At 74.0% G+C, this 44,551-nt stretch carries 41 protein-coding genes and 1 pseudogene (1 of these 42 cut by a window edge); 26 read left to right on the plus strand and 16 right to left on the minus strand.

What is annotated here, in order from left to right:
* A protein-coding gene (locus tag SYYSPA8_RS08020) for a hypothetical protein (protein ID WP_323446261.1) crosses the window boundary here: on the minus strand, positions 1-602 show its 5' portion. 91 nt of this gene lie to the left of the window's left edge; 602 of the gene's 693 nt are visible here — the first part of the coding sequence; the start codon lies at positions 600-602; the stop codon falls past the left edge of the window.
* 62 nt (positions 603-664) lie between these two features.
* A complete protein-coding gene (locus SYYSPA8_RS08025; RefSeq protein ID WP_323446262.1) occupies positions 665-2,026 on the minus strand; it encodes a DUF2252 domain-containing protein in 1,362 nt (453 codons plus the stop codon).
* Between the two features lie 324 nt (positions 2,027-2,350).
* On the opposite strand from SYYSPA8_RS08025, the gene dnaE reads away from it, so the two are divergent.
* Entirely contained in the window at positions 2,351-5,890 is a 3,540-nt protein-coding gene (gene dnaE / locus SYYSPA8_RS08030; RefSeq protein ID WP_323446263.1) for a DNA polymerase III subunit alpha, read from the plus strand.
* 80 nt (positions 5,891-5,970) lie between these two features.
* Here dnaE and SYYSPA8_RS08035 read toward each other — a convergent pair whose 3' ends face one another.
* Positions 5,971-6,147: a hypothetical protein gene (locus SYYSPA8_RS08035; RefSeq protein ID WP_323446264.1), complete on the minus strand. Its 177-nt coding sequence runs from the start codon at positions 6,145-6,147 to the stop codon at positions 5,971-5,973.
* Between the two features lie 399 nt (positions 6,148-6,546).
* Here SYYSPA8_RS08035 and SYYSPA8_RS08040 point away from each other — a divergent pair, with 399 nt between their 5' ends.
* The 4 genes from SYYSPA8_RS08040 to SYYSPA8_RS08055 are packed head-to-tail and all read left to right on the plus strand — an operon-like array spanning position 6,547 to position 10,294.
* A complete protein-coding gene (locus SYYSPA8_RS08040; RefSeq protein ID WP_323446265.1) occupies positions 6,547-7,788 on the plus strand; it encodes an NYN domain-containing protein in 1,242 nt (413 codons plus the stop codon).
* Between the two features lie 46 nt (positions 7,789-7,834).
* Positions 7,835-8,800: an ABC transporter ATP-binding protein gene (locus tag SYYSPA8_RS08045; RefSeq protein WP_323446348.1), complete on the plus strand. Its 966-nt coding sequence runs from the start codon at positions 7,835-7,837 to the stop codon at positions 8,798-8,800.
* Entirely contained in the window at positions 8,797-9,630 is an 834-nt protein-coding gene (locus tag SYYSPA8_RS08050; RefSeq protein WP_323446266.1) for an ABC transporter permease, read from the plus strand. Before SYYSPA8_RS08045 ends, SYYSPA8_RS08050 begins: the two co-directional genes overlap by 4 nt.
* Positions 9,631-9,664: 34 nt before the next feature.
* Complete coding sequence (locus SYYSPA8_RS08055) at positions 9,665-10,294, plus strand: DUF2567 domain-containing protein (protein ID WP_323446267.1); 630 nt, start codon at positions 9,665-9,667, stop codon at positions 10,292-10,294.
* A 258-nt stretch (positions 10,295-10,552) separates the two neighbouring features.
* Here SYYSPA8_RS08055 and ybaK read toward each other — a convergent pair whose 3' ends face one another.
* The 4 genes from ybaK to SYYSPA8_RS08075 all read right to left on the minus strand — a co-directional run bounded on the left by ybaK (position 10,553) and on the right by SYYSPA8_RS08075 (position 14,840).
* Positions 10,553-11,047 carry a Cys-tRNA(Pro) deacylase gene (ybaK, locus tag SYYSPA8_RS08060; protein ID WP_323446268.1) on the minus strand — a complete coding sequence of 165 codons (495 nt, stop codon included), beginning with the start codon at positions 11,045-11,047 and terminating at the stop codon, positions 10,553-10,555.
* A 26-nt stretch (positions 11,048-11,073) separates the two neighbouring features.
* Entirely contained in the window at positions 11,074-11,814 is a 741-nt protein-coding gene (locus SYYSPA8_RS08065) for an LON peptidase substrate-binding domain-containing protein (protein ID WP_323446269.1), read from the minus strand.
* A gap of 11 nt (positions 11,815-11,825) precedes the next feature.
* Positions 11,826-12,854 carry a hypothetical protein gene (locus tag SYYSPA8_RS08070; protein ID WP_323446270.1) on the minus strand — a complete coding sequence of 343 codons (1,029 nt, stop codon included), beginning with the start codon at positions 12,852-12,854 and terminating at the stop codon, positions 11,826-11,828.
* A gap of 384 nt (positions 12,855-13,238) precedes the next feature.
* Positions 13,239-14,840, minus strand: a complete 1,602-nt coding sequence (locus SYYSPA8_RS08075; RefSeq protein WP_323446271.1) for an oxidoreductase — start codon at positions 14,838-14,840, stop codon at positions 13,239-13,241.
* A 216-nt stretch (positions 14,841-15,056) separates the two neighbouring features.
* Between SYYSPA8_RS08075 and hisD the strand changes: the two genes are divergently transcribed.
* The 9 genes from hisD to SYYSPA8_RS08120 all read left to right on the plus strand — a co-directional run bounded on the left by hisD (position 15,057) and on the right by SYYSPA8_RS08120 (position 22,335).
* Entirely contained in the window at positions 15,057-16,379 is a 1,323-nt protein-coding gene (hisD, locus tag SYYSPA8_RS08080; RefSeq protein WP_323446272.1) for a histidinol dehydrogenase, read from the plus strand.
* A gap of 86 nt (positions 16,380-16,465) precedes the next feature.
* Positions 16,466-17,569, plus strand: coding sequence for a histidinol-phosphate transaminase (locus SYYSPA8_RS08085; RefSeq protein WP_323446349.1), 1,104 nt, complete (start codon positions 16,466-16,468; stop codon positions 17,567-17,569).
* A complete protein-coding gene (gene hisB / locus SYYSPA8_RS08090) occupies positions 17,566-18,159 on the plus strand; it encodes an imidazoleglycerol-phosphate dehydratase HisB (protein ID WP_323446273.1) in 594 nt (197 codons plus the stop codon). The genes SYYSPA8_RS08085 and hisB overlap by 4 nt, the downstream gene beginning before the upstream one ends.
* 70 nt (positions 18,160-18,229) lie before the next feature.
* The gene (locus SYYSPA8_RS08095; RefSeq protein ID WP_323446274.1) at positions 18,230-18,394 is read left to right on the plus strand and encodes a hypothetical protein; all 165 of its coding nucleotides are present in this window, start codon (positions 18,230-18,232) and stop codon (positions 18,392-18,394) included.
* Positions 18,391-19,032, plus strand: a complete 642-nt coding sequence (gene hisH / locus SYYSPA8_RS08100) for an imidazole glycerol phosphate synthase subunit HisH (protein ID WP_323446275.1) — start codon at positions 18,391-18,393, stop codon at positions 19,030-19,032. Before SYYSPA8_RS08095 ends, hisH begins: the two co-directional genes overlap by 4 nt.
* Positions 19,029-19,754, plus strand: a complete 726-nt coding sequence (priA, locus tag SYYSPA8_RS08105; RefSeq protein ID WP_323446276.1) for a bifunctional 1-(5-phosphoribosyl)-5-((5-phosphoribosylamino)methylideneamino)imidazole-4-carboxamide isomerase/phosphoribosylanthranilate isomerase PriA — start codon at positions 19,029-19,031, stop codon at positions 19,752-19,754. Before hisH ends, priA begins: the two co-directional genes overlap by 4 nt.
* Entirely contained in the window at positions 19,751-20,176 is a 426-nt protein-coding gene (locus SYYSPA8_RS08110; RefSeq protein ID WP_323446277.1) for a RidA family protein, read from the plus strand. The genes priA and SYYSPA8_RS08110 overlap by 4 nt, the downstream gene beginning before the upstream one ends.
* Positions 20,173-20,928, plus strand: a complete 756-nt coding sequence (hisF, locus tag SYYSPA8_RS08115; RefSeq protein ID WP_323446278.1) for an imidazole glycerol phosphate synthase subunit HisF — start codon at positions 20,173-20,175, stop codon at positions 20,926-20,928. Before SYYSPA8_RS08110 ends, hisF begins: the two co-directional genes overlap by 4 nt.
* 201 nt (positions 20,929-21,129) lie before the next feature.
* On the plus strand, positions 21,130-22,335 hold the full coding sequence (locus SYYSPA8_RS08120; protein ID WP_323446279.1) for a cytochrome P450 family protein: 1,206 nt from the start codon (positions 21,130-21,132) through the stop codon (positions 22,333-22,335).
* Between the two features lie 107 nt (positions 22,336-22,442).
* On the opposite strand, the gene SYYSPA8_RS08125 is transcribed toward SYYSPA8_RS08120, so the two are convergent.
* Positions 22,443-23,078 carry a TIGR03085 family metal-binding protein gene (locus tag SYYSPA8_RS08125; protein WP_323446280.1) on the minus strand — a complete coding sequence of 212 codons (636 nt, stop codon included), beginning with the start codon at positions 23,076-23,078 and terminating at the stop codon, positions 22,443-22,445.
* 84 nt (positions 23,079-23,162) lie between these two features.
* On the opposite strand from SYYSPA8_RS08125, the gene hisI reads away from it, so the two are divergent.
* The 11 genes from hisI to lgt all read left to right on the plus strand — a co-directional run bounded on the left by hisI (position 23,163) and on the right by lgt (position 32,763).
* Positions 23,163-23,561: a phosphoribosyl-AMP cyclohydrolase gene (hisI, locus tag SYYSPA8_RS08130; RefSeq protein ID WP_323446281.1), complete on the plus strand. Its 399-nt coding sequence runs from the start codon at positions 23,163-23,165 to the stop codon at positions 23,559-23,561.
* Positions 23,562-23,572: 11 nt separating this feature from the next.
* Positions 23,573-25,072 (plus strand): anthranilate synthase component I, encoded by a 1,500-nt coding sequence (locus tag SYYSPA8_RS08135; protein ID WP_323446282.1) that lies wholly within the window; start codon positions 23,573-23,575, stop codon positions 25,070-25,072.
* Positions 25,073-25,109: 37 nt separating this feature from the next.
* Positions 25,110-25,772 (plus strand): TIGR02234 family membrane protein, encoded by a 663-nt coding sequence (locus tag SYYSPA8_RS08140; protein WP_323446283.1) that lies wholly within the window; start codon positions 25,110-25,112, stop codon positions 25,770-25,772.
* A gap of 189 nt (positions 25,773-25,961) precedes the next feature.
* Positions 25,962-26,240: an HGxxPAAW family protein gene (locus SYYSPA8_RS08145; RefSeq protein ID WP_323446284.1), complete on the plus strand. Its 279-nt coding sequence runs from the start codon at positions 25,962-25,964 to the stop codon at positions 26,238-26,240.
* A 104-nt stretch (positions 26,241-26,344) separates the two neighbouring features.
* On the plus strand, positions 26,345-26,794 hold the full coding sequence (locus SYYSPA8_RS08150; protein WP_407705929.1) for a DUF2752 domain-containing protein: 450 nt from the start codon (positions 26,345-26,347) through the stop codon (positions 26,792-26,794).
* 157 nt (positions 26,795-26,951) lie between these two features.
* Positions 26,952-27,761 (plus strand): indole-3-glycerol phosphate synthase TrpC, encoded by an 810-nt coding sequence (trpC, locus tag SYYSPA8_RS08155; RefSeq protein ID WP_323446285.1) that lies wholly within the window; start codon positions 26,952-26,954, stop codon positions 27,759-27,761.
* Between the two features lie 7 nt (positions 27,762-27,768).
* A complete protein-coding gene (gene trpM / locus SYYSPA8_RS08160) occupies positions 27,769-27,966 on the plus strand; it encodes a tryptophan biosynthesis modulator TrpM (protein WP_323446286.1) in 198 nt (65 codons plus the stop codon).
* 358 nt (positions 27,967-28,324) lie between these two features.
* Positions 28,325-29,563: a tryptophan synthase subunit beta gene (gene trpB / locus SYYSPA8_RS08165; RefSeq protein WP_323446287.1), complete on the plus strand. Its 1,239-nt coding sequence runs from the start codon at positions 28,325-28,327 to the stop codon at positions 29,561-29,563.
* Positions 29,560-30,384, plus strand: a complete 825-nt coding sequence (trpA, locus tag SYYSPA8_RS08170; protein WP_323446288.1) for a tryptophan synthase subunit alpha — start codon at positions 29,560-29,562, stop codon at positions 30,382-30,384. The genes trpB and trpA overlap by 4 nt, the downstream gene beginning before the upstream one ends.
* A 244-nt stretch (positions 30,385-30,628) precedes the next feature.
* A complete protein-coding gene (locus SYYSPA8_RS08175; protein ID WP_323446351.1) occupies positions 30,629-31,558 on the plus strand; it encodes a DsbA family protein in 930 nt (309 codons plus the stop codon).
* Between the two features lie 242 nt (positions 31,559-31,800).
* Entirely contained in the window at positions 31,801-32,763 is a 963-nt protein-coding gene (gene lgt, locus SYYSPA8_RS08180) for a prolipoprotein diacylglyceryl transferase (protein WP_323446289.1), read from the plus strand.
* Positions 32,764-32,928: 165 nt separating this feature from the next.
* Here lgt and SYYSPA8_RS08185 read toward each other — a convergent pair whose 3' ends face one another.
* From SYYSPA8_RS08185 to SYYSPA8_RS08220, 8 genes and pseudogenes are all read right to left on the minus strand, one after another.
* The gene (locus SYYSPA8_RS08185) at positions 32,929-33,741 is read right to left on the minus strand and encodes an HpcH/HpaI aldolase/citrate lyase family protein (RefSeq protein WP_323446290.1); all 813 of its coding nucleotides are present in this window, start codon (positions 33,739-33,741) and stop codon (positions 32,929-32,931) included.
* Positions 33,738-35,051: a CaiB/BaiF CoA transferase family protein gene (locus SYYSPA8_RS08190; RefSeq protein WP_323446291.1), complete on the minus strand. Its 1,314-nt coding sequence runs from the start codon at positions 35,049-35,051 to the stop codon at positions 33,738-33,740. Before SYYSPA8_RS08190 ends, SYYSPA8_RS08185 begins: the two co-directional genes overlap by 4 nt.
* Positions 35,048-35,935 (minus strand): PfkB family carbohydrate kinase, encoded by an 888-nt coding sequence (locus SYYSPA8_RS08195; protein ID WP_323446292.1) that lies wholly within the window; start codon positions 35,933-35,935, stop codon positions 35,048-35,050. Before SYYSPA8_RS08195 ends, SYYSPA8_RS08190 begins: the two co-directional genes overlap by 4 nt.
* The gene (locus tag SYYSPA8_RS08200; RefSeq protein WP_407705939.1) at positions 35,932-37,452 is read right to left on the minus strand and encodes an ADP-ribosylglycohydrolase family protein; all 1,521 of its coding nucleotides are present in this window, start codon (positions 37,450-37,452) and stop codon (positions 35,932-35,934) included. The genes SYYSPA8_RS08195 and SYYSPA8_RS08200 overlap by 4 nt, the downstream gene beginning before the upstream one ends.
* A 1,575-nt stretch (positions 37,453-39,027) precedes the next feature.
* Positions 39,028-39,363: pseudogene (locus tag SYYSPA8_RS08205) on the minus strand (ADP-ribosylglycohydrolase family protein); the annotation flags it as partial.
* Positions 39,360-40,523, minus strand: a complete 1,164-nt coding sequence (locus tag SYYSPA8_RS08210) for an ADP-ribosylglycohydrolase family protein (RefSeq protein WP_323446353.1) — start codon at positions 40,521-40,523, stop codon at positions 39,360-39,362. The gene SYYSPA8_RS08210 and the pseudogene SYYSPA8_RS08205, both read right to left, overlap by 4 nt.
* On the minus strand, positions 40,492-41,748 hold the full coding sequence (locus SYYSPA8_RS08215) for an ADP-ribosylglycohydrolase family protein (RefSeq protein WP_323446293.1): 1,257 nt from the start codon (positions 41,746-41,748) through the stop codon (positions 40,492-40,494). The genes SYYSPA8_RS08210 and SYYSPA8_RS08215 overlap by 32 nt, the downstream gene beginning before the upstream one ends.
* The gene (locus SYYSPA8_RS08220) at positions 41,745-42,845 is read right to left on the minus strand and encodes an ADP-ribosylglycohydrolase family protein (protein WP_323446294.1); all 1,101 of its coding nucleotides are present in this window, start codon (positions 42,843-42,845) and stop codon (positions 41,745-41,747) included. The genes SYYSPA8_RS08215 and SYYSPA8_RS08220 overlap by 4 nt, the downstream gene beginning before the upstream one ends.
* Before the next feature lie 200 nt (positions 42,846-43,045).
* On the opposite strand from SYYSPA8_RS08220, the gene SYYSPA8_RS08225 reads away from it, so the two are divergent.
* Positions 43,046-43,774, plus strand: a complete 729-nt coding sequence (locus tag SYYSPA8_RS08225; protein WP_323446295.1) for a VIT1/CCC1 transporter family protein — start codon at positions 43,046-43,048, stop codon at positions 43,772-43,774.
* The last annotated feature ends 777 nt before the right edge of the window (positions 43,775-44,551 follow it).

The raw sequence follows: 44,551 nt of genomic DNA on the forward strand, positions 1-44,551 counted from the left end.
GGCAGCCGGCGCAGCGGCCGGGCGAAGGCGGTGACCAGGGCGAACGCCAGCAGCAGCGGGCCGAGGGCGAGCGCGCCGAGTGCGCGCACCAGGGCGGCCAGCGCGGCTTCGCCGTGCCGGAGCCAGGCGGCGGCGAGCAGCCCGACGGAGACATGCGCGGCGAGCAGCAGCCACGGCAGCGCCGGGTGGGAGGAGCCGAGGAGTCCGGTGGTGCCGTGCCCGGCGGCCTCCACACCGGGCAGGGCGGCCCCGGAGCCGCCGCAGAGCACATCGAGGCCGAGTGCCCGCAGCGAGCCGGTGACCGGGCCGCCGCCGGGGCCGTAGCAGAGTTCCTGGCCGCTGGTGAAGACCGTGTCGGCGGCCAGCTCCAGGGGGACGAGGAGGCTCGCGATCCGCCAGTAGCTCCGCTCGCGCCCGGCGAGGGCGTAGGCGACGGCGAAGACGCCCACGGCGAGCCCGGCGATGGTCGCCCACGGCAGCGGGGCCCGGGAGAGCAGCACATGGGAGGCGGCGGACAGCGTCACGACCAGTGCCGTGAAGACCGCTGCCCGCACCGTCCTGAACTGCGTCTCCGATACGTCCATCACCAGCGAGTGTGCCATGTGCGGAGGAGAGGACCCTCAAGGGTCCCGCGGGATCCTGGCGGGTGACCGGAACCCATCGCTCACAGCCCCGGTATCCGGCCGTTGCGGAAGAGGTCGACGAAGATCTGGTGGTCGGCCCGGGCACGGGCGCCGTAGCGATGGGCGAAGTCCACCAGCAGCTCGGCGAAGCCCTCCTCGTCCGCCGCGATCGCCGCGTCGATGGCCCGCTCGGTGGAGAACGGCACCAGCGACGAGTGGCCGCTCTGCTCGTCGGCGGCGGCGTGCATGGCCGCCGTGGCCCGGCCCAGGTCGGCGACGACGGCGGCGATCTCCGCCGGGTCGTCCAGGTCCCGCCAGTCCAGGTCCACCGCGTAGGGGGAGACCTCGGCGACCAGCTGGCCCGCCCCGTCCAGCTCGGTCCAGCCCAGCCAGGGGTCGGCGTGGTCCTGGAGCGCCCGCTGCGAGATCACCGTGCGGTGGCCCTCGTGGTGGAAGTACGCCCGGACCGTCGGGTCGTCGATGTGGCGGGAGACCGCCGGGGTCTGCGCCTGCTTCATATAGATCACGACGTCGTTCTCCAGGGCGTCGCTCATGCCCTCCAGCAGGATGTTGTACGAGGGCAGCCCGGCGGAGCCGATGCCGATGCCCCGGCGGCCGACGACGTCCTTCACGCGGTAGGAGTCCGGCCGGGCGAGGCTGGAGCCGGGCAGGGTCTCCAGATAGCCGTCGAAGGCGGCGAGCACCGTGTACCGGGTGGCGGCGTCCAGCTCGATCGCCCCGCCGCCGGCCGCGAAGCGCCGCTCGGAGTCGCGGATCTCCGTCATCGAGTCCAGCAGCTCGAAGCGGGTGCGCGAGCGGGCGTCCCGCAAGGCCCCCAGCAGGGGTCCTTCGGCGGTGTCCAGCGTGAACGGCGGCAGCTCCGCGTCCTTGGCGCCGGTGGCCAGGGCGTGGATCCGCTCCCGGTAGGCGGCGGCGCAGACCCGGACCAGGCCGCTGATCTGGGCGTCGCTGAGCGCCTTGGTGTAGCCGATCAGCGCCAGGGACGCGGCCAGCCGCTTCAGGTCCCAGGTGAAGGGGCCCACGCACGCCTCGTCGAAGTCGTTGACGTTGAAGATCAGCCGGCCGTTGGCGTTCATGTAGGTGCCGAAGTTCTCCGCGTGGAGGTCTCCGTGGATCCACACCCGGCTGGTGCGCTCGTCCAGATAGGGGCCCGCGGTGATCGCCCCGTCGCCGCGGGCGGCGTGCTCCCGCTCCAGGTCGGCGTAGAAGAGGCAGGCGGCGCCCCGGTAGAAGGCGAAGGCCGAGGACGCCATCTTGCGGAACTTGACCCGGAAGGCGGCGGGGTCGGCGGCGAGCAGCGCGCCGAAGGCGGCGTCGAACTCGCCGAGGATCTGCTCGCCGCGGTCTTCGGCGGTGATCCCGCCGGGGTGCGGTACCGACATCGCTGGGTGCCTCCTGGTGCGCGGAACGGGAGCGGGCCCACCCTGGGCCCGCCCGCCGAGGGGTGCCGCAGCCGCGGCACCGTGCCTCAGCCGGTCCAACGCGCGACGGCGCCCGGGAGTGCCCCGGGAGTGCCCCGGGAGTGCCCCGGGAGTGCTCCGGGAGTGCTCCGGGAGTGCTCCGGGAGTGACTCGGGAGGGGAGCGGGGGACGGAGGGGGTGATCCCGCTCGGGCCCGCGGCCGTCCCGGCCAAGTCGTAGACTTCCACGCTGTCCCCCCAGACACTCCGCCGTCCGCCGTCGCCTGTTCTCCCGGAGGCATCAACCGTGACCAAACCGCCCTTTACGCATCTGCACGTGCACACTCAGTACTCGCTGCTCGACGGTGCGGCACGGTTGAAGGACATGTTCGCCGCCTGCAAGGACATGGGGATGACGCACATCGCCATGACCGACCACGGCAATCTGCACGGGGCGTACGACTTCTTCCACACGGCGGAGAAGGCCGGGGTCACGCCGATCATCGGCATCGAGGCGTATGTGGCGCCCGAGTCCCGGCGGAACAAGCGGAAGATCCAGTGGGGGCAGCCGCACCAGAAGCGGGACGACGTCTCCGGTTCCGGTGGTTACACGCACAAGACGATCTGGGCGGCGAACCGGACCGGGCTGCACAACCTCTTCAAGCTCTCCTCCGACGCGTACGCGGAGGGGTGGCTCCAGAAGTGGCCCCGGATGGACCGGGAGACCATCTCCCAGTGGTCGGAGGGTCTGATCGCCTCCACCGGCTGTCCCTCGGGCGAACTCCAGACCCGGCTGCGGCTCGGCCAGTTCGACGAGGCGGTGCAGGCGGCCTCCGACTACCAGGACATCTTCGGCAAGGACCGGTACTTCCTGGAGCTGATGGACCACGGCATCGAGATCGAGCGCCGGGTCCGGGACGGGCTGCTGGAGATCGGCAAGAAGCTGGGCATCCCGCCGCTGGTCACCAATGACTCGCACTACACCTATGACCACGAGGCGCAGGCGCACGACGCGCTGCTGTGCATCCAGACCGGGAAGAACCTCTCCGATCCGGACCGCTTCCGCTTCGACGGCACGGGTTACTACCTGAAGTCGACGGACCAGATGTACGCCATCGACTCCTCGGACGCCTGGCAGGAGGGGTGCCGCAACACCCTGCTGGTCGCGGAGCAGATCGACACCTCCGGGATGTTCGAGAAGCGCGACCTGATGCCGAAGTTCGAGATCCCGGACGGCTTCACCGAGGTCACCTGGTTCCAGGAGGAGGTCCGGCGCGGGATGGCCCGCCGCTTCCCCGGGGGCGTCCCGGACGACCGCCAGAAGCAGGCGGAGTACGAGATGGACGTCATCGTCTCGATGGGGTTCCCGGGGTACTTCCTCGTCGTCGCCGACTTCATCATGTGGGCGAAGAAGAACGGCATCGCGGTGGGTCCCGGCCGTGGTTCGGCGGCCGGTTCGATCGTGGCGTACGCGATGGGCATCACCGACCTCGACCCGATCCCGCACGGGCTGATCTTCGAGCGGTTCCTCAACCCCGAGCGCATCTCCATGCCCGATGTCGACATCGACTTCGACGAGCGCCGGCGCGTGGAGGTCATCCGCTATGTGACGGAGAAGTACGGCGCCGACAAGGTCGCCATGATCGGCACGTACGGCACCATCAAGGCCAAGAACGCGATCAAGGACTCCGCGCGGGTGCTGGGCTACCCGTACGCGATGGGCGACCGGCTCACCAAGGCCATGCCCGCCGACGTCCTCGGCAAGGGCATCCCGCTCTCCGGCATCACCGACCCGGCGCACCCCCGCTACAGCGAGGCGGGCGAGATCCGGGGGATGTACGAGAACGAGCCCGACGTGAAGAAGGTCATCGACACCGCCAGGGGCGTCGAGGGCCTGGTCCGGCAGATGGGCGTGCACGCCGCCGGCGTGATCATGTCCAGCGAGCCCATCGTGGACCACGCCCCGGTCTGGGTCCGCCACACCGACGGCGTCACCATCACCCAGTGGGACTATCCGCAGTGCGAGTCGCTCGGCCTGCTGAAGATGGACTTCCTGGGCCTGCGGAACCTCACGATCATGGACGACGCCATCAAGATGGTGAAGTCCAACAAGGGCATCGACCTGGAGATGCTCGCCCTCCCGCTGGACGACCCCACGACGTACGAGCTGCTGTGCCGGGGCGACACGCTCGGCGTCTTCCAGTTCGACGGCGGGCCGATGCGGTCGCTGCTGCGGCTCATGAAGCCCGACAACTTCGAAGACATCTCCGCCGTGTCGGCCCTCTACCGGCCGGGCCCGATGGGAATGAACTCCCATACGAACTACGCGCTGCGCAAGAACAAGCAGCAGGAGATCACCCCGATCCACCCGGAGCTGGAGGAGCCGCTGCGGGAGGTCCTGGACGTCACCTACGGCCTGATCGTCTACCAGGAGCAGGTGCAGAAGGCCGCCCAGATCATCGCCGGGTACAGCCTGGGCGAGGCCGACATCCTCCGCCGCGTCATGGGCAAGAAGAAGCCCGAGGAACTGGCGAAGAACTTCACCATCTTCCAGGCCGGTGCCCGGAAGAACGGATATTCGGACGCGGCCATCCAGGGGCTGTGGGACGTGCTGGTCCCGTTCGCCGGATACGCGTTCAACAAGGCGCACTCCGCCGCGTACGGACTGGTCTCGTACTGGACCGCCTATCTCAAGGCCAATCACCCGGCCGAATACATGGCGGCCCTGCTGACCTCGGTGAAGGACGACAAGGACAAGTCGGCGGTCTATCTGAACGAATGCCGCCGCATGGGCATCAAGGTGCTCCCGCCGAATGTCAACGAGTCGGAGTCGAACTTCGCCGCCCAGGGTGACGACGTCATTCTCTTCGGCCTCTCGGCCGTCCGGAACGTCGGTACCAATGTGGTGGAGTCGATCATCCGCTGCCGGAAGTCCAAGGGGAAGTACTCCTCCTTCCCCGACTTCCTGGACAAGGTCGAGGTCGTCGTCTGCAACAAGCGGACCGTCGAGTCGCTGATCAAGGCCGGTGCCTTCGACGAGATGGGCCACACCCGCAAGGGGCTGGTCGCCCACCACGAACCGATGATCGACAATGTGGTCGCGGTCAAGCGCAAGGAGGCCGAGGGGCAGTTCGACCTCTTCGGCGGGATGGGCGACGAGAGCGCCGACGAGCCCGGCTTCGGCCTGGACGTGGAATTCTCCGACATCGAATGGGAGAAGTCCTATCTGCTCGCCCAGGAGCGGGAAATGCTCGGGCTCTATGTGTCCGACCATCCGCTCTTCGGCGTCGAGCACGTGCTGTCCGACAAGTCCGACGCGTCGATCTCCCAGCTGACCGGCGGCGAGCACGGGGACGGCGCCGTCGTGACCATCGGCGGCATCATCTCCGGGCTCCAGCGCAAGATGACCAAGCAGGGCAACGCCTGGGCCATCGCCACCGTGGAGGACCTGGCCGGCTCCATCGAGTGCATGTTCTTCCCCGCCACCTACCAGCTGGTCTCCACCCAGCTGGTCGAGGACACGGTCGTCTTCGTGAAGGGGCGCCTGGACAAGCGCGAGGACGTGCCCCGGCTCGTCGCGATGGAACTCCAGGTCCCCGACCTGTCGAACGCGGGCACCAACGCGCCGGTGATCGTCACCATCCCCACCGTGAAGGTGACCCCGCCGATGGTCACCAGGCTGGGCGAGATCCTCGGCCACCACCGGGGCAACACCGAGGTCCGGATCAAACTCCAGGGGCCGCGCAAGACGACGGTGCTCCGGCTCGACCGGCACCGGGTGCAGCCCGACCCCGCCCTCTTCGGCGATCTGAAGGTGCTGCTCGGCCCGTCCTGCCTGGCCGGCTGAGCCCACGGGGCGCAGGGCACACACCGCGAGGGGCACGTCCGTGAACAACGGGCGTGCCCCTCGCGTACAGGGGTCGTGTATCAGTTGTGGCCGAATCGGCGCTGATGCTTACGAGCGACATCGGCCGGGCTGCCCTGGGCCTGGGCCTGGGGCTGTGCCTGCGACTCAAAGGCGGTGGACTTGGACGCTTCCTTGGAACGCTCCGCTGCCGCGGCGCGCTGCTGCTGGCTGCCCTTGCGATTCTTGTTCTTGGCCATGGGATGCCTCCAACGGGGTTCTCGGGGCCGGGGCCGCGACCAGACTCACATATGGGGCGATAAGCCGCATTTTGGATCATTGCCGTGGGTAATGGGGCCCGGGTTGCGACAGAACGACCGGTTCCGCCACGCCGATGATCGAGTTCCGGCCGTTAACCCGTGGACCGTCGGGCAGACTCGACGAAAACCCGGAACAATCCCCGGTCCGGAGGGGTCCTCGGGCCGCCGTCCGGCCGGAATGCCCAGGCCGCACCCCCCGTACCGGGGGAATGCCGGTCCCGTACCGGGGGAACACCGGTTCCCAAGATCGATTCAGGCAGTTTTCGAGAACCGCAAGCTAGCTTTCCCTGATATCACCATTCCCCAGGACCTTCTGATACCCGAGCAACCGGAAAGAGGGTGGAGCGCGTGGACCGCTGCGTTGTGCTGGTGGACGCCGGTTATCTGCTCGGCGCCGCCGCGAGCCTGCTGGCCGGGGAACCCGCGCGTTCCCGGATCACCGTCGAACACACCGCCCTCATCCAGGGCCTCCGGGAACTGGCCGAGAAGGACACCGAACGCCCCCTGCTGCGCATCTACTGGTTCGACGGCGCCCCCGACCGGGTGCCCCAGCCGGAGCACCGCAGACTGCGGGTGATGCCCCGGGTGACCGTCCGCCTCGGCGCGCTGACCCGCAGCGACGGCCGCTGGGCCCAGAAGGGCGTCGACGCCGCCATGCACGCCGAACTGACCGAGCTGGCCCGCAACCGGGCCTGTTCCGACGTGGTGCTGGTGACCGGCGACGGAGATCTGCTGCCCGGCCTGATGTCCGCCAAGGAACACGGCGTCGCCGTGCACCTGTGGGCCGTCCAGGCCGCCGACGGCGACTACAACCAGTCCGAGGACCTGGTCGCCGAGGCCGACGAACGGCGCGTGCTCGACCGGGCCTGGATCACCACCGCCGTCCGCGCCAGGGAACTCACCGGCGTGTGCGCCCCGCAGCCCGCGCCCCGGCCCGAGATCGCCGCCATCCTCTCCGCCCCGCTGCCCGAGTCGGCGCTCGCCGCCGCGCAGCCCCAGGGGGCGGTGACCGCCGAGAACGCCCGCAACGGCTCCCGGCCCGCCGCCGCGGCCGGCCCGGCCACCGCGCCCGCCGGCGTCAAGGGCGTCCCCACCCCCAAGGACCTCGCGGGCCTGCGGGCCCCCGGCAGCCAGCCCCCGCAGCACCCCGCGACCGCCACCCTCCGCTGGTCCTCCGACAAGGGCTGGATCGAACGCCCCGGGGCCGGGGCCCTCGGCGAGCCCGCGGAGACCGCGTCCCTGCCCACCCTCGCCCAGCTCACCAGCGCCGAGCAGCGCTGGGCCGACCGGGAGGAGGACATCACCACCGTCGGCGGCGACCCCTTCGAGGTCGGCCAGGTCTTCGCCCGGCGCTGGATGGAACGGCTGCCCGAGAGCGGCCATGTGCAGAAGCTCTCCACCATGTACCCCCGCATCCCGCACCGCATCGACGGGGAACTGCTCCGCTACGCGGCCCGCTTCGGGCTCCTCGCGCACAAGGACGACCAGATCGACGAGCACGACCGCTATGCCATCCGGGCGGGTTTCTGGCGCGAGATCGACGTACGGGCCGCCGCCGAGCACGCCCCCGCGGGGGAGTAGCGCGGACGACCCCGTACTCTCATACCTCGTGAGTACGGTGTGCGTGGTGCGGCGGCTGGTCAAGACGTACCCTGCCGCGCGCGCACGACGGGGCGTCCCGGCGACGCCCGAGGTGCGGGCCACGGACGGGGTCAGCCTGGAGGTCCGGGGCGGCGAGATCTTCGGCCTGCTCGGACCCAACGGCGCCGGAAAATCCACCCTGGTGCGCCAGCTGACCGGCCTGATGCGCCCCGACGCGGGCAGCGTCGAAGTCCTCGGCCACGACCTCGTACGCCACCCGGAGCGGGCCGCCCGGCTCATCGGCTACCTCGGGCAGGAATCCACCGCCCTCGACGAGCTGACCGTCGCGCTGGCCGCCGAGACCACCGGCCGGCTGCGCGGCCTCACCACCCGGGACGCCCGCGCCGAGCGCGACGGCGTCCTCGGCGAACTGGGCCTGACCGAGCTGGCCGGACGCCCGCTGAAGAAACTCTCCGGCGGACAGCGCCGGCTCGCCTGCTTCGCCGCCACCCTCGTGGGCACGCGCCCGCTGCTCGTCCTGGACGAGCCCACCACCGGCATGGACCCGGCGGCCCGGCGCGCGGTCTGGGCGGCGGTCGACCGGCGGCGCGCCCAGCACGGCACCACCGTCGTCCTCGTCACCCACAATGTGATCGAGGCCGAGACCGTGCTCGACCGGGTCGCCGTGCTGGAACGCGGCCGGGTGATCGCCTGCGACACCCCCGCCGGACTGAAGGAACGCATCGCCGGCGAGGTACGGGTGGAGCTGGTGTGGCGCGAGCGGGCGCCGCTGGACGTGCCCGAGGTGGCCGCCCTGCGCGGATCCGCGCAGGAACAGGGCCGCCGCTGGGTGCTGCGGCTCGCACCGGACGAGGCGCGCGCGGCCGTCGCCGCGGTGACCGGAGGCGCGGCCTTCGCCGCACTCGACGACTTCACACTGGCCACGCCCAGTCTGGAGGACGTGTACTTGGCGCTCGGGGGGAACGCGATGAAGGGGCTGGTCAAGGCGTGAGCATCGTGCCCGCGGAGGCGGTGTCCGACCGGACGCGGAGCAGGGACACCAGCGGCACGGAGCCGGCCATGGCGCCCGCGCCGCTCGCGCCCCGGGCGCGGCTGCTGCCCGCGCTCGGCGCCGTCTACCGCGCCCAGCTGTCCCGGGCCCGCGTCGCCCGGATCCCGCTGCTCTTCGTCGCGACCTTCCAGTCCGTCGGGATCATGGTCCTGATGCGGGGCGTCGTCGACGGCGGCGCCGAGGCCCGCGCCGTGGTCGCGGGCTCCTCCGTCCTGGTCGTCGCCTTCGTCGCGCTCAACCTGCTCGCCCAGTACTTCGGGCAGCTGCGCGCCAGCGGCGGCCTCGACCACTACGCGACCCTGCCCGTGCCGCCCGCGGCGGTCGTCCTCGGCGCGGCGGGCGCGTACGCCTCCTTCACCGTGCCCGGCACCATCGTCACCGCCGTCGCCGGCAGCGTGCTCTTCTCCCTGCCGCTCACCCATCTGTGGGTGCTGATCGCCGTGATCCCGCTCTCCGGGGCCGCCCTGGCCGGACTGGGCGCGGCCCTCGGGCTGCTCGCGCCCCGCCAGGAGTTCGCCACCCTGCTGGGACAGCTGGGCATGTCGGCGGCGCTGCTCCTCGGGGTGCTCCCGGCGGCCCGGATGCCCGAGCCCGTCTCCTATCTGCGGGACCTGCTGCCGTCCACGTACGGCGTCGAGGCGCTGGCGCGGACGTTCGACCCGGACCCCGACTGGGCGGCCGTCGCCGTCGACCTCACCGTCTGCGCGGCCGTCGGCCTGGTGTCGCTGACCGTCGCGACCTGGGCGTACCGGCGCGCGGCGGTCCGGTGAGGCGCGGCCCGCGCCCGCCTGGCACGATGTGCGGGTGACCGCACCGCTGACACCGCCGCCGCCGAATCAGAACCCCTGGCAGGCCCCGCCGCCACCGGGTCCGCAGACCCCCGGCGGCCTGGACCGGGCCACCGAGCTGCGCGAGGGCCTGCTCACGCTGGCCGTGGTGACGGCGGCCGGGGTGGCGATGGGGCTGCTGTGGCTCTGGCTCGCCCCCCGGGTGCCGCTGATCTCCGACGGCAAGGCGGTGTTCCTGGAGAACTCCGAGGGCGAGGGGGCGGTGGGCGCGGACGGCGTCTTCGCGCTCCTCGGTCTCGGCTTCGGCCTGGTGAGCGCCGCCGGGGTCTTCCTGTGGCGGCGGCGCGGCGGGATCGGTCTCGTGGTCGGGCTCGCCCTCGGCGGTCTGCTGGGCTCCCTGCTCGCCTGGCGGCTCGGCGTCTGGCTGGGGCCGACGTCCGATGTCGCCGCCCACGCCCGGTCCGTGGGCCGGGGCGTCACCTTCGACGCGCCGCTGGAGCTGACGGCGAAGGGCATGGTCCTCGCCTGGCCGATCGCGGCGATGCTCACCCATCTCGGGCTCACCGCGCTCTTCACCCCGAGGGATCCGGAGCCGGCCCTGCCGCCGCCGCCCCCGCAGTGGGGTCCGCCGCAGCAGCAGCTCTGACACCGGACACCGGACACCGGGGCCGCGCCGGCCCCGGCGCCCGGCGGTCACCGTCAGGCGGGCCGGCGGCCGTGGTTGGCCTTGCGGGTGCGCCATTTGCGTTTACGGGTGCGCTTGGACATGGGCTCGTCCTCCCTGGGCCGTGGGGCCTTCCCTACGGTCGTAGCGGAGGACGCCGCCGCCGTCGAGACCCCGGGCACCCCCCCCGTGGGCGGGAACCGCGTACGGACCGGGACCCACCGGGCCGTACGCGGACGGTCAGCCGCGCCCGATCGGCGCCAGCACCGCGCCCGTCAGCCCGGCCAGGTCACCGGGTGCCAGCTCCACCTCAAGACCCCGCCGGCCGGCCGAGACACAGATGGTGGCGTGGCCGGCGGCGGACGAGTCCAGCACCGTGCGCAGCCGCTTGCGCTGCCCCAGCGGGGAGATGCCGCCCCGGACGTACCCCGTCGTCCGCTCGGCGGCCGCCGGGTCCGCCATCGCCGCGCGCTTGCCGCCGACCGCCGCCGCCAGCGCCTTCAGATCGAGTTGGCCCGCGACGGGGACGACCGCGACGGTCAGCTCCCCGTCCACGTCGGCGACCAGGGTCTTGAAGACCCGGTCCGGGGAGACGCCCAGCGCCTCGGCGGCCTCCTCGCCGTAGGAGGCGGACGCCGGGTCGTGCTCGTACGCGTGCACGGTGTACGCCGTGCCCGCCGCCGTCAGGGCCACCGTCGCCGGGGTGCCGCCCTGCTTCTTCGCCTTCTTCGCCACGCGTCGCGCTCCCTGGTCGGGCCGGGTCAGTTGGGGTTCATGGGGGTGTGGGTCAGGTTCACCATCGGCACCGACGGCAGATGGCGGATCACGGCGGTCTCGGACCGCAGCAGCCCCAGCTCGTCGCGGAGCCGGGTCGCGGTGTCCGGGGCCTCCAGCAGCCGCTGCTTCGCCGGGGTGTCCAGTACGGCCGCCGCCGCCACCAGGTACGACACCACCGAGGGCTCGTCCGGCAGCTCGGCGCCCGTGGTCAGGGTGCGCTCCCTGGCCCCCGCGAGCCGCTTCTGGTAGCCGCGGAAGGCCCGCAGCACCCCGTCCGCGAGGACGCCCGCGTCCTGACCCGGCTCCTCCGGGATCTCCTCCAGCTCGGCCGTGAGATAGGGGCCGCTCGCGTCGACGGAGAGCAGCCGCACCCGGGTGGTCCCGGTCGCGATGACCTCGAAGCCGCCGTCCTCGCGCTCCCGGATCGTGGCCGCGTCGGCGACACAGCCCACGAGGTGGAAGACCTTCAGGGGGTCGTCGCCGAAGCCGGCGGCCGCCCCCCGCTCGGGGAGCGCCGTCGGGTCGGGCAGGCCCGGCGCGGTCGTGGCGACCTCGTGGCCGTCGCGGATGGCGACGACGGCGAAGAGCCGGGGCTCGGAGGCGTCCTTCTTCAGCAGCTCGCGCATCATGGCGCGATACCGCTCCTCGAAGACGTTGAGCGGCAGCACCAGACCCGGGAAGAGCACCGAGTTCAGGGGGAAGAGGGGGAGCCGTGCGGTGGTCACGACGGACAAGACTAATGGGCGGCGCGTCCGCTTTCCCTGGTCCCTGTCCGCAGCGGTGTCATCGAGGCCACCTGGATGCGTACGCCGCCCCGGGCGTCGAGGAAGTGGTCGAGGGGATCCTCGGAGAACCGGTTCCACGGGAACGAGGTCGCGCACGGCCCGATCAGCCGGAACTGTTCCAGCGCCTCCTCCCAGCGGCCGCGCCGCACCAGGACGTACGCCGTCAGATTGCGCACCTCGGCCGGCCAGAGGTCCCCGGCGGGGTACGCGGCCGAGAGCGCGACGGCGCGGGTGGCCGCCGCGTCCGTGCGCTCGTCCTCCAGGGGGCCCGCGGCCGGGGTGCCGTCCTCCAGCCGGGCGAAGGCGGCCCGCACGGGCAGCGCCTGCACCAGGGAGCCGGGCAGCGCGTCCGCCGCCGCCTGCTCGGCGAAGTCGAAGCACTCGCGGTGCGAGCCGTACCACTGGGCGGAGAGATAGCGCAGGGCGGCCACATGGCAGCCGTAGTGGTGCGGGGAGCGGCGCACGGCCTGCTCCCACAGCGTCCCGAAGGCGGTGTGGGAGGCGTGGGTGCCGCGCGCGTGGTCCAGGGCGATCCGCCAGGGCACGGGGTCGCCGGGGGTGGCTTCCGCCGCCGCGTCGATCAGGGGGCCGATCTCCCGCAGCCGCTCGGCGCGCGCCGGGGACTCCCAGGCCCGGCGGACCGCCAGCTCGGCCTTGACGGTGAGCGCGTCCGGGTCGCGGGGGGCGGTCGCCAGCCAGGAGGAGAGCCAGTCGCCGCGCGAGTGGGCGAAGTAGGCGAGCCGCATGACATAGCGGTCGCGGCTCTCCCACTCGGCCGCGTCCCGGGTGGTCGCCAGCAGTTTGGCGGCGGGTTCGTACTCCCCGAGCGCCGCCGCGACCAGGGCCGGGGCGATCCGGTCGTCGGGCGCGTCGAGCAGGACCGCGTCGTCCGGCGGCAGGCCCTCGGCCAGCCGTGGCGCATGGCGGATCATGCGCGAGGCACGCAGCAGCGCTCGAAGCAATGACATGGTGCGGACCATTGAAAGGCGCAGGTGGGGGCCGCGCCAGAGGGGAGCTGTGAAGCTTTGGTGGCGGGCGGGATGGTTGTCCTGACGAAGGCCAAGAGACGGTAAAGAAAGAGGTGATGGCGAGGAGGGCGGTCACCGGACCCCGTGCGGAGGCCCCTGGCGCCACTTCCAACTCGTGGGTCACGTGCGTCACATGAGCCCCAGGGGAGCATACGGGTTCCGGCCCCGCGGGGGTACGCCGGAATCCCTCCGCGGGCCCTCGCGGGATCGGGCCCCCGCCCCCGGCCGCGGGATCCGGGTCCCCTGCGGCTGAGGGATCCGGCCCCCACCCCCGGCCGCGGGATCCGGGCCACCCCGGCTGCCGGATCCGGGTCACCCCCGGCTGCCGGATCCGGGTCACCCCCGGCTGAGGAGCCGGCTCGCCCCCGCCGCCACTGTCGTCGCCAGGATCCACCCCAGCATCACCAGCACCGCCGCCACCCACTGCCAGGGCCCCTCCAGCTTCCAGTGCCCGTCCTGGCCCAGGTTGATCACCGGGATCAGCAGATCCAGCGCGTACAGCGCCGCGTTCCACCCGGGATGCTCGTCCTTCTTGATCGGAGCCGGGTCGACCTGCGAGAACGCCAGCGCCCCCGCCGCCCACAGCACCGCCATCCACAGGGCCGCCCGCCCCGGCCGGTAGCCGTACGCCACCGTCCAGTCCTGGAGGTACCCCCACGACTTCGCCGCCAGCGGCAGCGTCTCCCGCCGCCGCCGCTGCTTTGCCAGCAGCACCTCCCGGGCGTCCGCGTCCTCCCCGCTGTTCCGCAGCACCGCCGCCAGCCGCTCATAGGGCTCGGGCGAGTACTCGGGGGTCGCCGACGCCACCCACTCCAGCCGCCGGGCGAGCGGGAACTCCTCGTACGGCACCAGGTTCTCGTACACGAAACCGCCCATGGCGAGCCCCCCGGGCCCCGGCCAGCTCGCCGCCTGGTCGACCAGCGTCACCACCTTCGCGCCGTTGAGGACCACCCGGCCCTCCTCCGGGCGCTGCGCGTTGAACCGCAGCTCCGGGGCGACGATCCGGCGCAGCGACAGCTCCTCGCCCTGGCTCAGCACGAACCGCGCCCGGTGCAGATCCACCGCGTCCCCGAACCGCCCGTCGTCCAGGCGCACCCCGCCGTAGCACTCGAAGGGCTGGAGCCGGGTGTTCCGCCCGGCGGCGCCGACGGCGATCCCGAACGGGGGAGTCGCGTTCTGGTTCCCCGTGATCTCGCTCATCCACGCGCCCGTCATGTACAGCGTCCGCTCGACCGTCAGCTGCGGTGCGTTCAGCGCCCGCCGCTGGCCCGCCGCCCGCAGCCGGCTGCCCCGCAGGCTCAGCGACACCCCGACCTTGGCCCCCCGCAGACTCACCTCCCCGTACGTCTCGATCAGCTCCGCCTGGAGGTCCTGCGCCACCGACAGCCCGTCCGCGGTGATCGCCCGGCCCCGCCGGTCGGGTCGTACATGGATCTGGTTGATCAGCAGATCCGTGCCGATCTGCGCGTCCGTGAGCCGTATCCCGTGCTCCACCCGGCAGCGCGGCAGATGCAGATCCCCCTCCGTGCGCAGCCGCGCCGCCTCGATCCGGGGTATCGCACAGCCGACCATGCGGACGGTCGTGAAATGCGCCTCCGGGAACCAGACCTCGTTCTCGAACCGGCAGTTGTACAGCTCCACATAGGGCGAGACGCTGCCGCCCGCCAGCTTGAGCGTGCCGGTGATCTGCCCGCCGCGCAGCTTGAACGCGGCCACCCGGCCCGGCTGCGGGGACGGCCCGCTCAGCAGCAGCCGGGCCACGACGGAGGCGCGCACACTGCGCTCCGGGCCCCAGGGGCGGGGCGAGAAGGGATCGTTCAGCAGCGGATCGGGATCGCTGAGGTCATAGGTGCTGCCGTTCCGGAAGGCGTTCCACATGCGCTGCTCGGCCGGGGTGCACCCCTCCGGCGGTCCCTCGTCGTCCAGCGGCTCGGTCAAGGCCGCCCCTCCGCATCCTCGGCATTCTCGGCACTCTCGGTACTTTGACGTCACCAGATGGTCGCGCAGCGTACGCGCGCCACCCCCAGTGCCGTTCTTCCCGCTGTGTGACCGGATGAACGCCAGTGGTCACCGCAGCTCGCGAGGGAGCTGGGGTGAGTATCAGCCAGTGATACGGAAAACGGCACCCGAATCGGGTCTGCGAGAATTGACCCTGTGATCTCCCGAATCGATCTGCGCGGCGATGCCCTCCCCGAGGGGGCCGCCCTGCGCGCCCTGCTGCCCCGTGCCGACTTCGACGTCGCGGCCGCCCTGGAGAAGGTGCGGCCGATCTGCGAGGACGTGCATCATCGCGGCACCGCGGCGCTGATCGAGTACGCGGAGCGGTTCGACGGGGTCGCGCTGGAGCGGATCCGGGTGCCCGCCGCCGCCCTGACCGAGGCCCTCGAAGGCCTCGATCCCGCCGTCCGCGCCGCGCTGGAGGAGTCCATCCGCCGCGCCCGTATCGTCCACCGCGCCCAGCGCCGCGCCGAGCACACCACCCAGGTCGTCCCCGGCGGCACCGTCACCGAGAAGTGGGTCCCCGTCGACCGCGTCGGGCTCTACGCCCCCGGCGGCCGCTCCGTCTACCCCTCCTCCGTGATCATGAACGCGGTTCCCGCGCAGGAGGCCGGCGTCGCGTCCGTCGCGCTCGCCTCCCCGCCGCAGAAGGAGCACGGCGGACTGCCCCACCCGACGATCCTCGCCGCCTGCGCCCTCCTCGGCGTGGACGAGGTGTACGCCGCCGGTGGCGCCCAGGCCGTCGCGATGTTCGCGTACGGCACCGAGGAGTGCGCCCCCGCCAACATGGTCACCGGGCCCGGCAATATCTGGGTCGCCGCCGCCAAGCGGTACTTCACCGGGCTGATCGGCATCGACACCGAGGCCGGCCCCACCGAGATCGCCGTCCTCGCCGACGCGGGCGCCGATCCGGTCCACGTCGCCGCCGACCTGATCAGCCAGGCCGAGCACGACCCCCTGGCCGCCGCCGTCCTCGTCACCGACTCCGTCGAGCTCGCGGACGCCGTCGAGCGCGAGCTGGCGCCCCAGATCGCCGCCACCAAGCACGTCAAGGACCGGATCGTGCCCGCCCTCACCGGCCGGCAGTCCGCGATCGTCCTGGTCGACTCGGTCGAGGACGGACTGGCCGTCGTCAACGCCTACGGCGCCGAGCACCTGGAGATCCAGACCGCCGACGCCACCGCCGTCGCCGCCGAGGTCCGCAACGCCGGAGCGGTCTTCGTCGGCCCCTTCTCGCCGGTCTCCCTCGGCGACTACTGCGCCGGCTCCAACCACGTCCTGCCCACCGGGGGCTGCGCCTGCCACTCCTCCGGCCTGTCCGTGCAGTCCTTCCTGCGCGGCATCCACATCGTGGACTACTCCCGCGAGGCCCTGGCCGACGTCACCCACCACGTCGTCACCCTGGCCGAGGCGGAGGACCTGCCCGCGCACGGCGCCGCGCTGAAGGCCCGGTTCGACTGGAAGGTACCCGGCAAGTGAGCGACACCCGTGACCCCCGGACGGCCGGCGGCCCCCGGACGACCGGCGACCCCCGGACGGACGGCGGCCCCCGCCCGGACGGCGGCATCCGGATCGACGACCTCCCGATCCGGCCCGAGCTGCGCGGGAAGTCCCCCTACGGCGCCCCGCAGCTCGACGTCCCCGTCCAGCTGAACACCAACGAGAACCCCTACCCGCTGCCCGAGGCCCTGGTCGAGCGGATCACCGAGCGGGTGCGGGACGCGGCGCGCGGCCTCAACCGCTACCCCGACCGGGACGCCGTCGAACTGCGCACCGCGCTCGCCGGCTATCTCACCCGCACCACCGGTCACCCCCTCGACACGGCGAACGTGTGGGCCGCCAACGGCTCCAACGAGATCATCCAGCAGCTGCTCCAGACCTTCGGCGGGCCCGGCCGCAGCGCCATCGGCTTCGAGCCCTCGTACTCGATGCACGGACTGATCTCCCGGGGCACGGGCACCGGCTGGATCTCCGGCCCCCGCAACGACGACTTCACCATCGACGTGGCCGCCGCCCGGCGGGCCATCGCCGAGCACCGCCCCGACGTCGTCTTCATCACCTCGCCCAACAACCCCACCGGCACCGCCGTCGACGCCGACACCGTGCTGGCGCTGTACGAGGCCGCCCAGCAGGCGCGGCCCTCGCTGGTGGTCGTGGACGAGGCGTACGTGGAGTTCAGCCACCGCCCCTCGCTGCTGCCGCTCATCGACGGCCGCCCCGAGCTGGTGATCTCCCGCACCATGTCCAAGGCGTTCGGCGCCGCCGGGCTGCGCCTCGGCTATCTCGCGGCCCACCCCGCCGTCGTGGACGCCGTCCAGCTGGTCCGGCTGCCCTACCACCTGTCGGCGGTCACCCAGGCCACCGCGCTGGCGGCCCTGGAGCACACCGATACGCTGCTCGGGTACGTCGAGCAGCTGAAGACCGAGCGCGACCGGCTCGTCGCCGAGCTGCGCGCCATCGGCTACGAGGTGACCGACTCGGACGCCAACTTCGTCCAGTTCGGCCGCTTCCCCGACGCGCACGAGGCGTGGCGGAAGATCCTCGACCGGGGCGTCCTCGTCCGTGACAACGGCGTACCCGGCAGGCTGCGGGTGACGGCGGGCACCCCGGCGGAGAACGACGCGTTCCTCGACGCGGTCCGTGAGTTGAAGAAGGAGCAGAGCGCATGAGCCGCGTGGGCAGGGTGGAGCGCACCACCAAGGAGACATCCGTCCTGGTCGAGATCGACCTCGACGGCACCGGGCAGGTCGAGGTGTCGACCGGGGTCGGCTTCTACGACCACATGCTCGACCAGCTCGGCCGCCACGGCCTCTTCGACCTCACGGTCAAGACCGAGGGCGATCTGCACATCGACACCCACCACACCATCGAGGACACCGCCCTCGCGCTGGGCGCCGCCTTCAAGCAGGCCCTCGGCGACAAGGTCGGCATCTACCGCTTCGGCAACTGCACGGTCCCCCTGGACGAGTCCCTCGCCCAGGTCACCGTGGACCTCTCCGGCCGGCCCTACCTCGTCCACACCGAGCCCGAGCACATGGCGCCGATGATCGGCACGTACGACACCACCATGACCCGGCACATCTTCGAGTCGTTCGTGGCGCAGGCGCAGATCGCGCTGCACATCCACGTCCCGTACGGCCGCAACGCCCACCACATCGTGGAGTGCCAGTTCAAGGCGCTCGCGCGGGCCCTGCGCTACGCCAGCGAGCGCGACCCGCGGGCCGCCGGGATCCTGCCCTCCACCAAGGGGGCGCTGTGACGACGAACGCGTGTCGCGCGACCGCCGGCGGATACGGCGCGACCGGCGACGGATACGGAAAGAAAGCACTGTGAACGGTCTCTCCACGACCCTCATCGTCGTCGGGCTCTTCCTGCTCGGCGGCGTCTACTCCTTCGTCCAGCAGAAACTGCCCAAGGGCGTGATCGTGCTGGTCTCCATCGGCGCGGCGATGTGCCTGGTCGCCGGTGTGATGCGACTGGACGTGTGGGCATGAGCGCCCGGAAGAAAGTCGTCGTCTTCGACTACGGCTTCGGGAACATCCGCTCCGCCGAGCGGGCCCTCGCCCGCGTCGGCGCCGATGTCGAGATAACCCACGACTACGACACCGCCATGAACGCCGACGGCCTGCTGGTCCCCGGCGTCGGCGCCTTCTCCGCCTGCATGGAGGGGCTGCGCGCGGCCCGCGGCGACTGGATCGTGGGCCGCCGGCTCTCCGGCGGCCGCCCGGTCATGGGCATCTGCGTCGGCATGCAGATCCTCTTCGCCCGGGGCATCGAGCACGGCACCGAGACCGAGGGCCTGGACGAGTGGCCCGGCACCGTCGGCCCGCTGAAGGCCCCCGTCGTCCCCCACATGGGGTGGAACACCGTCGACGCCCCCGCGGACACCGAACTCTTCGCCGGTCTCGACGCCGACGCCCGCTTCTACTTCGTGCACTCGTACGCCGTGCACGACTGGGAGCTGGAGGTCACCAACAAGGCCATCCGCGCCCCCCGCGTCACCTGGGCCACCCACGGCGAGCGCTTCGTCGCCGCCGTGGAGAACCGGGCCCTATGGGCGACCCAGTTCCACCCCGAGAAGTCCGGCGACGCCGGAGCCCAGCTGCTGACCAACTGGATCGGAACACTGTGAGCAAGCTCGAACTCCTCCCCGCCGTCGACGTCCGCGACGGTCAGGCCGTGCGTCTGGTCCACGGCGAGTCCGGTACGGAGACCTCCTACGGCTCCCCGCTCCAAGCCGCTCTCGCCTGGCAGCGCGCGGGCGCCGAGTGGCTGCACCTGGTCGACCTGGACGCCGCCTTCGGCACCGGTGACAACCGGGAGCTGATCGCCGAGGTCACCGCCGCCATGGACATCAAGGTGGAGCTGTCCGGCGGCATCCGCGACGACGCCTCGCTCGCCGCCGCCCTCGCCACCGGCTGCACCCGCGTCAACCTGGGCACCGCGGCCCTGGAGACCCCCGAGTGGGTCGCCAAGGTCATCGCCGAGCACGGCGACCGCATCGCCGTCGGCCTCGACGTGCGCGGCACCACCCTGCGCGGCCGGGGCTGGACCCGCGACGGCGGCGACCTCTACGAGACCCTGGCCCGGCTCGACGCCGAGGGCTGCGCCCGCTACGTCGTCACCGACATCGCCAAGGACGGCACCCTCCAGGGCCCCAACCTGGAGCTGCTGACGAGCGTCTGCGCCCGTACCGACCGGCCCGTCGTCGCCTCCGGCGGCGTCTCCTCGCTGGACGACCTGCGCGCGCTCGCCACCCTGGTCCCGCAGGGCGTCGAGGGCGCCATCGTCGGCAAGGCGCTCTACGCGAAGGCGTTCACCCTGGAAGAGGCGCTGGCCGTGGTGGCGGAATGAACCCGATCGATCCAGTCGACTCGGGGATCCAGCGGGTCCAGAGCGGCTCCCCCTGGGAGGACGTCTACGGGTTCGCGCGCGCCGTGGCCGCGGGCGACCGCGTCGTCGTCGGCGGCACGACCTCCTTCAAGGGGTCCGTGCTGTACGGCGAGGGCGACCCCTACGAGCAGACCCGGGTCGCCATCGGCAACGCGCTCGCCGCGATCGGCTCGTTCGGCCTCGGCCCCGAGTCCGTCGTCCTCACCCGGCTCATCCTCACCCACGCGCGGGACGCCGACCCGGCGGGCCGCGCCCACCAGGAGGTCTTCGGCTCCGTCCGCCCGGTGATGACCCTCTCGGTGGTCTCCGGGTTCGTCGACCCGCGCATCCTGGTCGAAGTGGAACTCGAAGCGTACCGAGGAGATCGGGGGAGTACGGCATGACACTGGCCGTCAGGGTCATCCCCTGCCTGGACGTCGACAACGGCCGGGTGGTGAAGGGGGTCAACTTCCAGAACCTCCGGGACGCCGGCGACCCCGTCGAGATGGCGAAGCTGTACGACGCCGAGGGCGCCGACGAGCTGACCTTCCTGGACATCACCGCCTCCTCCGGCAACCGGGAGACCACCTACGACGTGGTGCGGCGCACCGCCGAGCAGGTCTTCATCCCGCTGACCGTGGGCGGCGGGGTCCGCTCCGCCGACGACGTCGACCGGCTGCTGCGGGCGGGCGCGGACAAGGTCGGCGTCAACACGGCCGCCATCGCCCGGCCGGAGCTGATCCGCGAGATCGCCGAGCGGTTCGGCAGCCAGGTGCTGGTGCTCTCCGTCGACGCCCGGCGCACACCGTCCGGGTCGTTCGAGGTCACCACGCACGGCGGCCGCCGGGGCACCGGCATCGACGCCGTGGAGTGGGCGCACCGGGCCGCCGAGCTGGGCGCGGGCGAGATCCTGCTCAACTCGATGGACGCCGACGGCACCAAGGACGGCTACGACACCGCGATGATCGGGGCGGTCCGCGCCCAGGTCACCGTGCCGGTGATCGCCAGCGGGGGAGCGGGCCGTCTCGCGGACTTCGCCCCGGCCGTCGACGCGGGCGCCGACGCGGTACTCGCCGCGTCCGTCTTCCACTTCGGCGATCTGCGGATCGGGCAGGTCAAGGAGGCACTGCGGGAGGCCGGACACCCGGTCCGCTGACCTGCCTCCGCACCCGTGTCCGCGCCTGCCTCCGCGCCTGCGCGCGCACCGGTGCGCGTACCGGTGCGCGTACGGCCCCCGGCCCGCCCGGCCGGGGGCCGACCCGTATTCCGTACACCGACTGTCCGGAAAAGGGCGTTCCCTTCTCCCGGGACCGGGTAAGCCTGCGTTCGACCCGTGACCCCTGCCAGGGAGGACCGCATGGCGGCCCCGCCCATCGTCGATCTGTCGCAGCTCAGTCCGGACTTCGAACGGGACCCGTACCCCGTCTACGCGGCGCTCCGCGCCCAGGGCCCGGTCCACCGGGTGCGCAGCGCCCTGGGGCTGGAGCTGTACCTCGTGGTCGGCCACGACGCCTGCCGCGCCGCCTACGCCGATCCCCGGTTCAGCCGGAACTGGGTGAAGAGCGGGAACATCGTCAACATCGCGTCGCTCGACCCCGGCCAGCCGACCCTCCAGCACATGCTGATGGCGGACCCACCGGACCACACCCGGCTGCGGCGGCTGGTGACCCGGGAGTTCACCGCGCGCCGCATGGAGGCCCTCGCCCCCCGGATCCAGCAGATCACCGACGAGCTGCTGGACGCCATGCTCGCCTCGCCCGACCGGGAGGCCGACCTCATCACGTCCTTCGCCTTCCCGCTGCCGATGACCGTCATCTGCGAGCTGCTGGGCGTACCCGAGCTGGACCGTTCCTTCTTCCGTACGTGGTCCACGCTCACCGTCGCGCCCCCGGACGCCGAGGCCCAGCGGGAGGGGTACCGGCGCATCGGCGACTACCTCGTGGAACTGATCGGGGCCAAGCGCGCCGACCCGGGCACGGACATCCTCAGCGGGCTGATCCACACCGTCGACGAGGGCGGCGACCGGCTGTCGCCGAGCGAGCTGATCGGCATGTGCGCGCTGCTCCTGGTCGCGGGCCACGAGACCACCGTCAACCTCATCGGCAACGGGGTCCGGGCGCTGCACGCCCATCCCGCCCAGCTCGCCGACCTGCGGGCCGACTGGGGGCTGCTGGACGGGGCCGTGGAGGAGATCCTGCGCTACGACGGGCCCGTGGAGGGCAGCACCTTCCGGCTGCTCCTCGCGGACGTCGAGATGGGCGGGGTGACGATCCCCGAGGGGTCCACCGCCGTGATCGTCCACGGGGACGCCAACCGCGACCCCGGCCGCTTCCCGGAGCCGGACACCTTCGACATCCGCCGGGACACCCGTGGGCACCTGGCCTTCGGCCACGGACTGCACTACTGCATCGGGGCGCCCCTGGCCCGGCTGGAGGGGAGGATCGCCCTGCGCAGCCTGCTGGAGCGGTGCCCGGGGCTGCGGATCACCGCTGACGAGAAGGAGCTGAGCTGGACCCCGGGGCTGCTGCTGAGAGGGGCCAGGACGCTGCCGGTGAGCTGGTGACAGCCGGTGGCGCCTGGCGGTGGCTGGTGATGCCCGGTGCTACCGGGCCGCCGGTACGCTCCGGGTGCTCCAGGCACTCCGGTGCGTCAGGCCCGCCACCGCCGGGCTCAGAGAATGCCGAGCGACGCCGTCCGCACCTTCGCGACCGCGTCCGCCTCCCCCGACAGATCCACCTGCGCCGCGTCCTGCCGGCCGAAGGCGAACAGCGTCAGCTCACCGGGCCCGCCCGTCACCGTCACCACCGGCGTGCCCCGGTGCGCCACCACCGTCTGCCCGTCGGGACGCCGCAGCACCAGCCCCACCGGCGCCTTCCGCCCCAGCAGCCGGGCGCCCTTCTCCAGCCGCGCCCACAGCGCGTCCTCGAAGACCCGGTCCAGCGGGCGCGCGGTCCAGTCCGGCTGCGCCCGCCGCACGTCCTCCGCGTGGACGAAGAACTCGACGGTGTTCGCCGCCTCGTCCACCTGCTTCACCGAGAACGGGGAGAACCGCGGCGGACCCGTCCGGATCAGCTGGATCAGCTCCTCGTACGGCTTCGCGGCGAACTCCGACCGCACCCGCTCCATCCGGTCCCGCAGCAGGCCGACGACGATGCCGGCCGACGCGTCGGGCCGGCGCTCGCGCAGCACCACATGGGCCGCCAGATCCCGGGCCGTCCAGCCCTCGCAGAGGGTCGGCGCCTCGGGACCGGCCGCCTCCAACAGATCCGCGAGGAGCAGCCGTTCGCGCTTGGCATGGGTCGACATGCCGCCAGCCTACGGCGCCCGCCGCCGGTCCGCCCAGTGGACGCGCGGCCCCGCGCCGCCGCCGGGCGCGGCACAATGGTCGGCATGACCAGCAGTGTCCCCGACTCCGGCACCCCTGACGCCCCGCGGTTCCCGGCATCCGGCCTGGATCCCGCCATCGCCGCCCGCCTCAAGCGCGGCGCCGACGGGCTCTTCCCCGCCATCGCCCAGCAGTACGACACCGGCGAGGTGCTGATGCTCGGCTGGATGGACGACGAGGCCCTGCACCGCACCCTCACCACCGGCCGCTGCACCTACTGGTCCCGCAGCCGCCGCGAATACTGGGTCAAGGGCGACACCTCCGGCCATGTACAGCACGTGAAATCGGTCGCCCTCGACTGCGACGACGACACCGTGCTGGTCAAGGTCGACCAGGTCGGAGCCGCCTGCCACACCGGCGACCGCACCTGCTTCGACTCCGGCGCGCTCCCCCTTGGCGAGTAGGGTCGGGCGCCATGGATCTGGAGACCTTCCGCAAGCTGGCGGCGGACCGCCGCGTCATCCCCGTCAGCCGCCGGCTGCTCGCCGACGGCGACACCCCGGTCGCCCTCTACCGCAAGCTCGCCGCGGAACGCCCCGGCACCTTCCTCCTGGAGTCCGCCGAGAACGGGCGCTCCTGGTCCCGCTACTCCTTCGTCGGGGTGCGCAGCGCCGCCACGCTCACCGAGCGCGACGGCGAGGCCCACTGGCTGGGCACCCCGCCGGTCGGCGTGCCCCGCTCCGGTGATCCGCTCGCCGCGCTCCGGGCCACCGTCGAGACCCTGCACACCCCCCGGGACCTGGCCGCCGAGCTGCCGCCCTTCACCGGCGGCATGGTCGGCTACCTCGGCTACGACATCGTCCGCCGGCTGGAGAAGATCGGCCCCGGCGACCACGACGAGCTGCGGCTGCCCGAGCTGACCATGCTCCTCACCTCCGATCTCGCGGTGCTCGACCACTGGGACGGCACCGTGCTGCTGATCGCCAACGCGATCAACCACAACGACCTCGACACCGGCGTCGACGAGGCCTGGGCCGACGCCGTCGCCCGGCTCGACGCCATGGAGGCCGACCTCGGCCGGCCCCTCGCCTCGCCGCCGACCGCGCTGCCCGCCTCCGAGCTGCCCGAGTTCTCCGCCCGCTGGGGCGGTGCGCAGTACCAGGAGGCCGTGGAGGACATCAAGGAGCGCATCCGGGCCGGAGAGGCGTTCCAGGTGGTGCCGTCCCAGCGGTTCGAGACCGCCTGCACGGCCAGCGCCCTGGACGTCTACCGGGTGCTGCGGGCCACCAACCCCAGCCCGTACATGTACCTCATCCGCTTCGACGGCTTCGACGTCGTCGGCTCCAGCCCCGAGGCCCTGGTCAAGGTCGTGGACGGGCACGCGATGGCGCACCCCATCGCCGGGACCCGCCCGCGCGGCGCCACCCCGCAGGAGGACCAGGCCCTCGCCGACGAGCTGCTCGCCGACCCCAAGGAGCGCGCCGAGCACCTGATGCTGGTCGACCTCGGCCGCAACGACCTCGGCCGGGTCTGCGAGCCGGGCAGCGTCGAGGTCGTCGACTTCATGTCCATCGAGCGCTACTCGCACGTCATGCACATCGTCTCCACGGTCACCGGCCGGGTCGCGCCCGGCCGCACCGCCTTCGACGTGCTCACCGCCTGCTTCCCGGCGGGCACCCTCTCCGGGGCGCCCAAGCCGCGCGCCATGCAGATCATCGACGAGCTGGAGCCCTCCCGGCGCGGGCTGTACGGCGGATGCGTCGGGTATCTCGACTTCGCCGGGGACTCCGACACGGCGATCGCCATCCGTACCGCGCTGCTCCGGGACGGAACGGCGTACGTGCAGGCCGGAGCGGGTGTCGTGGCGGACTCCGACCCGGTGGCCGAGGACACCGAGTGCCGCAACAAGGCCGCCGCCGTGCTCCGCGCCGTCCACACGGCCAACCGGCTCGCCGCCGGGGGACCCACCGGCTGACGGCCCGGCGGCGGCGCGGGGGACGGCGTAGGGGATAGTGGGGTACGTGAGTGCCGTACCCGTACCCCAGCCCCGTGCCACCTCCGCCGAGGCCCAGGCCACGGCCGCGAACACCGCACGCCGCAGCCTCGCCGCCGCGCTGCTGCTCGGCGGCGCCGGAGCCGCCGTCGTCCTGCTGACCGCCGGCCAGACCTGGGCCGAGGGCTCGGCCGCCGTCGTCGGCGGCGCCCTGCCGCTGACGGCCGACGGCAGCGAGGTCACCGGCCTTCCCACCGCCCTCGCCATCGTCTCGCTGGCCGCCCTCGTCGCCGTCTTCGCGGTCCGGGGCAGCGGCCGGATCCTGGTCTCCGCCCTGCTCGCCCTCTGCGGCGCCGGGGCGGGCATCGCCTCCTTCGCCGCCACCACCGGCGGGGACGCCCTCGACGACAAGGCGGCCACCACGACGGGCGACACCGCCGCCGCCGTGGCCGGGCTCACCCACACGGCCTGGCCGTACGTGAGCGCGGCGGGCGCGGCCCTGCTGCTCGTCGCCGGTCTCATCGCCCTGCGGCACGGCCGGCACTGGCCCGCGATGTCCGGCCGGTACGAGCGCGACGGCTCGCCCCGCGACCGCGCCCGGGCCGTGCCCGCCGACCCCGAGCGGCCCGAGGAGCTGTGGAAGGCCCTGGACCGCGGCGAGGACCCGACCGACCGGTCCTGACCGGCCCCCGCCCGCCCTCCGGCCGTTCCGACCCGCCGAACGCGCTCGCCGTGCCCCCGGGCGCGTGCGGGCCCACCGCGTACGGAAGAATGGTCAAGAGCCTCCGGCTCACCCCCGGGGCGCGGCCCGCCGCACGGCGTCGCACCCCGCAACGAGCACCAGCAGAGCATCATCAACGAGGAGCAACTCATGTCGGCCACCGCCCACGGACACACCCCGGCCGCCTGGACCGGCGTCGCCATCTCCTTCATCGGCTTCTGCGTCGCCGGCGTCTTCATGGTCGCCGCCAACCCGGCCGGCTTCTGGGGCGGCATCGGTGTCGTCTTCCTGGGACTCGTCGTCGGCCTGGGGATGAAGGCCGCCGGCCTCGGCATGCCGAAGCAGTCCGCCGAGCAGCAGGAGGCCCACCGCAAGGCCACCGAGGCGGCCCGCGCCCGCGCCGACGAGGCCATCGCCGCGCGGTCCTGAACCGGCCTCCGGCAGACGACTTCGGGCCACCCGCCCGGGGACACGAGGCGCGGACCCGGCACCGCCGGGCTGCGCCTCTTCGCATGCCTGGGCACAATCACCGGGTGGACGCCATGACTCCCGCTCCCGCCGCCGACGCCGCCGGTGATCCGCCCCGGACCACCGTGCGGCGGCTCGCCGCCCCGCTGACCGCGCTCGCCGGGGCGGCCGCCGCCTTCGGCTACGTCGGGGCGGTCGACCCGCACGAGCCCGGCCACTACCCCGTCTGCCCGCTGCTGAACCTCACCGGGCTGTACTGCCCGGGGTGCGGCGGACTGCGCAGCGCCCACCTCGTCGTCCACGGCGACCTCCCCGCCGCCCTCGGCGCCAACGCCCTGGCCGTCGCCGCGTACGCCGTCGCCGCGGCCGTGTGGGTGCTCTGGCTCGTCCGCGCCGCCCGGGACCGCCCGCCGCCGCGCCCGCTCGCCCCCGTGTGGTGGTGGTCGCTCGCCGGGGTGATGATCCTCTTCGCGGTCGTACGGAATCTGCCCTTCGGCGCCGCGCTGGCCCCCTGAGGCACCCGCCCCCGGTGGCCCCCGTCCCGCCGGTTCGTGGACATGATGTCCCAGCCAGTGGGACGCGACCGCCCGGATGAGGAAGCCGAACCCGGCTCCGGATACCATCGACGTGTTGATCCTGAACCGCCAAACGTGCCGAAAGGGGGCCGCTCGGGTGAGTGTGCTCGACGAGATCATCGAAGGCGTACGCGCCGACCTCGCGGACCGGCAGGCGCGCGTCAGCCTCGACGAGCTCAAGGAGCGCGCGGCCAAGGCTCCCGCGGCCCGGGACGGCGTCGCCGCGCTGCGCGGCGAGGGCGTCCAGGTGATCTGCGAGGTGAAGCGCTCCAGCCCCTCCAAGGGCGCGCTCGCCGCGATCGCCGACCCCGCCGCGCTCGCCGCCGACTACGAGGCGGGCGGCGCGGCCGTCATCTCCGTCCTGACCGAGCAGCGCCGCTTCGGCGGCTCGCTCGCGGACCTGGAGGCCGTCCGCGCCAAGGTGGACATCCCCGTCCTGCGCAAGGACTTCATCGTCACCGCCTACCAGCTCTGGGAGGCCCGTGCGTACGGCGCCGACCTGGCGCTGCTGATCGTCGCCGCGCTGGAGCAGGAGGCCCTGGTCTCGCTGATCGAGCGCGCCGAGTCGATCGGGCTCACGCCGCTGGTCGAGGCGCACGACGAGGACGAGATCGAGCGCGCCGTCGCCGCCGGCGCCCGCATCATCGGCGTCAACGCGCGCAACCTGAAGACCCTGGAGGTGGACCGCTCCACCTTCGAGCGGGTCGCCGACGACATCCCCTCCGGGATCGTCAAGGTCGCCGAGTCCGGTGTGCGCGGCCCCCACGACCTGATCGCGTACGCCAACGCGGGCGCCGACGCCGTCCTGGTCGGGGAGTCCCTGGTCACCGGGCGCGACCCGCGGGCCGCCGTGGCCGACCTGGTCGCCGCCGGGGCCCACCCCGCGCTGCGCCACGGGCGGGACTGACCCCGTCATGACCGCCGCCGCCCCCGCCCACCGGCCGTGCCCGGCCCCCGGCGACGCGTACGCGCGCCTCGCCCGGGGCTGCCGTCCGCGCGGCTGCCGGGCCCCGGCGCGGCGGGTGCACGGGCGGCGGGTCCGCTATGTGATCGGCTCGGAGCCCGGCCAGGTCAACGGCATGCGATGGCGGTCCGGCTCCGCGCTCCGCTGAGCCCGTCCGTCCGGCGCCCTCCCGGCCCGGCCGACCGGCCCGGCACCCGCGCGTCCGCCCCGTCCGCACGGGCGGCCACGGAGCCGGCGCCCGCCCCCTGACCGGGGCGGACGACGCCGTACCCCTGTCGCCGTCCGGCCCTGGGCGAGGCGAGCGCGACCGGAGCCTTCTCTTCCGCAGCTGTTCCCCCGCCCTGCCGGAGGCCCCTTCATGGTGGCGCCGTGCGGAACGGTGCCGGCATTCGGTATTCGATATTCGGTATTCAGCATGCGGAACGGTGTCGGCGTGCGCACCCACCCGTCCTGTGCACATCGGAACTTTCAGGGGCCGCCGGGCCCTTGTGAGGAGTACAAAACGGATGTCTTCTGACTTCTTCGTCCCGGATCCCGAAGGGGCGGTGCCCAGCGCCGCCGGCTACTTCGGCGACTACGGCGGCAAGTTCATCCCCGAGGCGCTCGTCGCCGCGGTCGACGAGGTGGCCGTCGAATACGACAAGGCCAAGGCCGACCCCGCCTTCGCCGCCGAGCTGCGGGATCTGCTCGTCCACTACACCGGCCGGCCCAGCCCGCTGACCGAGGTGCCCCGCTTCGCCGAGCACGCGGGCATGGCGCGGATCTTCCTCAAGCGGGAGGATCTCAACCACACCGGATCCCACAAGATCAACAACGTCCTCGGGCAGGCGCTGCTCACCCGGCGGATGGGCAAGACCCGGGTGATCGCCGAGACCGGCGCGGGCCAGCACGGCGTCGCCACGGCGACCGCCTGCGCCCTCTTCGGCCTGGACTGCACCATCTACATGGGCGAGATCGACACCGAGCGGCAGGCGCTCAACGTCGCCCGGATGCGGATCCTCGGCGCCGAGGTCATTCCGGTGAAGTCCGGCAGCCGCACCCTCAAGGACGCCATCAACGAGGCGTTCCGCGACTGGGTCGCCAACGTCGATCACACCCACTACCTCTTCGGCACCGTCGCGGGACCCCACCCCTTCCCGGCCATGGTGCGCGACTTCCACCGGGTCATCGGGGTCGAGGCGCGCCGCCAGCTCCTGGAGCGGGCGGGCCGGCTCCCCGACGCCGCCGTCGCCTGCGTCGGCGGCGGGTCCAACGCGATCGGGCTCTTCCACGCCTTCCTGGCAGACGCGTCCGTGCGTCTGATCGGCTGCGAACCGGCGGGCCACGGCATCGAGAGCGGCGAGCACGCGGCCACGCTGACGGCGGGCGAGCCCGGCATCCTGCACGGTTCGCGCAGTTACGTCCTCCAGGACGACGAGGGGCAGATCACCGAGCCGTACTCGATCTCCGCCGGGCTCGACTACCCCGGCATCGGCCCGGAGCACTCGTACCTCAAGGACATCGGGCGGGCCGAGTACCGCGCGGTCACCGACGACGCCGCGATGCAGGCACTGCGGCTGCTCTCGCGCACGGAGGGCATCATTCCGGCGATCGAGTCCGCGCATGCGCTGGCCGGCGCGCTGGAGCTGGGCCGGGAGCTGGGACCGGAGGGGCTGATCGTGGTCAACCTCTCCGGCCGTGGCGACAAGGACATGGACACCGCCGCCCGCTACTTCGGGCTGTACGACGGGGAGGACGCCCAGTGAGCGGGAACCTGGCACTGCTGAACGACACGCTCGCCGCCGCCAGGGCCGAGGGCCGCGCCGCCCTCATCGCCTACCTCCCGGCCGGCTTCCCCACCGTCGACGGCGGGATCGAGGCGATCAAGGCGGTCTTCGACGGCGGCGCCGACGTCGTCGAGGTGGGGCTGCCGCACAGCGACCCGGTCCTCGACGGCCCGGTCATCCAGACCGCCGACGACATCGCCCTGCGCGGCGGCGTCCGGATCGCCGACGTGATGCGCACGGTCCGCGAGGCGCACGCCGCCACCGGGAAGCCGGTGCTGGTCATGACGTACTGGAACCCGATCGACCGGTACGGGATCGAGCGGTTCACCGCCGAGCTGGCCGAGGCGGGCGGCGCGGGCTGCATCCTGCCCGACCTGCCGGTCCAGGAGTCCGCGGCCTGGCGCGAGCACGCGGAGAAGCACGCGCTCGCCACCGTCTTCGTGGTGGCGCCCAGCAGCCGGACCGAGCGGATCGCCACCATCACCGAGGCGGGCTCCGGCTTTGTCTACGCGGCCTCCCTGATGGGCGTCACCGGCACCCGCGAGAGCGTGGGCGCCCAGGCCCAGGACCTGGTCGAGCGCACCCGTACCACCACCGACCTGCCGGTCTGTGTGGGGCTCGGGGTCTCCGACGCACGGCAGGCCGCCGAGGTGGCCGCCTTCTCCGACGGCGTGATCGTCGGCTCCGCGTTCGTGAAGCGGATCCTGGACGCCCCCGACGCCGCCGCGGGCGTCACCGCCGTCCGCGACCTCGCCGCCGAGCTGGCCGCCGGAGTGCGCCGGGGGCGCGCGAGCGGCTGATACGCCCCTGTCGTACGCGGTCGCCCCCTGATCGCTCGTACGGGTGGATATGGGACCGGGGAGGCGCGCAGGTGCCTCCCCGGTTCGTTTGCGGGATGTGAACGAGAGCAACGACAGGAATGACCGGGACGACCGGGACGACCGGAGCACCGGTGGCGGCACGGGCGGCGGTACCGGCAGCACCGGCGGTGGTACGGGCGGCACCGGTGATGGCGCGGCGCCCAAGCGGACCGCCCGGGAGCGCATCGAGCGGGAGCGCGCGCTGGAGGCGTCCCGGGAGCGCCGCCGCAGACTGCTGATCATCTCGTCGGCGGTGGTGGTGATCCTCGGACTCGCCGCCGTCGTCGGCGTGATCGCGGCGAGCACCGACTCCTCCAAGGGCAAGGGTTCGCAGGCCGGACCGGTGGTGCCGCCGGCGGGCGCCCGGGGCGCGACCCGGCTGGCGATCCCGGTCGGCCGCGACGACGCCCCGTCCACCCTCACCATCTGGGAGGACTTCCGCTGCCCGGTCTGCGCCCAGTTCGAGAACGTGTTCCGCGACACCATCCACGAGCTGGAGAAGAGCGGCGACATCAAGGTCGAGTACCACCTCGCCACGATCATCGACGGGAACATGGGCGGCAGCGGCTCCCTCCGCGCCGCGAACGCGGCCGCCTGCGCCCAGGACGCGGGGAAGTTTGACCCGTACCACGACGTGCTCTTCCAGAACCAGCCGCCGGAGCCGGACGACGCCTTCGGGAAGAACAGCAGACTGATCGAGCTGGCGGGCAAGGTGCCGGGGCTGGACACGGCGACGTTCCGGTCCTGCGTGGAGGACGGGAAGCACGACTCGTGGGTCGCCGAGTCGAACAAGGCGTTCACGGAGGGCGGCTTCCGGGGTACCCCGACGGTGCTGCTCAACGGCGGTTCGATCTTCCCGGACAAGGGCGGGGAGCAGATCTCGGTCGCCAATCTGAAGAAGTGGGTCGCCGAGGCCAACAAGGGCAAGAAGCCGGGGACTGCTTCCGCATCCGCCCCTGCCCCTGCCTCCGCTTCCGCAGCTCCGGCACCGCCGGCCGGGTCCGCCGCGCCGTCGGGGGGTCCGGCCTCCGGCGCCCCCGTCCCGCAGGGGGCTCCCACGCCGCCGGTCTCCGCCTCGGCCTCGGCGCCCGCCACGGGTCCGGGGGCGCCGTAGATCGCCCGGGGACCGGCCCCGGACCTGCCTCGGACCTGCCCCGGATCGGGCCCGGGATCGTCACGGGCGGGCCGGGGAGCTGCCCGGGACCGGCCCGGGATCGGCCCGGGACCTGCGGGAATCGCACAGGGACCGCGCCGGGACCGCCCCGGACACGACCGCCGGGGGCGGCGCCCGTTACCCATACGTTGCGCGGGTGGGTGGCCCCGCCCGCCGTGCGGCAAGGTAGCGTCGACGGTGCCATGGATATTGCCTACATTCCCAGCCCGTCGAGCGGCGTGCTCCACATCGGACCGCTCCCGCTGCGCGGCTACGCGTTCTGCATCATCATCGGTGTCTTCGTAGCCGTCTGGTACGGCAACAAGCGCTGGGTCGCTCGTGGCGGCAAGGCCGGCACCGTCGCCGACATCGCCGTCTGGGCCGTGCCCTTCGGCCTGATCGGCGGCCGGCTCTACCACGTGATCACCGACTACCAGCTGTACTTCGGCGAGGGTGAGAACTGGGTCGACGCCTTCAAGATCTGGCAGGGCGGCCTCGGCATCTGGGGCGCCATCGCCTTCGGTGCCCTCGGCGCCTGGATCGGCTGCCGCCGCCGGGGCATCCCGCTGCCCGCGTGGGCGGACGCGGTGGCCCCGGGCATCGCCTTCGCCCAGGCCATCGGCCGCTGGGGCAACTGGTTCAACCAGGAGCTGTACGGCAAGCCGACCGATCTGCCCTGGGCGCTGGAGATCAGCGACGGGGCGAACCGCCAGGGCGGGCTCTACCACCCGACCTTCCTGTACGAGTCCCTGTGGTGCATCGGCGTCGCCCTGCTGGTGATCTGGGCGGACCGCCGCTTCCGGCTGGGCCACGGCCGGGCCTTCGCGCTCTATGTCGCGGGCTACTGCGCGGGGCGCGGCTGGATCGAGTACATGCGGGTCGACGAGGCCCACGAGGTGCTGGGGCTGCGGCTCAACGTCTGGACCTCGATCGTCGTCTTCACGCTGGCCGTGGTGTACATCGTCGTCTCGGCGCGGCTGCGGCCGGGGCGCGAGGAGGTCGTGGAGCCGGAGCGCGGTGGGCCGGGCACGGGTTCCGCCGCCGCCGCCGAAGAGGCCGGCGACGGGGCCGGCGGCGACGGGGCCGCTGCCGCCGTGGCCGCCACGGAGGGCGCCGGGAGCGACGCGGGAGCGGACGCGGGCGCGGGATCCGCGAAGAAGAGCTGAGACCGGCGGCCCGGCCGGTACGGGAAGGGCGAGCCCTTCCCGTACCGGCCGGGCCACGGGCGGGAAGGCCGCCGGGACCCCTGGGAGGGGGTTCCGGCGGCCTTTCGGCGTGCTGGTGCGTGTGTGCTGGTGGTTGGTTGGTCGGGCTGCTGGTGCCGGGGGCGGTCAGGGGAGGGGGCCCTCGCGGCGGGCCAGGGCGAGGGTGCGCTGTGCGGCGGCCACGATCGCCGCGTCGACGAAGCGGCCGTCGGGCAGGGCGAGCGCCCCCTGATCGGCGGTGGCTGCCTTGACGATTTCCTCCGCCGCCCCGATCTCCTCGGAGGTGGGGGTGAAGGCCCGTTCGATGACGGGGAGCTGCCGGGGGTGGATCGCCGCGCGGCCGAGGAAGCCCCGGGCGCGGCCCCGGGCGCAGGAGGCGAAGAGGGCGTCGAGGTTGCGGATGTCCGGGAAGACGGACTGGGGCGGCGGTGGCAGTCCGGCCGCGCGGGCGGCGATCACGATCCGCGAACGCGGCCAGTCGAGTGCCGCGCCGTCCCGTACACCCAGGTCGGCGCGGAGGTCGGCCTCCCCGATGGAGATGCCGTGGACGGCGGGGTGTGCCGTGGCGATGGTGTACGCGTGCTCGATGGCCAGCGCGGATTCCAGCAGCGGGTGGAGCGGGACGCCGGGCGCCAGCTCCGCGATCCGGTGGATGTCAGTGGCGTGTGCGACCTTGGGAACACGCAAGGCGCCCAGGCCGGGCAGTCCGGTCAGCGCCTCGATGTCCCGGGGGGAGTTGATGCGGACATGGACGGGCAGCCGGTGACGGGATGCGAGGAGTTCGGCTGTCGCCGCGAGCGCGTAGGGCCGCCGGGCGGGGGAGACGGCGTCCTCCAGATCGACGATCACCACGTCGGCGCGGGTGGCGAGGGCCTTCTGCACCACCTCGGGGCGGTCGCCCGGAGCATAGAGATAGGTGAGCGGGGCGGCCGTCGTCACAGGGCGCCCCGCGTGCGGAGAGCGGCGATGTCGGCGCCGGTCAGGCCGAGTTCGGTGAGGACGTCCTCGGTGTCGGCGCCGTGCGGGCGGCCCGCCCAGCGGATGGCGCCGGGGGTCCCGGAGAGGCGGAAGAGGACGTTCTGCATCCGGAGGGGTCCGAGTTCGGGGTCGGCGATCTCGGTGATGGTGTCCAGCGCCCGGTACTGCGGATCGTCCATCACCTCGCGGATGTCGTAGACCGGCGCCACCGCGGCCTCGGCCTTCTCGAAGGCGGCCAGGACGTCGGCGCGCGGCCGGCGGGCGATCCAGCCGCCGACCGCCTCGTCCAGCTCGTCCGCGTGCTCCGCCCGCCCGGAGCCCGTGGCGAACCAGGGCTCCTCGGTCAGCTCGGGCCGCCCCACCAGGCGCAGCAGCCGTTCCGCGACGGACTGGGCCGAGGTGGAGACGGCCAGCCAGTGGCCGTCGGCGGTGCGGTAGGTGTTGCGCGGGGCGTTGTTGCGGGAGCGGTTGCCGGTCCGCGGCTGGACATAGCCGAGCTGGTCGTACCAGATCGGCTGCGGGCCGAGGACGGTGAGGATCGGCTCGATGATCGCCATGTCCACGACCTGGCCCCGGCCGGTGGCGGCCCGGGCGGTCAGCGCGGTGAGCACGGCGTAGGAGGTGGCGAGCGCGGCGATGGAGTCGGCGAGTCCGAAGGGAGGGAGGGTCGGTGGTCCGCCGGGTTCCCCGGTGACGGCGGCGAAGCCGCTCATGGCCTCGGCGAGGGTGCCGAAGCCGGGCCGGTGGGCGTAGGGGCCGACTTGGCCGAAGCCGGTGACCCGGGTCAGCACCAGCCGGGGGTTGACGGCGCTCAGCTCGGCCCAGCCGAGGCCCCAGCGCTCCAGGGTGCCGGGGCGGAAGTTCTCGATCACCACATCGGCGGTGGCGGCGAGCCGGAGCAGGGTGTCCCGGCCGCCGGGGTCGGAGAGGTCGAGGGTGATGGTCCGTTTGTTCCGGCCGAGGAGTTTCCACCAGAGGCCGACGCCGTCCCGGGCGGGGCCGTGGCCCCGGGAGGGGTCGGGGCGGTTCGGGTGCTCGACCTTGATGACGTCGGCGCCGAAGTCGCCGAGGAGGGTGGCGGCGAGCGGTCCGGCGAAGAGGGTGGCCAGATCGAGGACCCGCAGCCCGCCGAGGGCGGTGGTGGCCGGTGGGCCGTCGGGGGAGCGGCCGCCGGGGGAGGGGAGGAGCGGCTGTGCCGGCTGTGCCGGACGTGTTGTTGGTGTCGTCTGTGTCGTCTGTGTCGTCTGTGGTGGCTCTGTGGGGTGTGTCATGAGGCGTTGTCGATCTCCGGGCGGTAGGGCATGGAGGTGGCCGCCCCCGGGGTGCCGCCGCAGAGGGCGGCGGCGGTGACGGCCCGGTGGAGGGCCGTCCCGGCGGGGACGCCCTCGCCGAGGGCGACGGCGAGCGCCCCCGCGAAGGCGTCCCCGGTGCCCAGGGGATCCACCGTGGGCACCGGGGACGCGGGGACGGTCAGGGTCTCGGCGCCCCGGGCCGCGTACAGACAGCCCGCCGGTCCCCGCAGGACCACCACGGCGGGGACCCGGCGCAGCAGCGCCCCGGCCGCGGCCCGGGGGTCGGCGGTGCCGGTGAGGGCCGCGGCCGTGGGCTCCGGGGCCAGCAGCAGATCGGTGGCGTCGAGGAGTTCGGGCGGAAGGTGCTGGTCGAGGGCGGGGGCGAGGACGGTCCGTACACCGTGGCGGCGCGCGGCCAGCGCGCCGTCCAGGGCGGCGGAGAGGGGGATTCCGAGAGGGAGGAGGAGGGTGCCGGCGGTGGCGATCAGGGTCTCGTCCCCGGGGGCGAGGAAGGTGACGGCGGCGTTGGCGCCGGGCACGGTGACGGCCGTGGTGCGCCCTTCGCCGTCCACGACGAGATGCCCGGTGCCGGAGGGGCCGGGCAGGGTCCGCAGCAGATCGGTGTCGACCCCGGAGGCCTCCAGGGTGTGCCGCAGGGCCGCGCCGAAGTCGTCGGAGCCGACCGCCCCGATCAGGGCGGTGTCCGCGCCGGCGCGGGCGGCCGCGACGGCCTGGTTGACGCCCGCGCCGCCGGGGACCGTGCGGAAGACCCGCCCGGGGACGCTCTCGCCGGGCTCCGGCGCCCGGTCGGCCTCGGCGACGAGGTCCATCCGGGCGCCGCCGAGCACCACGATGCCGGTCATGGGCGGCACGCCTCCCGGTGGGTGAGGCGGGCGAGGGTGTCGAAGCCGGTCCCGTCGAAACCGGTGACGGTGGTGGCGAGCCGGTTCTTCAGCGGGGCGGTCCAGCGCTCGGGCAGGGCGTCGGGCCGCCGGGAGAGCAGGCCCGCGACCGACCCGGCGGTCGCGCCGTTGGAGTCCGTGTCCCAGCCCCCGGACACGGCACGGCAGATGGAGCCGGTGAAGTCGCCGTCGGCGTGGGTGAGGGCGGCGGCGAGCAGCGCGGCGTTGGGGACGGAGTGCACCCAGTGGTAGTGGCCGTACGCGGTGTGCAGCCGGTCCACCACGGTGTCGAAGCAGGTCTCCGCGCGGGCCTGCCCGATCCCGAAACGCACGGCGCGGGCCAGCCGGGAGCCGGGCGGCACCACGGTGAGACCGGCGGCGAGCGCCCGGTGGACCTCGTGTCCGCCGCCGGCCCCGGCCCCGGCGGCGGCGATCACGGCGGCCACGAACATCGCCGAGTGCACGCCGCTGCCGGTGTGGGTGAGCACGGCGTCCCGGTGCGCCTGCGCGGCGGCGGCGCCGGGGTCGCCCGGGTGGGTCCAGCCGTGCATGTCGGCGCGGACGGCCGCGCCGATCCACTCCCGGAAGGGGTTGTGGAGCACGGCGGTGAGCGGGGGTTCGACCCCGGAGAGGAGGTTGCGGTAGGCGACGCGTTCGGCGGTGAAGGTACGGCCCGCCGGCAGCTCGTCCAGCCAGAGCCGGGCCACGTCGGCGGTCCCGAAGTCCCGTCCGTGCCGCTGGAGCAGAAGGAGGGTCAGCAGAGGGTGGTCGAGATCGTCGTCCTCGGGCATCCCGTCGATGTTCTCCGCGAGCGAGGTACCGGCGGACCGCCGGTTCCAGGGGTACTCCCGGGCGATGCCGGCGGGCAGCCCCCGCGCGGTGAACCAGGTGGTGACGGGCCAGTTCCCGGTGGCCCGCGCGATGGCCCGGATCCCCCGCAGCGGCAGCTTCTCCACGGGCTTCCCGAGCAGACACCCGACGGCGCGGCCGAGCCAGGCGGCGTGCAGCGCGGCGGTGTACGCCGCCCCGCCCCGCCGGCAGTCCCGGCAGCCCTCCGCGCTCCCTTCCGGCCGCCGCCCGGCCCCGGGGTGCGGCCGGAGGTGATCGGGCCCGCCGCCCCGGTCCCGGTCGACCGCCTCACCCCGCCCGTGCTCCCGGAACACGGGACCCGGGCCCCGCCCGTGGGGATGGGGCCGACCGCCACCCCCGCCGGCCGGCCGGGCCCGCCGGTGCTCGGGCGGCTCGTGGGCCGTGCCCGGCGCGGGGGCGGGCGGGTGCGCGGGGCGAGCGGCGTCCGGGGGTGCTGCGGGAGTGGGCCAGGGGCCGGAAGGGGCGTGGCTGTTCGTCCCCCGTACGGGAGGTACGGCCTTCCCGGACGGGCCGGGTGGGGCGGTGCCGCCTCCCGGGCCGTCTCCGCCCGTGCCCGTGCCCGTGCCCGTGCCCGTGCCCGCGACCGGGGGAGGATTCTCCCCGTACAGCGGGAGGGCGTCCCGGCTCTCGCGGGGTGTCCCGGGGGGGTGTCCGCCGGCCCGGGTCGGGGTGGGGCCGTCCGTGTCCCCCGCCGGGGGCGGGAGCTGCCCGAGGAGGTCCGATGGCCGGGCTGCCGGGGCCGGTCCGTCGGCGACAGGGCTCCATCCCGGGCCGGTGGCGGCCTCGGCGGGTGCGCCGGAGGCGTGCGGGCCCGGTGGAGTGGTGGACCGGCCGGTCGGGGGGTCCTCGGCGGGCGGGGACTGTCCGGGCACCAGGCTGTCGGGGGTGCGGCTGTTCGTCCCCCGTACGGGAGGCGCGGCCTTCCCGGTCGGGCCGGCTGGGGCGGTGCCGCCTCCCGGGCCGTCTCCGCCCGCGCCCGGGTACGGGGGAGGGCTCTCCCCGTACCGGTCGGGCGCGGCGGGCCCGTCGGCTCCGGTCGGGGTGGGGCCGTTCGTGTCCCCTGCCGGAGGCGGGAGCTGCCCGACGGGGTCCGGGAGCCGGGTCGCGCTGTCGGCGGGCGGGTGATCGGAGGGTGCGGACGGTCCGGGCAGGGGGATGTCGGGAGTCACGGAGGCGGTGACGGGGGTGGGCCGGGGCGCGGAGCCGGCACAGCCGCTCGTACCCCGTGGCGGAGGTGCGGTCTCCCCGGCCGGGTCGCTGTCCCCGGCGGGAGCGGTCGTACCGGGGTCGGCCGATGGGGCGGCCGGGCCCGGCACCGGGATGGAGCCGGTGTGTTCACCGGGCATGAGGGGAGTGGGTGTCGCGGGGCCGTCGGCTGGGGGCGCTGTGCGCGGGAGGGCGGGGCCCCGAGGGCTGCGCCCGTTCGTGAGGGGTGCGGGCGGAGCGTTCTCCCCGGTCACCTCGGAGGTGCGCGAGGACCGGCCGGGCCCGGGCGCAGGGGGGCAGCCGGGGTGCGGTGCGGGAGCGGGCGTCCCAGGGATGGCGGCGGAGGCCGTACCGGGCGGTGGGGGCCAGGGCCGGGTGCGGTCGGTCGCACCGGGGCGGGCCAGGGCCCCGGGGTCGGGTGGTGCGCCTTTGTGTACGCCGGGCTGGGCGGGAGCGGTTGGCTTCGGGACAGGCGGGGGTGTTTCGGGTGGGGTGCCGTCGGTCGTGCCGGGGTCGGGTGGTGCGCCTTTGTGTACGCCGGGCTGGGCGGGAGCGGTCGGTTCCGGGATGGGCGGGGGTGCTTCGGGTGCTTCGGGTGGTGGGGTGCGGCTGGGCGTACCGGAGGCGGGTGGGGCCGGGGTGCCGGAGCAGGTGGGGAGGCGGTCCGGGGGCGGCGGGGCGGCTGCGGCACGGCCGGGGGAGACAGGGGAGGGCTCCTCCCGCCGGTCGGCGGAGACGTCTCCCGGGCCGGGGCCGGGTGGGAGGGCATCCGGAGCGGGGGCGGTCCCTGGGGACGAGGGAGGCGGCGGCTCGGCGGCGGTCCCTGGGGACGGGTGAGGCGGTGGCTCGGGGGCGGTTCCCGGGGGCGAGGGAGGCGGTGGCCCGGCGGCGGTGGTGTGGGCGGCCGGGGTGGGTGTGAGCGGAGCGGTCATTCCCGGGCCGGGCCGGGGTTCGCCGGGTGGGGGGAGCGTGCCGTCCTGCCCGGCGGCCGGGGCAGGGGGGACGGTGGGCCAGTCGGGGCAGAGGGCGCGGATCGCGGGCAGGTCCGTCGGTTCGAGGGGGGCCAGCGGCGAGGGGAGCCGGGCCAGTTCGTCCAGGAGGCGCAGGGCGAGGGCGCGCAGGGCCGGGGGCGCGGGCTCGGCGGAGGCGCCCGCCCGCGCGGGCGGGGGAGGCCCGCCGCCCGCACGCCAGGCGGCGGCGATCGCGGCCACGTCCCGGCCGTCCTCGGCGCCCTGCCGCAGCTCGTGGCCGATCAGGTCCTCGGGCTGCACCCAGGTGACCCGCAGCGGCCCGGCCGCCGGCAGGGGGCTCATCGCCCGCCCGCCGTCAGCGCGGCGAAGGCCGCCTCGTGGGCCCGGCGGCGTTCCCGGTCGCGCCGGAAGACCTCCTGGGCGACGGCGGTCAGCTCCCGCGCGGGCGCGTGCAGATCCACCCGGCTGGCCTCGGCCACCGCCTTCGCCCACGCCGCCGGCACCGCGTCCGCGCCGCCGAGGGCGCCCGCGAGCGCCCCCGCCATGCCGGCGATGGAGTCGCAGTCCCGGCCGTAGTTGACCGCGCCCAGCACCGTACGGCGGTAGTCGCCCCCGCCGACCAGCAGCATGCCCAGCGCGATCGGCAGCTCCTCGACCGCGTGCAGCCGGGACGGCCGGCGGGCGCCGAGCGAGGGTTCGCGGTAGTCGGGGCCGACGGTGTCGAAGGGCGCGACGGCGGCCCGCAGCGGAGCCACCGCGGCCTCCGTGTCGGTGTGGTGCGCCGCCGCCTCGGCCACCGCGGCGACGGCGGCCCGCGTTCCGTCCTTCGCGAGCCCGAGGGCCGCGTCCACGACCGACGCGGGCGTCGCCCCCGGTGCGCACGCCGCGGCGACCGCCGCCGCGAACACGCCCGCCGCCTCCCGCCCGTACGACGACTGGTGGGCGCCCGCGATGTCCAGGGCCTCGGCGTAGGCGGCGGCCGGGTGGGCCGCGTTGACGAGCCCGACCGGGGCCATGTACATCGCGGCGCCGCAGTTGACGATGTTCCCGCTGCCCGCCTCGCGCGGGTCGTGGTGGCCGTAGTGGAGCCGGGCGACCAGCCACTGTTCGGCGAGGAAGACCCGGCGCAGCAGCAGCTCCTCGCGCTCCAGCTCGGGAATCCAGCGGGGCCCGGTCATCAGCTCCGGGACCAGGTGCTCGGCGACGGCGTACGCGTCGAGGTGGTCGCGCACCTTCCCGTACACCCGGATCAGCGCATGGGTCATCAGGGTGTCGTCCGTGATGTGCCCGTCGCCCTTGTGGTACGGCGCGATCGGGCGGGCCGTGCGCCACTCGTCCCCGTGCCAGGGGCCCACGATCCCCTGGACCCGGCCGCCGTGCCGGTCGGCGATCTGCTCGGGGGAGTACCCCTCCACGGGACCGCCGAGGGCGTCGCCCACGGCCGCGCCGACCAGGCTGCCGGTGATCCGGTCAGCGAGTGCCGGGTTCGCTGGTGTTGGCATCGTCATGCCGGAATTGTCCACCCGGAGTGCCCAGTTCCGTGTCTGTCAGCAGCCCGGCGAGTTCCACCAGATCCGTACCGGCGAACCGGGGCAGCGCACACCCCGGGAGCGTCCGGCAGGCCGCCCGCCAGCTCTCCGGGATCGCCTCGCCGCCGCCGAGTGCCCCGGTCAGCGCCCCGGCGAGGGCGGGGGCCGAGTCGGCGACGCGGGACAGGCAGGCGGCGGTCGGCACCGCCTCGCGGACCCGGCCCCGGGCCGCCGTGGCGATCGCGAGCGCCACCGGAACGGTCTCCGCCGCCGCGATGCCGTAGCTGTAGACGTGGTCCACGATCTGATGTTCCAACAGGGGCACCAGATCGAAGGCGGCACCCGCGCCCCGGGCCAGCGCCACCGCGTGCCGCGCGTTGCGACCGATCTCGCTGCCGGCGGGCAGCTGGGCGAGCGCGGCCTCCACCGCCTCGTCGACGTCCGCGCCGCCGAGCGCGGCGGCCACGGCGGCGGCCATCGCGCGGGCGCCGTGGACCCCGTCCCCGTCCTGCGTGTAGCGCGCGTCGAACTCGGCGAGACCGGCCGCCGCCACCGGGTCCCCCGCGTGCACGACGGCGAGGACCACGGCCCGGACACAGGCGGCGTCGTCGAAGTAGTGCGGATTGTCGTGGCCGGTCGCGGGGGGCCGCAGCCCGGTCGCCAGATTGCCCAGACCGGCCCGTACGGAGATCCGGGCCCGCAGCGGGAGGACCGCGGACTCCACCTCGGGGGCGCGGTCGGCGGCGGCGGCGACCTCGGCGGCCAGCGCGTTCCAGGCGAGATCGACGGCCGCGCGCAGCCGGCGCCCGGGGGCGAGCCCCGCGAACGGCCGCCGGGCGGCGGTCAGGACGCACTCGGCGGCGAACGCGGCCCACTCCGCGTCGTCGGACGGCCCGAGCCGCAGCGGCTCCGGGGGCTGGTTGAGGGCGATCGGCACGGGCAGCGTGGTGGTCGCGTTCTGCTCGGCGAACGTGTCCAGCTCCCGGGTGAGCCGCCGGGTCCACTCCGGCATCCGGGCCGCGCGGTGCCGGGCGGCCGGCCACCCGGCGGCGTCCCCGGCGGCCAGCCCGAGCAGCAGCCCCTCGACCGGCCGCGCCACCCGTCGCCCCGGGGGCTCCAGCGGCCGGGTGACGATCCGCACGGAGGGCGAGGGTCCGGCGGCGGTGGCCCGGTCCGCGGAGTCCGTCGGTGCGCTCATGACGACGCCTGGGGTACGAGGAGATCCGCCACGTCCAGGACGTGCCGGCCGCGCATCGCGGGGAGACAGCTGCCGCGTACGGGGCCGATCGCGGCCGCCCACTCCGGCGGGATCGCCGCCCGGCCCGCGAACGCGCCCGCCAGCGCGCCCGCGACCGCGGCCGTGGTGTCGGCGTCCCGGCCCATGTTGACGGCGGTGAGCACCGACGTACGGAAGTCCCCCCGGGCCACCGCGAACGCGCCGAACGCCAGCCCCACCGCCTCCGGCGCCAGGTCCGTCCACGGGTAGCCGCCGATCACCACCGCCGAACGCACGGCGCGTTCGGTCGCCAGCACGCTGCCGTGGGGGCGCTGGGCGGCGACCACCCCCCGGCGCAGCGACCGCGCCGTCCAGGAGTCCATCGGGACGACCGACAGGGCCGCGCCGATCACCCCGGCGGGGCCGGCGCCCGCCATGGCCGCCGCGACCCCGGCGGCGACCGCCTGGCCGCCGTAGATGCCCTCGCCCTCGTGGCTGACCGTGCCGTCGATCGCGACCAGCCGGGCGGCCTCCTGCGGGCGGCCCGCCGCGTGGACGCCGAAGGGGGCGGCCCGCATCGCCAGACCGTCGCTCCAGGCGTGCCGGTGCTGGGCGGAGATCGGGGCGGCGAGCCCGCGCCGCAGATTCTCCAGCGTGCCGCGCTCGCTGAACCCCGCGCCCCGGAACGGGCCCTCGTCCAGATCGGCGATCCAGTGGTGCCAGGCGGCCTCGACCTGCGCCACGGTCAGCGCGGAGCCGTGGCGGGCCAGCAGCAGGCCGGAGAGGATGGCGTACTCGGTGTCGTCCGTACCGGCCGGGTCGTCGGCCACGAAGCCCTCGATCCGGCCCCAGCGGCGGCGGATCTCGGAGGGCCGCATGTTCTCGGCGGGGGCGCCCAGCGCGTCGCCCACGGCGAGGCCGAGGAGCGCGCCCCGGGCCCGCTCCCGGAGCGTCGGCGCGGTCGTCACGGCGGCCGTCCCGGGGGCTGTCGCGGGGGCGGTCACGGCGGCCGCCCCGGGCCCGCCACCGGGCCGTCCGTCCGTGGCCGGCGCCTTCTCCCTGTCCGCCATGTCCTGCATGGGCGGCCCCTTTCGCTCACCGCGTTTGCCGGGATGTGTGCCCTGAGGGGTGGGAGCTGACGCGAAGAAACGTTTCTGTCACCCACTCGACACCAGGTAAGTACGGCCTGCCTTGCTGGCGCGGCCCTTACATCGTGCGTATTTTCGAAGGCGATCAAGGGGTCGCGACGCGTCGTCGCGCGACCGGTAAGGGGATAGCTGTGTCCATCATCGAGACCGAGGCGCCACTGCACGAGGCGCACCGCGACAACCACACCCACCGCGATGTCAACGGCGGCTGGCTGCGGCCCGCGGTCTTCGGCGCGATGGACGGGCTCGTCTCCAACCTCGCCCTGATGACCGGCGTCGCCGGCGCCGTCGTCTCCCAGCAGACCATGGTCGTCACGGGGCTCGCGGGACTGGCGGCCGGCGCGTTCTCGATGGCCGCGGGCGAATACACCTCCGTGGCCTCCCAGCGCGAACTGGTCCTCGCGGAACTCGAAGTCGAACGGCGCGAGTTGCGCAAGCACCCCGTGGACGAGATGGAGGAGCTGGCGGCGCTGTACGTGTCCCGGGGCGTCGAGCCCGCGCTCGCGCGCGAGGTCGCGATGCAGCTGTCCCGCGACCCCGAGCAGGCGCTGGAGATCCACGCCCGGGAGGAGCTGGGGATCGACCCCGACGACCTGCCCTCCCCGACGGTGGCGGCGGTCTCCTCCTTCGGGGCGTTCGCACTGGGGGCGCTGCTGCCGGTCCTGCCGTATCTGCTGGGCGCGAGCGCGTTGTGGCCCGCGGTGCTGGTGGCGCTGGTGGGGTTGTTCGCGTGCGGGGCGCTGGTGGCGCGGGTGACGGCGCGGTCGTGGTGGTTCAGCGGGGCGAGGCAGCTGGTGCTGGGTGGGGTGGCGGCGGCGGTGACGTACGGGCTCGGCGCCCTCTTCGGCGCGGCGCTCTGAGTATTCGCCCGCGCCGGCGCGAGGTCGGCTCGGCCCACGGGCCCGCGTCGGCGGGGGCCCGCACCCCCTTTCCTGGCCCGGGGTGCCGGCCGCGCGTGTACGGGTTCGGCCTTGCGCTGTCCGGCTGCATCGGTACGGGGACGTCGCGCTCGTCCGGGGCCCGGCCCTGCCCGGGCCGCGTCGGTACGTGTGCGGTGCGCTCGTCCGGGGCTGCGGTGGCCCGCCCGTGTCGGTACGGGTGCCTCGGCCTCCCGTCCGGGGTCCCGGCTGCCTTGCCCGTGTCGGTACGGGGTCCCGCACCCTTCTTCCCCCCCCCGCTGGGGGTACCGGCCGCCCTCCGGCTGTTCCGTGGGTGGGGGTGCAGGGTCGCCCCCGCAGGGGATCGGCGGACTTTCGGGGTCAGTGGGACAGCCGCTGTGCGCTCGCCGACCCCGAGGAGGTGAGCCCGGAGGCCCCGCCAACCCGCACCACTACCCGGGGCCGGGTCGACCCGCACAAAATCTAGCCCCGCCGGCGTTTGAGGCGCGGGGGCCTCGGGGGCTGGCCCCCGACAGTGGCCCGCACATGCCATGTGCCCGGGAACCTGTCCGCCCCTGCGGCAAGGCCAAACCTGCCCTCTGGGCACCGAGCCCTCCCGGTTCGCCCCGGGCCAGGATCCTTACGCCCCTGCGGCGAGCCGCACAAAATCCAGCCTCTTGGGGGTCCCCCCGGACGAAGTCTGGGGGAGATTGAGGCGCAGGGGTTTCGGGGGCCAGCCCCCGAACCTCCGCGCCACCA

This window comes from Streptomyces yaizuensis (assembly GCF_034961445.1).
Taxonomy (GTDB): Bacteria; Actinomycetota; Actinomycetes; order Streptomycetales; family Streptomycetaceae; genus Streptomyces; species Streptomyces yaizuensis.

What these genes read in the sequence shown, in the direction of transcription:
- SYYSPA8_RS08145 (WP_323446284.1), top strand. Translation starts at nt 25,962, where the DNA reads ATGTCGGCCACCGCCCACGGACACACCCCGGCCGCCTGGACCGGCGTC.
- SYYSPA8_RS08025 (WP_323446262.1), bottom strand. Translation starts at nt 2,026, where the DNA reads ATGTCGGTACCGCACCCCGGCGGGATCACCGCCGAAGACCGCGGCGAG.
- SYYSPA8_RS08220 (WP_323446294.1), bottom strand. Translation starts at nt 42,845, where the DNA reads ATGCAGGACATGGCGGACAGGGAGAAGGCGCCGGCCACGGACGGACGG.
- SYYSPA8_RS08195 (WP_323446292.1), bottom strand. Translation starts at nt 35,935, where the DNA reads ATGACCGGCATCGTGGTGCTCGGCGGCGCCCGGATGGACCTCGTCGCC.
- hisF (WP_323446278.1), top strand. Translation starts at nt 20,173, where the DNA reads ATGACACTGGCCGTCAGGGTCATCCCCTGCCTGGACGTCGACAACGGC.
- hisI (WP_323446281.1), top strand. Translation starts at nt 23,163, where the DNA reads ATGACCAGCAGTGTCCCCGACTCCGGCACCCCTGACGCCCCGCGGTTC.
- SYYSPA8_RS08125 (WP_323446280.1), bottom strand. Translation starts at nt 23,078, where the DNA reads ATGTCGACCCATGCCAAGCGCGAACGGCTGCTCCTCGCGGATCTGTTG.
- SYYSPA8_RS08035 (WP_323446264.1), bottom strand. Translation starts at nt 6,147, where the DNA reads ATGGCCAAGAACAAGAATCGCAAGGGCAGCCAGCAGCAGCGCGCCGCG.
- SYYSPA8_RS08190 (WP_323446291.1), bottom strand. Translation starts at nt 35,051, where the DNA reads ATGACACACCCCACAGAGCCACCACAGACGACACAGACGACACAGACG.
- hisB (WP_323446273.1), top strand. Translation starts at nt 17,566, where the DNA reads ATGAGCCGCGTGGGCAGGGTGGAGCGCACCACCAAGGAGACATCCGTC.
- hisH (WP_323446275.1), top strand. Translation starts at nt 18,391, where the DNA reads ATGAGCGCCCGGAAGAAAGTCGTCGTCTTCGACTACGGCTTCGGGAAC.
- SYYSPA8_RS08210 (WP_323446353.1), bottom strand. Translation starts at nt 40,523, where the DNA reads ATGCCAACACCAGCGAACCCGGCACTCGCTGACCGGATCACCGGCAGC.
- SYYSPA8_RS08215 (WP_323446293.1), bottom strand. Translation starts at nt 41,748, where the DNA reads ATGAGCGCACCGACGGACTCCGCGGACCGGGCCACCGCCGCCGGACCC.
- SYYSPA8_RS08070 (WP_323446270.1), bottom strand. Translation starts at nt 12,854, where the DNA reads ATGGTCCGCACCATGTCATTGCTTCGAGCGCTGCTGCGTGCCTCGCGC.
- trpB (WP_323446287.1), top strand. Translation starts at nt 28,325, where the DNA reads ATGTCTTCTGACTTCTTCGTCCCGGATCCCGAAGGGGCGGTGCCCAGC.
- SYYSPA8_RS08120 (WP_323446279.1), top strand. Translation starts at nt 21,130, where the DNA reads ATGGCGGCCCCGCCCATCGTCGATCTGTCGCAGCTCAGTCCGGACTTC.
- trpM (WP_323446286.1), top strand. Translation starts at nt 27,769, where the DNA reads ATGACCGCCGCCGCCCCCGCCCACCGGCCGTGCCCGGCCCCCGGCGAC.
- SYYSPA8_RS08135 (WP_323446282.1), top strand. Translation starts at nt 23,573, where the DNA reads ATGGATCTGGAGACCTTCCGCAAGCTGGCGGCGGACCGCCGCGTCATC.
- lgt (WP_323446289.1), top strand. Translation starts at nt 31,801, where the DNA reads ATGGATATTGCCTACATTCCCAGCCCGTCGAGCGGCGTGCTCCACATC.
- SYYSPA8_RS08110 (WP_323446277.1), top strand. Translation starts at nt 19,751, where the DNA reads ATGAACCCGATCGATCCAGTCGACTCGGGGATCCAGCGGGTCCAGAGC.